Source organism: Streptomyces verrucosisporus (genome assembly GCF_017114865.1).
Classification (GTDB): Bacteria; Actinomycetota; Actinomycetes; order Streptomycetales; family Streptomycetaceae; genus Streptomyces; species Streptomyces fenghuangensis.
Genome location: NZ_JADEYH010000005.1, coordinates 168,621 through 224,788, shown reverse-complemented (window position 1 = coordinate 224,788; position 56,168 = coordinate 168,621). Strand labels below are relative to the sequence as shown.

The 56,168-nt window shown below is 73.9% G+C and carries 53 protein-coding genes and 3 pseudogenes (1 of these 56 only partly in view); 37 read left to right on the top strand and 19 right to left on the bottom strand.

The genetic code is table 11. The annotated features are described in order from the left end of the window. The first annotated feature begins 7 nt into the window (after positions 1-7). From IQ279_RS09480 to IQ279_RS09460, 6 genes and pseudogenes are all read left to right on the top strand, one after another. Positions 8-424, top strand: coding sequence for a hypothetical protein (locus IQ279_RS09480; protein WP_206347907.1), 417 nt, complete (start codon positions 8-10; stop codon positions 422-424). 72 nt (positions 425-496) lie between these two features. Beyond that, positions 497-964, top strand: a pseudogene (locus tag IQ279_RS09475) (GNAT family N-acetyltransferase); the annotation flags it as partial. Positions 965-1,005: 41 nt separating this feature from the next. After that, a pseudogene (locus IQ279_RS27880) lies at positions 1,006-1,110 on the top strand (transcriptional regulator); the annotation flags it as partial. Next, the gene (locus tag IQ279_RS09470) at positions 1,107-1,298 is read left to right on the top strand and encodes a DUF397 domain-containing protein (RefSeq protein ID WP_206347905.1); all 192 of its coding nucleotides are present in this window, start codon (positions 1,107-1,109) and stop codon (positions 1,296-1,298) included. The pseudogene IQ279_RS27880 and the gene IQ279_RS09470, both read left to right, overlap by 4 nt. 152 nt (positions 1,299-1,450) lie before the next feature. After that, positions 1,451-2,431, top strand: a complete 981-nt coding sequence (locus IQ279_RS09465) for an ABC transporter ATP-binding protein (protein WP_206347904.1) — start codon at positions 1,451-1,453, stop codon at positions 2,429-2,431. After that, positions 2,428-3,282 (top strand): ABC transporter permease, encoded by an 855-nt coding sequence (locus tag IQ279_RS09460; protein WP_206347903.1) that lies wholly within the window; start codon positions 2,428-2,430, stop codon positions 3,280-3,282. The genes IQ279_RS09465 and IQ279_RS09460 overlap by 4 nt, the downstream gene beginning before the upstream one ends. Positions 3,283-3,662: 380 nt before the next feature. Here IQ279_RS09460 and IQ279_RS09455 read toward each other — a convergent pair whose 3' ends face one another. Continuing rightward, positions 3,663-3,803 carry a hypothetical protein gene (locus tag IQ279_RS09455; RefSeq protein WP_206347902.1) on the bottom strand — a complete coding sequence of 47 codons (141 nt, stop codon included), beginning with the start codon at positions 3,801-3,803 and terminating at the stop codon, positions 3,663-3,665. Between the two features lie 198 nt (positions 3,804-4,001). Here IQ279_RS09455 and IQ279_RS09450 point away from each other — a divergent pair, with 198 nt between their 5' ends. Together IQ279_RS09450 and IQ279_RS09445 are read left to right on the top strand one after the other, a co-directional pair. Continuing rightward, positions 4,002-4,598 carry a dihydrofolate reductase family protein gene (locus tag IQ279_RS09450; protein ID WP_206347901.1) on the top strand — a complete coding sequence of 199 codons (597 nt, stop codon included), beginning with the start codon at positions 4,002-4,004 and terminating at the stop codon, positions 4,596-4,598. Between the two features lie 130 nt (positions 4,599-4,728). Next, positions 4,729-4,977 (top strand): WhiB family transcriptional regulator, encoded by a 249-nt coding sequence (locus tag IQ279_RS09445; protein ID WP_093656188.1) that lies wholly within the window; start codon positions 4,729-4,731, stop codon positions 4,975-4,977. Positions 4,978-5,059: 82 nt separating this feature from the next. Here the strand turns inward: IQ279_RS09445 and IQ279_RS09440 are convergent, their stop codons facing one another. Both IQ279_RS09440 and IQ279_RS09435 read right to left on the bottom strand, forming a co-directional pair. Next, the gene (locus tag IQ279_RS09440) at positions 5,060-5,551 is read right to left on the bottom strand and encodes a hypothetical protein (RefSeq protein ID WP_206347900.1); all 492 of its coding nucleotides are present in this window, start codon (positions 5,549-5,551) and stop codon (positions 5,060-5,062) included. Positions 5,552-5,590: 39 nt separating this feature from the next. After that, the gene (locus tag IQ279_RS09435; protein WP_206347899.1) at positions 5,591-5,890 is read right to left on the bottom strand and encodes a trypco2 family protein; all 300 of its coding nucleotides are present in this window, start codon (positions 5,888-5,890) and stop codon (positions 5,591-5,593) included. Positions 5,891-5,995: 105 nt separating this feature from the next. Between IQ279_RS09435 and IQ279_RS09430 the strand changes: the two genes are divergently transcribed. Then, the gene (locus IQ279_RS09430; protein ID WP_206347898.1) at positions 5,996-6,292 is read left to right on the top strand and encodes a hypothetical protein; all 297 of its coding nucleotides are present in this window, start codon (positions 5,996-5,998) and stop codon (positions 6,290-6,292) included. A 172-nt stretch (positions 6,293-6,464) separates the two neighbouring features. Here the strand turns inward: IQ279_RS09430 and IQ279_RS09425 are convergent, their stop codons facing one another. After that, complete coding sequence (locus tag IQ279_RS09425) at positions 6,465-7,658, bottom strand: MAB_1171c family putative transporter (RefSeq protein ID WP_206347897.1); 1,194 nt, start codon at positions 7,656-7,658, stop codon at positions 6,465-6,467. Beyond that, positions 7,655-8,227: a hypothetical protein gene (locus tag IQ279_RS09420; protein WP_241027827.1), complete on the bottom strand. Its 573-nt coding sequence runs from the start codon at positions 8,225-8,227 to the stop codon at positions 7,655-7,657. The genes IQ279_RS09425 and IQ279_RS09420 overlap by 4 nt, the downstream gene beginning before the upstream one ends. A gap of 766 nt (positions 8,228-8,993) precedes the next feature. On the opposite strand from IQ279_RS09420, the gene IQ279_RS09415 reads away from it, so the two are divergent. From IQ279_RS09415 to IQ279_RS09380, 8 genes are all read left to right on the top strand, one after another. Next, positions 8,994-11,282, top strand: a complete 2,289-nt coding sequence (locus tag IQ279_RS09415; RefSeq protein ID WP_206347896.1) for a hypothetical protein — start codon at positions 8,994-8,996, stop codon at positions 11,280-11,282. 56 nt (positions 11,283-11,338) lie between these two features. Then, positions 11,339-12,847, top strand: a complete 1,509-nt coding sequence (pelF, locus tag IQ279_RS09410) for a GT4 family glycosyltransferase PelF (RefSeq protein ID WP_206347895.1) — start codon at positions 11,339-11,341, stop codon at positions 12,845-12,847. Further along, complete coding sequence (locus IQ279_RS09405; RefSeq protein ID WP_206347894.1) at positions 12,844-14,358, top strand: hypothetical protein; 1,515 nt, start codon at positions 12,844-12,846, stop codon at positions 14,356-14,358. Before pelF ends, IQ279_RS09405 begins: the two co-directional genes overlap by 4 nt. A gap of 78 nt (positions 14,359-14,436) precedes the next feature. After that, entirely contained in the window at positions 14,437-15,498 is a 1,062-nt protein-coding gene (locus tag IQ279_RS09400) for an SDR family NAD(P)-dependent oxidoreductase (RefSeq protein WP_206347893.1), read from the top strand. Positions 15,499-15,655: 157 nt separating this feature from the next. Next, positions 15,656-16,369 (top strand): sugar phosphate nucleotidyltransferase, encoded by a 714-nt coding sequence (locus tag IQ279_RS09395; protein ID WP_206347892.1) that lies wholly within the window; start codon positions 15,656-15,658, stop codon positions 16,367-16,369. Positions 16,370-16,378: 9 nt separating this feature from the next. Beyond that, the gene (locus tag IQ279_RS09390) at positions 16,379-17,314 is read left to right on the top strand and encodes an SDR family oxidoreductase (protein WP_206347891.1); all 936 of its coding nucleotides are present in this window, start codon (positions 16,379-16,381) and stop codon (positions 17,312-17,314) included. Beyond that, positions 17,311-18,081: a spherulation-specific family 4 protein gene (locus IQ279_RS09385; RefSeq protein WP_206347890.1), complete on the top strand. Its 771-nt coding sequence runs from the start codon at positions 17,311-17,313 to the stop codon at positions 18,079-18,081. Before IQ279_RS09390 ends, IQ279_RS09385 begins: the two co-directional genes overlap by 4 nt. Beyond that, the gene (locus IQ279_RS09380; RefSeq protein WP_307792277.1) at positions 18,078-18,932 is read left to right on the top strand and encodes an endo alpha-1,4 polygalactosaminidase; all 855 of its coding nucleotides are present in this window, start codon (positions 18,078-18,080) and stop codon (positions 18,930-18,932) included. Before IQ279_RS09385 ends, IQ279_RS09380 begins: the two co-directional genes overlap by 4 nt. 33 nt (positions 18,933-18,965) lie before the next feature. On the opposite strand, the gene IQ279_RS09375 is transcribed toward IQ279_RS09380, so the two are convergent. After that, positions 18,966-20,603, bottom strand: coding sequence for an acyl-CoA dehydrogenase family protein (locus IQ279_RS09375; protein WP_206347889.1), 1,638 nt, complete (start codon positions 20,601-20,603; stop codon positions 18,966-18,968). 158 nt (positions 20,604-20,761) lie between these two features. Here IQ279_RS09375 and IQ279_RS09370 point away from each other — a divergent pair, with 158 nt between their 5' ends. Beyond that, positions 20,762-21,526, top strand: coding sequence for a PaaX family transcriptional regulator C-terminal domain-containing protein (locus IQ279_RS09370; protein ID WP_372445109.1), 765 nt, complete (start codon positions 20,762-20,764; stop codon positions 21,524-21,526). A 20-nt stretch (positions 21,527-21,546) separates the two neighbouring features. Here the strand turns inward: IQ279_RS09370 and IQ279_RS09365 are convergent, their stop codons facing one another. Next, complete coding sequence (locus IQ279_RS09365; protein WP_206347888.1) at positions 21,547-22,542, bottom strand: DUF3048 domain-containing protein; 996 nt, start codon at positions 22,540-22,542, stop codon at positions 21,547-21,549. A 312-nt stretch (positions 22,543-22,854) separates the two neighbouring features. Here IQ279_RS09365 and IQ279_RS09360 point away from each other — a divergent pair, with 312 nt between their 5' ends. Both IQ279_RS09360 and IQ279_RS09355 read left to right on the top strand, forming a co-directional pair. Then, positions 22,855-23,733, top strand: a complete 879-nt coding sequence (locus IQ279_RS09360; protein WP_307792280.1) for a GNAT family N-acetyltransferase — start codon at positions 22,855-22,857, stop codon at positions 23,731-23,733. 149 nt (positions 23,734-23,882) lie between these two features. After that, complete coding sequence (locus IQ279_RS09355) at positions 23,883-24,803, top strand: lysophospholipid acyltransferase family protein (protein ID WP_206347887.1); 921 nt, start codon at positions 23,883-23,885, stop codon at positions 24,801-24,803. On the opposite strand, the gene IQ279_RS09350 is transcribed toward IQ279_RS09355, so the two are convergent. The 6 genes from IQ279_RS09350 to IQ279_RS09325 form a co-directional block, all read right to left on the bottom strand. Continuing rightward, positions 24,785-26,266, bottom strand: coding sequence for a GH1 family beta-glucosidase (locus IQ279_RS09350; RefSeq protein WP_206347886.1), 1,482 nt, complete (start codon positions 26,264-26,266; stop codon positions 24,785-24,787). The genes IQ279_RS09355 and IQ279_RS09350 overlap by 19 nt on opposite strands. Beyond that, complete coding sequence (locus tag IQ279_RS09345; protein WP_206347885.1) at positions 26,263-27,342, bottom strand: ABC transporter ATP-binding protein; 1,080 nt, start codon at positions 27,340-27,342, stop codon at positions 26,263-26,265. Before IQ279_RS09345 ends, IQ279_RS09350 begins: the two co-directional genes overlap by 4 nt. Next, complete coding sequence (locus IQ279_RS09340; protein ID WP_206347884.1) at positions 27,339-28,373, bottom strand: ABC transporter permease; 1,035 nt, start codon at positions 28,371-28,373, stop codon at positions 27,339-27,341. The genes IQ279_RS09345 and IQ279_RS09340 overlap by 4 nt, the downstream gene beginning before the upstream one ends. Positions 28,374-28,376: 3 nt before the next feature. Next, entirely contained in the window at positions 28,377-29,357 is a 981-nt protein-coding gene (locus tag IQ279_RS09335) for an ABC transporter permease (protein WP_206347883.1), read from the bottom strand. Then, the gene (locus IQ279_RS09330; RefSeq protein WP_206347882.1) at positions 29,354-30,526 is read right to left on the bottom strand and encodes an ABC transporter ATP-binding protein; all 1,173 of its coding nucleotides are present in this window, start codon (positions 30,524-30,526) and stop codon (positions 29,354-29,356) included. Before IQ279_RS09330 ends, IQ279_RS09335 begins: the two co-directional genes overlap by 4 nt. A gap of 162 nt (positions 30,527-30,688) precedes the next feature. After that, positions 30,689-32,371, bottom strand: coding sequence for an ABC transporter substrate-binding protein (locus IQ279_RS09325; RefSeq protein WP_206347881.1), 1,683 nt, complete (start codon positions 32,369-32,371; stop codon positions 30,689-30,691). 627 nt (positions 32,372-32,998) lie between these two features. Here IQ279_RS09325 and IQ279_RS09320 point away from each other — a divergent pair. Next, on the top strand, positions 32,999-34,345 hold the full coding sequence (locus IQ279_RS09320) for a glycoside hydrolase family 16 protein (protein WP_206347880.1): 1,347 nt from the start codon (positions 32,999-33,001) through the stop codon (positions 34,343-34,345). A gap of 105 nt (positions 34,346-34,450) precedes the next feature. Beyond that, positions 34,451-34,714, top strand: coding sequence for a hypothetical protein (locus IQ279_RS09315; RefSeq protein WP_241027826.1), 264 nt, complete (start codon positions 34,451-34,453; stop codon positions 34,712-34,714). A gap of 22 nt (positions 34,715-34,736) precedes the next feature. Here IQ279_RS09315 and IQ279_RS09310 read toward each other — a convergent pair whose 3' ends face one another. Together IQ279_RS09310 and IQ279_RS09305 are read right to left on the bottom strand one after the other, a co-directional pair. After that, positions 34,737-35,126: a GNAT family N-acetyltransferase gene (locus IQ279_RS09310; protein ID WP_206347879.1), complete on the bottom strand. Its 390-nt coding sequence runs from the start codon at positions 35,124-35,126 to the stop codon at positions 34,737-34,739. Positions 35,127-35,297: 171 nt separating this feature from the next. Further along, entirely contained in the window at positions 35,298-35,513 is a 216-nt protein-coding gene (locus tag IQ279_RS09305) for a dodecin (protein WP_206347878.1), read from the bottom strand. 221 nt (positions 35,514-35,734) lie between these two features. Between IQ279_RS09305 and IQ279_RS09300 the strand changes: the two genes are divergently transcribed. Then, complete coding sequence (locus IQ279_RS09300; protein ID WP_206347877.1) at positions 35,735-37,213, top strand: glycine hydroxymethyltransferase; 1,479 nt, start codon at positions 35,735-35,737, stop codon at positions 37,211-37,213. 56 nt (positions 37,214-37,269) lie between these two features. Then, positions 37,270-37,941 carry a DUF1707 SHOCT-like domain-containing protein gene (locus IQ279_RS09295; protein ID WP_206347876.1) on the top strand — a complete coding sequence of 224 codons (672 nt, stop codon included), beginning with the start codon at positions 37,270-37,272 and terminating at the stop codon, positions 37,939-37,941. Positions 37,942-37,953: 12 nt separating this feature from the next. On the opposite strand, the gene IQ279_RS09290 is transcribed toward IQ279_RS09295, so the two are convergent. Beyond that, the gene (locus tag IQ279_RS09290) at positions 37,954-39,390 is read right to left on the bottom strand and encodes a CoA transferase (protein ID WP_206347875.1); all 1,437 of its coding nucleotides are present in this window, start codon (positions 39,388-39,390) and stop codon (positions 37,954-37,956) included. 136 nt (positions 39,391-39,526) lie between these two features. On the opposite strand from IQ279_RS09290, the gene mmpA reads away from it, so the two are divergent. Next, complete coding sequence (mmpA, locus tag IQ279_RS09285; RefSeq protein WP_206347874.1) at positions 39,527-39,691, top strand: morphogenic membrane protein MmpA; 165 nt, start codon at positions 39,527-39,529, stop codon at positions 39,689-39,691. A 37-nt stretch (positions 39,692-39,728) separates the two neighbouring features. On the opposite strand, the gene IQ279_RS09280 is transcribed toward mmpA, so the two are convergent. Together IQ279_RS09280 and IQ279_RS09275 are read right to left on the bottom strand one after the other, a co-directional pair. Then, on the bottom strand, positions 39,729-40,919 hold the full coding sequence (locus IQ279_RS09280) for a saccharopine dehydrogenase family protein (RefSeq protein ID WP_206347873.1): 1,191 nt from the start codon (positions 40,917-40,919) through the stop codon (positions 39,729-39,731). 99 nt (positions 40,920-41,018) lie between these two features. Next, on the bottom strand, positions 41,019-41,516 hold the full coding sequence (locus IQ279_RS09275; RefSeq protein ID WP_206347872.1) for a DUF3515 family protein: 498 nt from the start codon (positions 41,514-41,516) through the stop codon (positions 41,019-41,021). Between the two features lie 95 nt (positions 41,517-41,611). On the opposite strand from IQ279_RS09275, the gene IQ279_RS09270 reads away from it, so the two are divergent. After that, the gene (locus tag IQ279_RS09270; RefSeq protein ID WP_206347871.1) at positions 41,612-42,049 is read left to right on the top strand and encodes an MmcQ/YjbR family DNA-binding protein; all 438 of its coding nucleotides are present in this window, start codon (positions 41,612-41,614) and stop codon (positions 42,047-42,049) included. 151 nt (positions 42,050-42,200) lie between these two features. Here IQ279_RS09270 and IQ279_RS09265 read toward each other — a convergent pair. Then, positions 42,201-43,107, bottom strand: a pseudogene (locus tag IQ279_RS09265) (transposase); the annotation flags it as partial. Between the two features lie 603 nt (positions 43,108-43,710). On the opposite strand from IQ279_RS09265, the gene IQ279_RS09255 reads away from it, so the two are divergent. The 11 genes from IQ279_RS09255 to IQ279_RS09205 form a co-directional block, all read left to right on the top strand. After that, complete coding sequence (locus IQ279_RS09255) at positions 43,711-44,628, top strand: ribokinase (RefSeq protein ID WP_206347870.1); 918 nt, start codon at positions 43,711-43,713, stop codon at positions 44,626-44,628. Continuing rightward, positions 44,625-45,626 carry an ABC transporter permease gene (locus IQ279_RS09250; protein ID WP_206347869.1) on the top strand — a complete coding sequence of 334 codons (1,002 nt, stop codon included), beginning with the start codon at positions 44,625-44,627 and terminating at the stop codon, positions 45,624-45,626. The genes IQ279_RS09255 and IQ279_RS09250 overlap by 4 nt, the downstream gene beginning before the upstream one ends. An 85-nt stretch (positions 45,627-45,711) precedes the next feature. Beyond that, the gene (locus IQ279_RS09245; protein ID WP_206347868.1) at positions 45,712-46,734 is read left to right on the top strand and encodes a sugar ABC transporter substrate-binding protein; all 1,023 of its coding nucleotides are present in this window, start codon (positions 45,712-45,714) and stop codon (positions 46,732-46,734) included. Continuing rightward, positions 46,734-48,296: a sugar ABC transporter ATP-binding protein gene (locus IQ279_RS09240; protein WP_206347867.1), complete on the top strand. Its 1,563-nt coding sequence runs from the start codon at positions 46,734-46,736 to the stop codon at positions 48,294-48,296. Before IQ279_RS09245 ends, IQ279_RS09240 begins: the two co-directional genes overlap by 1 nt. A 71-nt stretch (positions 48,297-48,367) precedes the next feature. Beyond that, positions 48,368-48,823 carry a D-ribose pyranase gene (gene rbsD / locus IQ279_RS09235; protein WP_206347866.1) on the top strand — a complete coding sequence of 152 codons (456 nt, stop codon included), beginning with the start codon at positions 48,368-48,370 and terminating at the stop codon, positions 48,821-48,823. 71 nt (positions 48,824-48,894) lie between these two features. Further along, entirely contained in the window at positions 48,895-49,611 is a 717-nt protein-coding gene (gene deoC, locus IQ279_RS09230; RefSeq protein WP_206347865.1) for a deoxyribose-phosphate aldolase, read from the top strand. 92 nt (positions 49,612-49,703) lie between these two features. Continuing rightward, positions 49,704-50,462, top strand: a complete 759-nt coding sequence (locus IQ279_RS09225) for a GntR family transcriptional regulator (protein ID WP_206347932.1) — start codon at positions 49,704-49,706, stop codon at positions 50,460-50,462. Positions 50,463-50,710: 248 nt separating this feature from the next. Continuing rightward, the gene (locus tag IQ279_RS09220; RefSeq protein ID WP_206347864.1) at positions 50,711-51,856 is read left to right on the top strand and encodes a CaiB/BaiF CoA transferase family protein; all 1,146 of its coding nucleotides are present in this window, start codon (positions 50,711-50,713) and stop codon (positions 51,854-51,856) included. Next, complete coding sequence (locus IQ279_RS09215) at positions 51,853-52,995, top strand: acyl-CoA dehydrogenase family protein (RefSeq protein ID WP_206347863.1); 1,143 nt, start codon at positions 51,853-51,855, stop codon at positions 52,993-52,995. Before IQ279_RS09220 ends, IQ279_RS09215 begins: the two co-directional genes overlap by 4 nt. A gap of 47 nt (positions 52,996-53,042) precedes the next feature. Continuing rightward, a complete protein-coding gene (locus IQ279_RS09210) occupies positions 53,043-54,269 on the top strand; it encodes an acetyl-CoA C-acetyltransferase (RefSeq protein WP_206347862.1) in 1,227 nt (408 codons plus the stop codon). Between the two features lie 74 nt (positions 54,270-54,343). After that, positions 54,344-56,168: the 5' portion of a 3-hydroxyacyl-CoA dehydrogenase NAD-binding domain-containing protein gene (locus IQ279_RS09205; protein ID WP_206347861.1), read on the top strand. The gene runs 386 nt beyond the window's last position; the window shows 1,825 of its 2,211 coding nt (coding positions 1-1,825); the start codon lies at positions 54,344-54,346; the stop codon falls past the right edge of the window.

Genomic DNA, 56,168 nt, shown 5'->3' with positions numbered 1-56,168 from the left:
GCGGGAGATGGATCCGATCGTGGCAGCGGCCGGCGCGGCGATGGTCAGCGCGATGGCCACCGACGGCTGGCAGCACGCGCGGGACGCGGTGGTGGCCTGGTGGCGGCGTCACCGGCCGGAGCGGGCCGAGGACGTGGGCTCGGAACTGGAAGCGCTGCGCGGCCGGGTGCTGACAGCACGCCGGGAAGAGGACGAGGACACCGAGCAGGCGCTGACGGGTGCCTGGCGACTGCGGCTTCAGCAACTCCTGGAGGAGGACCCGGAACTGGCCGCCGAACTGCGGCGTCTGCTGGACGAGCACCTGACTCCCGCCCTGCCTCCCGAAGAACAGAACCGGACCCGCACCGTGGTCATGCGGGCCGAGGCCCGCGACTCCGCGCGGATCTACATGGCCGGCCGTGACCAGCACATCACCGAATCCTGACCTCGACCTCGCATGAGGGCCCGTCGGCTTATCGGCCGGCCCTCCGTGCGAGAGCGAGATCAGGGTCCGCGCATGGCTGCCCCGCCCCGCTTGGAGAAGATCACCCCCGGCAACTTCGAGACGGCGATCGCCCTGAAGGTACATCCCGACGAGGATCACCTGGTCGCCCCGGTCGTCACATCCCTCGCCGAGGCGTATGTGCATCCGGACGTCGCCTGGCCCCGGCTCATCCTCGACGGCGACCGAATCGTCGGCTTCCTGATGGCCTTCCTCGGCATCGACTTCACCGGGGACGGTACCGGCACCGACACCCGCTCGGGACTGTGGCGTCTGAACATCGCGGCCGGACAGCAGGGGCGCGGCTACGGCCGTTTCGCGGTCCGGGCAGTGGCTGCCGAGATCCGCCACCGTGGCGGCACCCGCCTCACGGCCTGCCGGCATCCCGGCGAGGAAGGCCCCGAAGACCTCTACCTCGGACTCGGGTTCCGGCTGACCGGAGAGACGAGCGGGGACCAGTGCGTCGGCGAACTGGAACTCACCTCAGCCCTGACCTGCTGGACGAACCATATGCAGCCGGGCGGAAAGAGGTCAGTGCGATGCAGATGCGCTATGCCAGGATGCGTTCGCAGGCCCTGTCCCCGGCGGACTCGGTCGAACTGTTGAAGCGGATGAGAGGAGAGCTATGAGCAGCGCAGGCGACGAGCTGAACTGGTTCAAGAGCAGCCACAGCGGTTCCCAGGGGGACAGCTGCGTGGAGGTCGCGTACCGCCCCGGAGCCGTGCACGTCCGCGACTCCAAGGAGGAGGGCGGCCCGGTCCTCGCCGTCTCCCCGTCCGCGTGGGAGGACTTCCTGGGCCGCGCTGCCGCTCGCTGAGGGTTGCGGCCGGGCCGTTCGGTAGGGTGCCCGTCCGGGGAGGACCCGGACGGACGGCCACGGCCGCACAGCGCGTCCAATGACCACGGACGCGGGCACAGCCTCCGGCCCCGCCTCGCGGAGCGGACCACGAAAGAGACGGGGGAGAGCCGATGACGGCCGACCACGCCATACCCGCAGCGGGAGCCCGAGCAGGAGGCGGCCCGCCGGAGAGCGACACGGTCATCGACGTGCGCGACCTGCGGATGCGCTACCGCACCCAGGACGTGCTCAGGGGAGTGGAGTTCACCGCCCGCCGGGGCGAGGTCCTCGTGCTGCTGGGTCCGAACGGCGCGGGCAAGACGACCACGATCGAGGTCCTGGAAGGCTTCCGGATGCGCTCGGCCGGCGACGTGGCCGTCCTGGGCACCGACCCGGCCCACGGGGACGAGCGGTGGCGCGCGCGCCTGGGCATCGTCCTGCAGTCCTGGCGCGACCACGGCAAGTGGCGGGTACGGGAGCTGCTGGAGCACCTGGGCGCCTACTACGCGCCGTACTCCACCGACCTCGTCCGGCGGCCGTGGGACACCGACGAGCTCATCGCCGCCGTCGGCCTGGCCGAGCAGGCGCACAAGCGGGTCGCGACCCTGTCGGGTGGGCAGCGCAGGCGCCTGGACGTGGCCGTCGGCATCGTGGGCAGGCCCGAGCTGCTGTTCCTGGACGAGCCGACGGCCGGCCTCGACCCGGAGGCCAGGAACGAGTTCCACGGCCTGGTGCGCGGGCTCGCGGACGAGAACACCACCGTCCTGATGACCACCCACGACCTCGCCGAGGCGGAGAAGCTCGCCGACCGGATCCTCATCCTGGCCGGCGGCCGGATCGTGGGCGACGGTCCGGCCGCGGAGCTGTCCCGGCAGGCGTCGGCCGAGGCCACCGTGCGCTGGACGCGGGACGGGAAGCCCTTCGAGCAGGCGACGGCCGAACCCACCCGCTTCGTCCGCCGCCTCTTCGAGGAGCACGGCGACGCGATCAGCGGGCTGGAGGTGCGCCGGGCGAGCCTGGAGGACACCTATCTGACGATGGTGCGGGAGCTGGAGGCGGGCCACGTCACCGGCGAGCAGGCGGCACACGCCTTCGGGGAGGGAACGCGATGAACAACCCGGTGTGGTACGCGGCCAGGACGGGCCTGCGGCGCGGCTGGACGGAACTCAAGCAGACCTTCACCAGCGGCCAGGACGTGTTCGGATACGTGCTCTGGACCGTCCTGCTCATCGTGCCGCTGTTCCTGGTCGGGGACGAGGCGCTGGAGGGCGCGGGCATCTCGGCGGGTGCGTTCATGCTGCCGAGCATGCTGGGGATGACGCTGGCGTTCACCGGGATGATGACCACGGCGCAACTGCTGGCGACCGAGCGCGAGGACGGCACGCTGCTGCGCGCCAAGGCCGTTCCCCACGGCATGGTCGGCCATCTGGTCGGCAAGGTCGTCATGGTCTCGGGCACGGCCCTGGTCTCCATGGCGCTCCCCTTCGCCGTCGGTGTGTTCATGGTCGACGGAGTCGCCCAGCGTGGCGGAGGCGCGCTGCTGACGCTGGTGTGGGTGGTGCCGCTGGGACTGCTGGCGACCCTGCCGGCGGGCGCCGTCATCGGCTCGCTGGTCACCAGCCCGCGCACCATCGGGCTGCTGATGCTCCCGGTGATGGGGCTGGTGGTGATCTCCGGGATCTACTTCCCCCTGACGGAACTGCCCGAGTGGCTGCAGCTCGTCGCACAGGTCTTCCCCGTGTACTGGCTCGGCCTCGGCCTGCGTGCCGCGCTGCTGCCGGACGTGGCGGTCGCCGCCGAGATCGGCGAGTCCTGGCGGTACCTGGAGACGGTGGGCGTGCTGGGCGCCTGGGCGGTCGCCGGACTGCTCCTCGCGCCGCCCGTCCTGCGCAGGATGGCCCGCCGCGAGTCCGGGGCCGCGATGGCCGAGCGGCACCGCAAGGCGATGCAGCGGGTCGTCTGACGGGAGGCCCGCCTGCGACGGGCCGGGCGGTCCCGCCCTCCGAGCGGAGGACGGGACCGCCCGGCCCGTCGCAGGCGGGGCGGCCGCCAGGGCGGCGGTTGTCTCGGTGCATGCCCGACTGGAACACCCTCTTCGCCCCCGGCGTCCCCCTTGTGGGGACCTTCCTGCGGGGCACGGTCACCTTCCTGCTGGATGGCGATGGTGCGCGTCGCCGGACAGCGCGAGGCCGGCGGCCTCGGGATCACCGACGTCTTCCTCGTGGTGCCGGTCGGCCAGGCGGTGGTCGCCCCAGGCCTGGTGGGGGAGAGCAGCTCCATCGCGGACGGCGTCCTGCCGGCCGCCACCGTCATCTGCTGGAGCCCGGCGCTGGAGGCCGCCGCCTACCGGTGGCCCCGCCTGGCCCGCGTCATCAAGTCCCGCCAAGCGGTGGCGGCGTCCAGCAGTTTGCCCTCGTCCGCGTCCGGCCACCACATTCCGAGCGACTCGACCAGCCACTCCTCGGCCTCCTCGAACGCCCCCACCGGCCCCCACCGGCGCCCGTCCCAGCCGGGCGGGGGCGGGGCCGGGCCGTCGGCTGTGCGAGTGCCCGCGGGAATCGGCGGAACGGCACCCGCGCGACCGGCCCGGTGCGATGATCACCGAGCGGCCCCGCACCCCGGCACGCCACACCCGGCGGCCCGGGCCGCACCGCGACAGCGGACCGATGGAAGGGAACCAGCGTGCGCAGACTCGTCTACTACGTCGCCATCACCCCCGACGGCTTCATCGCGGGCCCGGACGGCGCGGACCCCACCGGCCCGAACGGCTTCTGGCCCCTCGCGGAGGACTACATCCGGCATCTGGTGGCCGAGTACCCCGAGACACTGCCCGCGCAGGCCCGGCAGGCGCTGTCCGTCACAGCGGAGGGCACACGCTTCGACACCGTGCTCGAAGGCAGACGCAGCTACGAGATCGGCCTGGCGGCCGGGGTCACCGACGCCTACCCCCACCTGCGCCATCTGGTCTTCTCCCGGAGCATGACCGAGAGCCCGGACCCGGCCGTCGAACTCGTCGCCGACGACCCGGTGGCCACCGTCCGGGAACTCAAGCGGCAGGACGGCAAGGACATCTGGCTGATCGGCGGCGCCGAACTGGCCGGCTCCCTCTACACCGAGATCGACACGCTGATCCTCAAGATCGCTCCGATGACCATCGGCGACGGGATCCCGGTGTTCTCCCGCAAGGCCTCCTTCGATCCGCGTGCCTGGACGCTCACCGACCACACGGTCCTCGGCAGCGGCGCGGTGATCCTCACCTACACGCGCGCCGCGGGCTGACACGCCCGGTGGCGCGAACCCCGGGGCGCGGGTGTGCGGAGGTGGGAGGGTGGGAGCCGACGGGGGCCGGTCAGCGCGCGTTGATCGGACGTTGACGAAACGTTGATCAGCGCCGGGCAGGCTTCCCGGCATGGCAATTGATTACTCCGGTCCGGTCGGGCAGCTGACCGGATGGTGGGAGCGCGCGCTGTGCGCGCAGATCGGCTCCGAGCCCTTCTTCCCGGAGCCGGGCAGAACTCCCGTGGACGCCAAGAAGATCTGTCAGTCGTGCGAGGGGCGCATCGAGTGCCTGGAGTACGCCCTCGCCAACGACGAGCGCTACGGGGTGTGGGGCGGGCTGTCGGAGGAGGAGCGGCGCAGACTCAGGCGCAGCGCCTGACGTCCGCGCGGAACGGGGGACGGGGGAGAAACGGGGGAACGGGGGAGGTTCGGCGCGGTGTCCGACGCGTTGTGGGGGCGCGTCAGGCACCGCGCCGCGCCGCGTGGTAGCCGTCCACGGCGTTCGCGTAGGGCCGCAGGTGGGCGGCGAGTTCGCGGCCGATCAGCTCCGCGTCCGGCGCGGGGAGGGTCAGGATGGTGCGGCGCAGGCGGACGCTCCAGGAGGCCGGGTCGGGGAAGACGGCCAGACGCGGCACCAGATCGCGCAGCACCAGGCCCTCGCGGTACGGGGCCAGGCCGTCGATGCGCAGGTCGCATCCCTCGGTGAAGGCGCGCTCGCCGAACCGGACCGGTTCGTCCAGGCTGCGGACCGGTCCGGCCACGCGGGCCCTCGCCATGACCCGGCCGAGGTCGCGGGTGGGGTTGCGGAAGCAGCCGCGCGTTGTGTAGAGCAGCACCTCGTCGCCCTCGGCCAGGGTGGCGGAACGGCCGGCGGGGAAGGCCATGCGCCGGGCGGTGACGACCCAGCTCAGGGCGTCCCGGTCGCCGATGATCACGAGGTGCGTCGCTGCCATGGGGAAACCCTAGCGGGGCGTACGGCCGGGAGAGCCGGATCAGTCGCCGGGCTCCCCGCCCACCAGATAGGTGCCGCCCGGGCGGTTGGGGGTCAGCTCCACCTGGACCCGGTGCGTGGTGTCCCGGCTGAGTCCGCCGCCCAGGTCGGCCGTGACGACGCCGATGCGCAGGTCGGTGCGGCCGCTGCCCTCGCGGCGGACCTGGACGGCCATCTCCAGGCACACCCTGTCCACGGTGAAGCGCGGTCCGTCGCCGGCGGCGTCGCCCTCGCGCTGCGCGGCCGCCAGGTCCGCGCCCGGATCGGTCGGCGGGCCGAGGAGGACCTGGCGCTGCGCCACCGCACGGGAGCCCTGGCGGGCCGGCTGGAGGCGCTCGACGCGCGCCTGCGGGACCTGGCCCGCGCCAGGGCGCGGCTGTCGGGGGTGGACTACCCCGGCCCGGCCGTGACCCGGCTGCACATGGACCTGGCCTGGCTGCGGCACGCCCACCGCACCGGCGCCGACCTGGACCGGTCCCGGCTTCCCGGGGCGCCGGAGGAGCTGCGGCACCGTACCGAACGGGCCGAGCGGGCGGTGGAGTCCGCGTGGGAGGCGGCCGAGCGGGGATACGGGCGGCGGGCGGAGCTGCGAGGGGAACTGCGGGCCTACCGGCGGCTGGCTGTCCAGCACGGCCGGATCGAGGACGTCGCGCTGGACCGGGAGTACCGGGCGGCCCACGACGCGCTGCACGCGGGCACTTGAATTCCTCGCCGATCCGGGGCAGGACCCCACCGGGCCGCTGGAGCGGGTCCAGGAGATCCAGGATGAGTCCGGGCGGCAGTACGTCCAGCGGTTCCGGCGGAAGCCGGACCGGCTGGACCAGGTCTGCCGGTGACCGGCCGCCCCTTGTGCCGTCCGCCTCGCCCCGGGCTCCTCACACCGCCTCCCGCCCGCCGCGCTCCACCTCCCGCAGCGCCCGTGACAGCGCCAGCAGCCGCTCCACGTCGGCGTCCAGACCGCCCTCGGCCGGTACGGCCACGGGCACAGCGCGGGTGGTCACCGGGCGGCCCTCGGCATGGGCCCTCAGCGCCTCCCGCAGCCGCGGTGCCAGCCGCTCCGGCGGCACCGCGCCTCCACCGCCTCCACCGCCGTCCCCGCCGCCGTCGTCGTCGAGCGCGGAGAGGTAGGGGCTGACGCGCACCAGGCCGTCGCGGCACTCGACGGCCCGCCGGTAGTAGCGGCGGTGCACCCCGCGCGGGCTCAGCGCGTCGCGCCAGGGCCGCGCCGGCACCCGGTGCAGCGCGTCCTCGGGGAACCGCAGGTGCAGCGCCGTCCACAGCGGTTCCAGTCCGCGGTACGCCCGCAGGTGCCGCCACCACACGCGCAGCGCGGTCAGCCGCATCACCGCGGCCGGATAGGTCACGCCAGCCAGGATCAGCACGGTGCCCGGCAGCAGGAAGAACACCGCCCCGATCCAGCCCAGCGTCGTCTCCGCGGCGCCCGCGGTGTCCAGCGACGCGGGCGCGCCGTCGCCGCCGGCCCAGCGCATCAGCACCGCCGGGACGAACAGGGCGTCGGCCACGACGATCGCGGCCATGCCGAGCGAGGTGATCCGCAGCCCGCGTGCCAGCCGGGGCTCGGCGAGGCGCGCGTAGCGCCGGGACCACATCCAGCCCAGGGCGAAGCCGACGGCCAGATACAGGTCGGCCGTCACGAAGAACACCGCCACGCCGGTGACGGTGTGGTCCCGGGTACGGGTGCCCTCGGGGACGGCCGCCACCGCGGCGATGAGGACGGCCACCGTGCCCATCAGCGCCAGCGCGTACCAGCCGGCGCGCCTGCGGGCCCGGGCGGGCTCCAGTGCGCAGAAGAGGTAGAAGCAGACCATGCAGTTGACCGCGGCCAGCACCAGGATGTGCTGGACCAGCCGGGACGTCATGGGCGCCAGCCCCAGGAACACCTCCTCGCGGTCGGCTGCCAGTCCGAGGGGGTACGCCGCGGCCCAGCAGGCGACCAGCCCCGTCACCGCCCACAGCGGCACGTCGCGCGGCGCCCGCGTCAGCCGGTGGGCCATCCAGGCCAGCACCAGTAACGAGCCCACTCCGTACAGGGACAGCAGCAGGCTCACAGCCACCCCAGCCGGTCGCCGAGGGCGGTGCCGATGCGGTCCGCCGCGGCGCCGGCGGACGACCGGGGGGCCACCTGGTCCAGTACCGAGGCCCACTCCAGGATGATCGTGGCCACCGTCTCGGCCTCCCGTTCCTGCGCGCTGTCGTAGGCGGTGCGCCGCAGCGCCCGCCGTACCGGGCCGGGGTCGAGGTCGAGGTCGGGGATCTCGCCGGGCGCGAGGTGCTCGGTGCCGCGGCGCAGCGCGGTCAGCAGCTCCTCCTCGTGGCGGTCGTGGTGGTCGGGCCGGCCGCCGTGGTGGCCGGCCAGCATGTGGCCGAGTTCGTGCAGGATGATGTGGCGCTGGTGGGCGCCGCTGGTCTGCCGCTGGTAGACGATGTAGTCGGCCGCGGGGGCGCCGATCCACAGGCCGAACGGGCCCGGGACGGGGATCGGGTGGGGCACGAGCTTCAAGGGCCTGCCGCGCCGCAGCTCCACGCGGCGGCAGAGCTCGGCCACGTCCAGGGGCGGCCGGATGCCCAGTTCGTTGAGCAGCCGTCTGCACCGTCGGCGCAGTTCCCGTTCCTTCACTGGGCGGTCCCCTCGTGCGTCGTGGGCGGTCGAGGCCGCGGCCCGGGCGGGGTGCGGACCCGCCGGAACCGGGCCGGAGCGGCGCCGGCCGTCCACCGCGGGTCCGGCACCGCCTGCCGCCTCCCCGTGTGCGGCCGGCCGGGACGGATGGCTGACCGGCGGCAACGGCCGCTGACGGCAAAGAGGTTGGCAGGAACAGGGGCGGAGAGTCCAGTGATCGGAGCGATGCACCGTGAAGGCACCGGAGCCGGCGGGGCGAACCGGCGCGAAGGCATCCATATCCCTCGGAGGCGGGCCGTCGGCATTCAGCCGACTTCCGGTGTCATGAATATCAAATGCGCATATGCCTTACCGGTCGGAGTGCTGCATCGTCATAGGTTCACGCCAATGACGATGCAGCGTGCGGCGGCGGCACCGGGCCCCGGACGGCATCGAGGGGGCGCACGCGGACGATTGCGCTCCGGTGAATTCCGGTCACGGAAGAGTGAACGGAGCCCGACGACTTGGCCCGGACGCGTTCACACGGCCCGGGGATGGCGCACCATATCGGTGGGCGTCCGAAGCGCCGGGAAGCTCCTCCTGGAGACCGGCCGGGCCGGCCGCCCGCAGTGCCCGCCGTACGCCGTCCGGGGAGGGGAGCCCCGGGTACCGCGGCCACACGACAAGGGGAGTCAGCCCGCGCGGACACCGGCACCGCCGGGGCGTTCGCGCGCTTCGACACCGGGCGGCACCGCAGGTACGGGCCGCCCCGGGGGGAGAACGTCCGATGAGGCATGCGATCCGTACCGCCGCGGCCTGCCTGGCCGCGGCCCTGCCGATGGTGCTCACGACGGCGCCGCCGGCCGCCGCGGAGGAACCCGCGCCCCGCATCGACCTGCGCGTCCTGGTCGTCGACGACGGCGGACCCGCCGTCGGCGCGATCACCTCGGCGCTCGGCGACGCGGGCACGCCCTACACCACCGTCGACCTCGCCGACGACGACCGGCCGACCGTGGACGGGGACTTCCTCGGCGACACCGTGGACGGCCGCCCGCGCGCCAGGTACCAGGGCGTGGTGCTGCCCAACGAGAACCCCTTCGGCGCCGGCTCGGCGGAGATGGCCGCACTCGCCGCGTACGAGGCGGAGTTCGGCATCCGGCAGGTGGACGCCTACACCTACGCCGGTCCCGCCGTGGGCCTGGACCCGGCGCAGGAGACGGGCTACGCCGGCCCCCTGGACGGCGAGACGGCGCAGGTCACGGACGCCGGCCGGAACGGGCCGTTCGGCTACCTCGACGGAGAGGTGCCGTTCGAGGACAACGACCCGCAGGTGGACGAGAGTTACGGCTACCTGGCCGTGCCGCTCGCCGACCCGCCCGAGGGCGCCTCCTTCACCTCCTACGTCGACGCCCCGATCCCGGGCAGCCGGGAACGCGGCTCGCTGGTGGGCGAGTACACCCACGACGGCCGCAGCGAACTGGTCGTCACCTTCGTCTACAACCGCCACCAGCAGCAGTACCGGCTGCTGGCCCGCGGCATCGTCGCCTGGCTCACCCAGGGCGTCCACCTGGGCGTGGACCGCAACCACTTCGCCGTCCACGTCGACGACGTGCTCGCCGCCGACGACCGCTGGCACACCGAACTGAACTGCACCCCGGGCGACGTGGACTGCGGCGGGGCCGACGACGGGCTGGAGACCGACCCGATCCGGATGACCGAGGCGGACGCCGCGTACGCCGCCCAGTGGTCGGCCGACCGCGGCTTCACCCTGGACATGGCCTTCAACGGCGGCGGCAGCGACCTGCACCGCTCCGAGCACGGCTCCGATCCGCTCGCCGCCCGGATGCTCGCCGACCAGGCCTCCCACCGCTGGATCAACCACACCTACAACCACCTCTTCCTGGGCTGCGTCCAGGACGTGACCGTCGTGCCGTGGCGGTGCGCCACCGACGAGGAGGGGCAGACCCGCTGGGAGAGCCAGGCCCTGATCACCACCCAGATCGACAACAACCTCTCCTGGGCCGACCGCAACGACCTGGCCGTCGACGAGCGGGAACTGGTCACCGGCGAGCACTCCGGCCTGGTCACCCTGCCGCAGCAGCCGCGGGACAACCCCAACCTGGCCCCCTCGCTCACCACCACCGGGGTCACCTGGATCGCCTCCGACGCCTCCCGCGAGGCCGCCCAGCGCCCCCTCGGCCCCGCCCTGACCGTGCCCCGGTACCCGATGAACATCTTCTACAACGCCGGGCGCACCGCCGAGCAGGTCGACGAGTACAACTGGATCTACACCCGGCGCTCCGACGGCGGCAGCGGCCTGTGCGAGGACTCGCCGGCCACCACCACCTGCCTGGACGCCCCGCTGGACCTGTCCACCGGCTACGAGTCCTACATCGTGCCCCTGGAGGCGCGGATCGCCCTGCGCCATGTGATGGGCAACGACCCGCGACCGCACTTCATCCACCAGTCCAACCTGGCCGAGGACCGCATCGCCTACCCCGCCCTGGACCGGATCCTGGACGACTACGCGGACCTGTTCGCCGGGAACACCCCGATGGTCAACCTGCCGATGAGGGCCGTCGGACAGGAGATGCGGCAGCGCGCGGCCTGGCGCGCGGCACTGGACGCCGGGGAGGTCACCGCCCACCGCACCGGCCCCACCGTGACCGTCGACGCCCCCGCCGGGCTGCGCGTTCCCCTCACCGCCCCGGAGGGAACCGTGCAAAGGCCCGGGGCCGACGGACCGGCCCCGGCCTTCGGGGAGTCCTACGCGGGCCTGCGCACCGGCTGGGCCGAGCCCGGCGGCGACGGGCGCACGATCCTCGACCTGCCCGGCGCCCCGCAGGAGCCGGAGAACCCCGGGGACCCCGACGGTCCGGACGCCCCGCAGGAGCAGGACCCCCGATGCCTGCCGGACCTGCTGAGGCTGCTGGACCTCCTCGGCCTCCTGGAGGAGGTCTGCGGACTGCTCACCCCGGACGCACAGGGGTTCAGGGAGCCCGCCGAACGGACCGAGATGCCCGCCGGAGCCGCCGAACCCGTGCCCTACGGCCCCGGGGACACCGCCGTGCGCTGACCCGCCCGTGACACCGGACCGCTCGTTTCCCCGCCTCCCTGGAGACAACGACCGCCATGCACAGGCAGCCGGCCGGACCGCGCTTCGGCACCCCCTCGGTGACCCTGCTCACCGAGGGCACCTATCCCCACAGCCACGGCGGAGTCAGCGTGTGGTGCGACCAACTGGTCAACGGCATGCCCGACGTGGACTTCAACGTCATCGCCGTCACCGGCACCGGGCGCGAACGCCCGGTCTGGCGGACGCCCGCCCACGTACGGCGGACGCACACCCTGCCGCTGTGGGGCCCGCCCCCGCCCGGCCGGGCCCCGCGCGGCCGGGAGCTGCGCCGCTTCCTCACCGCACTGGAGGACTTCCTCCTCGCCCTCCTCGACCCGCAGGCCGAGGGGCTGTTCCCCGCCGGACTCCGCACCATGGCCGGCTACGCCTCCCGGGGAGCCCTCTCGCCCGCCCTGCGCACCGAGGCCGCCGCCCGCGCCCTCGCCCGCTTGTGGAACCGGCCCCACCTGACCACCGCGGCCGCCCGGCCGACCCTGCACGACGCGCTGACCGGCGTCGACCTGCTGGAGCACGCCCTGCGCCCGCTGGCCGCGCCCCCCGTCACCGGCGGGGTCGCCCACGCGGTCAGCGGCGGACTGGCCACCCTGCCGGCACTGGTGGCCCACCACCGCCACGGCGTACCGTTCCTGCTCACCGAGCACGGCGTCTACCTGCGCGAACGCTATCTGGGCAGCCGCGCCGAACCGTACCGCTGGCCGGTCAAGGCACTGCTGCTGGGCCTGTACCGGCTGCTGGCCGAGGAGGGCTACCGGCGCGCCGCGCTGGTCACCCCCGGCAACCGCTACAACCGGCGCTGGGAGGAGCACGGCGGCACCCCGCCGGAGCGAATACGCACCGTCTACAACGGCGTCGACCCCACCGCGTTCCCGCCCGCCGGCCCCGAACCCGAGCAGCCGACGCTGAGCTGGGCCGGGCGCATCGACCCCATCAAGGACCTGGCCACCCTCATCCGGGCCTTCGCCCTGGTCAGGAAGGAAATCCCCGCCGCCCGGCTGCGGATCTTCGGCGGCACCCCGCGCGGCGCGGAGGCGTACCGGGCGAGCATGGAGACCCTCGCCGCCGAGCTGGGGGCGGCCGGGGGCGTGACCTTCGAAGGACGCGTGGAGGACATCCGCGACGCCTACGCCGCCGGGAACGCGGTGATGCTCTCCAGCGTCAGCGAGGGCTTCCCCTTCACCCTGATCGAGGCCATGTCCTGCGGACGCGCCACCGTCTCCACGGACGTGGGCGGAGTGCGCGAGGCGGTGGGGGAGTGCGGACTGGTCGTACCGCCGCGCGACCCGGAGGCCATGGCGCGGGCCGCGCTGCGGCTGCTGAGGGACCCCGGCGAGCGGGCGCGGATGGGCGAGGGCGCCCGGCTGCGGGTGATCGAGCAGTTCACCCTCCGGCAGACCATCAGCGCCTTCCGCGACATCTACCGCGAACTCGCCTTCTCCGGTGGGGGTTCGGGCGTGCGGGCACCCGCCATGGCGCTGGCCGCGGGAGCCTCGGGAGGCCCCCGGTGAGCGGGACGCTCAGACTCGTCCCCGGCGCGCCGCCCCCGGAGGGGGCGCCCGGCCGCACCGCCCCGGCCGCCCGGAGCCGACGGCGGCCGAGCTGGGCGGACGATCCGCTGGACGCCCTGGCCGAGGAGATGGCCGAGGTGTGCGCCGCGGCCGTCCACCCGGACGAGATCGCGGCCCACCTGGAGTCCGAGGGCCTGACCGGCGAGCAGATCCAGCGCCGCTACGGCCGCCACGACACCTTCGAGGCCGCCGCCGAACTGTTCGCCCGGGTCCCGCGCGCCTTCCCCGAGCCCCCGCCCGTCCCCGACCCGTGGCGGGGAGATCCGGGCACCGCGCTGCTGCGCGGCCTGGTGTTCACCCTCCCCGGACTCGGCTACGCGCTGGCCGCCCCCTTCCTCACCGGGCCGCCGGACCGGCTCGGCCTCCCGGCCGGCACGGGTGCGCTGGCCGCCTCCGCACTCGCGGCCTGGGCCTGGAACCAGGCACTCGCCCACCGCGCGTACGCCGCCCTGGCGGCGGGCGGACGGGCGGCCGCGGGACGGGTACTGCGGACGGGTGCACCGGCGGGCGCGCCGATCGCCCTGGCGGCGGCCCTGGCGACCGCGGCGCCGCTGCCGGCCCCCGGTGCCGCGCTGCTCTTCGCGGCGGGCCAGGCGGTCTACCTGGCGGCGGCCACCGTCCTGCTCGTCCTGGGCCGGGAACGGCTGCTGCTGTTCGCCCTGCTGCCCCTGGCGCTCGGCGCGGCGGTGCTGCCGCTGCCGCCGCCGGAGGCCGTACCGGCGGCGGTGCAGGCGGCGGCGAGGGCCGCCCTGCCTGCCGCCGCCGTCTGCGCGGCGGTGGCGGCGGCGGTGCGCGAGACCGTACGGGCCGTGCGCGAGGGGAGCGGGGCCCTCGGCGCGGCGGCGGACGGCGCGCTCCCCGCGCGGCGGGCGTCCGCGCCCTACGGACTCTTCGGCCTGGGCTGCGGAGTGCTGACCGCCCTGGCCGCCCTGGGCGGGACGCTGTGGCACGGCGCGGGCGCCGCGCCGGCCGGGCCCGTGGTGGTCGCCCTCTCCCTCAGCATGGGCGCGGCCGAGTGGCTGCTGTACCGCTGCCGCTCCCTGGCACTGGCCGCCCTCGCCCGCAGCACCACCGCCGCCGGCCTGCGGTGGCGGGCGGCAGGGGCCCTGGGGGTGTGCCTGGCCGGCTACCTCGCCGCCCTGGCCGCCCTCGTCCCGGCCACCGCCGCGCTGTGGCCGGGCGGACCGCCCGCCGGCCCCGCCCGGCTGCCGGCCGTCCTCGCCCTCGGCGCGGTGCTGTGGACCGGGCTGCTGCTCCAGGCGTTCGGCGCCGCCCGGACCCCGGCGGCGGTGACGGCGGCCGCCGCCGCGCTCTGCGCCGCCGCACCGCTGTGGCTCCACCCCGGCCTCGCCGGACCGGACGCCGTCCTGACGGCCGTCTGCGCCGCCGCCGCCCTCGTCCTGTTCGCCACCGCCGCGGCACTGCTCGGCCGGATCACCACCCACCGCTGAACCGCCCGCACCACCGCGTACCGCCCGCACCACCGCTTCACAGGCAACCGCAGGCCCGGAAGGAAACGGAGCACACCCATGACCACGCCCGAACCCGCCCCCGCACCGGCAACCACGCCCGGAACCACGCCCGCAGCGGCCCCCGCCCCCCGGACGGCCGCCGTCACCGGCGCGGAGGGATTCATCGGATCGCACCTGGTCGAGGCGCTCGTCGCCGCCGGCCACCGGGTGCGCGCGATGGCCCAGTACAACTCCTTCTCCTCCTTCGGCTGGCTGGAGACCCTGCCGAAGGAGGTGCTGGAGGAGGTGGAGATCGTCCTCGGCGACGTCCGCGACCCCGGCTCGGTGAACGGGCTGGTCAAAGGCGCCGAGACCGTCTACCACCTGGCCGCGCTCATCGCGATCCCGTACTCCTACCGCGCCCCGCACAGCTATGTGGAGACCAACGTCACCGGCACCCTCAACGTGCTGGAGGCGGTGCGCCACCTGGAGATCCCGCGCCTGGTGCACACCTCCACCAGCGAGACCTACGGGACCGCTCGGACGGTGCCGATCACCGAGGACCATCCGATCAACACCCAGTCCCCGTACGCCGCGTCCAAGGCGGGCGGGGACCGGCTCGCCGACAGCTACCACGCCAGCTTCGGCACCCCCGTGGTCACCCTGCGGCCCTTCAACACCTACGGGCCGCGCCAGTCGATGCGCGCCGTCATCCCCACCGTGATCGGCCAGCTCGCCGCCGGGAAACGCACCATCACCCTGGGCGACCTGCGCCCCACCCGCGACTTCACCTACGCCGAGGACACCGCCGCCGCCTTCCTGGCCGTCGGCACCGCACCCGCCGAGGCCGTCGTCGGACGCACCCTCAACGCAGGCACCGGCGGGGAGACATCCGTCGGCGACCTGGTGACCCTCATCGGCAAGCTCATGGACGCCGACGTCGAGATCGTCCAGGACGAGAAGCGTGTGCGCCCCGCCGACTCCGAGGTGATGCGGCTGGTCTGCGACGCCGGCCGGCTGCGGGCGGCCACCGGCTGGGCGCCTTCCCACAGCCTTGAGGAGGGACTGGCCCGCACGATCGAGTTCTTCCGCGACCCGGCCAACCTCGCCCGCTACAAGACCGACCTCTACAACGTCTGAGCCGTCGGCGGCGCCCGCCGCCGCACCCGCCGCGAAACCGCCGCACCCGTCAACCGGGCCCGCCGGTGAGCTCCGCCGTCCGTCACGTCCCGCCGTCCGTCGCACGCGATCCGTCACACACGATCCGCCACCCGTCCCCACGGAGAGGACAGCACCGATGCACGCAGTCATCATGGCCGGAGGCAAGGGAGTCCGGCTCCGCCCGTACACCACGGCCCTGCCCAAGCCGCTGGTGCCCATCGGCGACCAGCACGCGATCCTGGAGATCGTGATGCGCCAGCTCGCCTCGGCCGGGTTCACCAGCTGCACCCTGGCCATCGGCCACCTGGGCCACATCATCCGCGCCTACGTCGGCGACGGCTCCCAGTGGGGCCTGCGCGTCGACTACACCACCGAGGACAGCCCGCTGGGCACCATGGGCCCGCTGCTGACGATGCTCGACCGGCTGCCCGAGCACTTCCTGGCGATGAACGGCGACATCCTCACCGACCTCGACTTCGGCGACGTGCTGCGCGGCCACCGGGACTCCGGGGCGCCGCTGACCATCGCCACCCATGTACGCACCGTCTCCATCGACTTCGGCGTGCTGAGCACCGAGTCCGGGCGCGTCACCGGCTTCGCCGAGAAGCCCACCATGGACTACCGCGTCTCCATGGGCGTGTACGGCGTCTCGCGCGCCGCCCTGGCCCGCTACACGCCCGGACTGCCGCTGGGCTTCGACGAGGTGGTGCTCGACCTGCTGGCGGACGGCACCCCGCCGCACGCCTACGACTTCGGCGGCTACTGGCTCGACATCGGAAGACCCGACGACTACGACCGTGCCAACGCCGAGTTCACCGCCCGCCGCGGCCAGTTGATCAGGGGAGCGTGACCGGGGACCATGCGCGTACTCGTCCTGGGGGCCACCGGCTATCTGGGCGGGCACACCGCCGGGCACCTGCGCGCCCAGCCGGGCGTGCGGGTGCTCGGCGCGGGCCGCGCCGCGGGCGCCGGTGTGTCCGCCGAGCCGTCGGCCGGCCCGCACGCGGACCCGCCCGTGGACCTGACGGTGGACCTGGCCACCGCCACCCCCGCCGAACTGGCCTCCCTGATCCGGCAGGCGCGCCCGGACGCCGTGGTCAACTGCGCGGGAGCCGTCGGCGGCGACGCCCTCCACCTCACCGGGGCCAACGCCCGCGGCCCGGCCGCGCTCTGCGCGGCCCTGCGCGAGGCCGCGCCCGGAGCCCGTCTGGTCCACCTCGGCTCGGCCGCCGAGTACGGGCCGGGAACCCCCGGCCACCCGCTGGCGGAGGACCATCCCACCCGCCCGGTGGGGCTGTACGGCGCCGCCAAGCTGGTGGGCACCCTGGCCGTCACCGGCTCCGGCCTGGACGCGGTGGTGCTGCGGGTGTTCAACCCCGTGGGCCCCGGCGCGCCGGCCGCCTCCCTGCCCGGGCGGCTCGCCGCCGAACTGCGCCGGGCCGGGCCGGACGGGGTGGTGCGGGTCGGGGACCTCTCGGCCCACCGCGACTTCGTCGACGCCCGCGACGTCGCCCGCGCCGCGACCGCCGCGGCCCTCGCCCCCGGGCCGCTGCCGCCGGTGCTCAACATCGCCGCGGGCGCCGCCCGCGCGGTGCGGGACGTGGCCGAGGGCCTGGCCGCGGCGGCCGGTTTCCGCGGCCGGATCGACGAGAAGGGCGCGGACTCGGCCCGCTCGGCCGCCGTCGCCTGGCAGCAGGCCGACGTCGCGGCCGCCGCCGGGGCGCTGGGCTGGCGGCCCGGGTACGCCCTGGAGGAGTCCCTGGCCGATCTGTGGGCGCGGGCGGCCGGCGCATGAGCGCAGGACGCACGGAGGGCAGGGGGCACCCGGGGCGCCGGGAGAGCACCCCGGCGCCCGCCGCCGTACGGGGGCCGCGAGACCGGGGCCGGGACCGGGGCCATCTGCTCGTACCGCTGTACGTCCACCCGGCCGTCGATCCGGGGGCGTGGGAGGCGGCGGTCCGGGCCGCCGGGCGGCTGTACGCGGTGGTCGTCAACGCCGCCGACGGCCCCGGGCCGCGCCCCGACCCGGCCCTCGCCGCCGCGGCGGCCCGGCTGCGGGGCGCCGGGGTGCCGCTGCTGGGATACGTGGACACCGCCTACGGCGCGCGCCCGCCGCGCGCCGTGCTCCGCGAGGTGTGCCGCCACCGCCGCTGGTACGGCACGGACGGCGCCTTCCTCGACCGCGCCGCGGCCGGAGCCGAGCACCTGCCCCGCTACCGGCGCACGGTGCGGGCCGCCCGGCTGCTGGGGGCGTCCACCGTCGTCCTCAATCCCGGAGTCCACCCCGACCCCGGATACGCGCACCTGGCCGATGTGCTGGTCACCTTCGAGGGGCGCTGGGAGGATTACCGCCGTGCCGGTGTGCCCGTCTGGACCCGCGGCCACCCGCCGCACCGCTTCTGCCACCTGGTGTACGCCGTACCGGACCGACTGGCCGCCGAGGCGGCCCGCACCGCCCACGAGCGCGGTGCGGAGGTGCACTGCGCGGTGCCGGGGGAGGGGGCCAACCCGTGGCGCTCGACGCCCCGGCCCGTGCTCGGCTGCGGGAGGATCACCCCGTGACCCGCTTCGCGCCTCGCCGCACGATCCGCCGCCCGGCCGCCCGGCTGCTCTGCCTCCTCCTGCTGCTGCTCACGGTGGCCTGCTCGGAGGGCACCGCACCGGACGCCACCGCACCCGACCGGACGCCGCCCGGTGACGCCTCACCGCAGCGGAGCCGGTGGCGTCCGCCCCCCGGCACGACCTGGCAGTGGCAGCTCCAGGGCCGCATCGACCTCGACGTGGACGCCGAGGTCTTCGACATCGACGGCTTCGAGAACGGCGCGGACACCGTCGCCGCCCTCCACGCCCGCGGCCGGAAGGTGATCTGCTACCTCAACGCCGGCGCCTGGGAGGACTTCCGCCCCGACCGGGACGACTACCCGCCGCAGGTGCTGGGCCGGGGCAACGGCTGGCCCGGCGAGCGCTGGGTGGACATCCGCCGCCTGGACGTCCTGCGCCCGATCCTGGCCGCCCGCGTCGACATGTGCGCGAGGAAGGGCTTCGACGCCGTCGAGCCCGACCTCCTGGACGGCTACCGCAACGACACCGGCTTCCCCCTCACCGCCCGCGACCAGCTCGCGTTCAACCGCATGGTCGCCGAACTCGCCCACCGGCACGGGCTGTCGGTCGGCCTGAAGAACGACCTCGACCAGATCCCGCAGCTGGTGGACGACTTCGACTTCGCGGTCAACGAGGAGTGCGCCGAGTTCGGCGAGTGCGCGAAGCTCGCCCCGTTCACCGAGCGCGGCAAGGCCGTCTTCCACGCCGAATACGCGCTGGACACAGAGGAGTTCTGCGACACCTCACGCCGCCTCGACCTCAGCTCCATCCGCAAGCGCCTCCCCCTGGACACCTGGCGCCGCACCTGCTGACGGATCAGCTCCCGGACGCGGCGGCCGCCCCCATCACCCGGCGCGGGCCCGGTCCAGGATCGCCGTGAGGTCGGCGGACGCCGGGAGCGTGCCGAAGGCGTGGCCCCACTCCCCGCCCAGCCGGGAGGCGCAGAAGGCGTCGGCGACTGCCGGATGGCTGTGGCGCACCAGCAGGCTGCCCTGGAGGACGAGCGCCAGGCGCTCGGCGAAGACGCGGGCGCGCAACTGTGCGCCGACCGGGTCCTTCAGCTCCGGCAGCATGGCCCGCACTCCGGCGGCGGCCGCGTCCAGACGGGCGTCGGCGCCCGCGGCGGCGTCCACCTCCGCCAGGACGGCGTCCAGCCCGGCCGGCTCCCTGTCCAGCGCGCGCAGTACGTCCAGGGCGGCGACGTTGCCCGAGCCCTCCCAGATCGACAGCAGCGGCGCCTCGCGGTACAGGCGCGGCATGCCCGACTCCTCGACGTAGCCGTTGCCGCCCAGGCACTCCAGCGCCTCGGCGGCGTGCGCGCTGCCGCGCTTGCACACCCAGTACTTGGACACGGCCAGGGCCAGGCGGCGGAAGGCCGCCTCCCCCTCGTCCCCGGCGTGCGCGGCGTCCACGGCCGCCGCCAGCCGCAGCCCGAGGGTGGTGGCGGCCTCCGACTCGACCGCCAGGTCGGCCAGGACCGAGCGCATCAGCGGCTGCTCGGCCAGCCTGGCGCCGAAGGCCCGCCGGTGGGCGGTGTGGTGCAGGGCCTGCCGCAGCCCGGCGCGCATGCCGGCGGCCGTGCCCAGGACGCAGTCCAGGCGGGTCATGTTGACCATCTCCACGATGGTGCGCACCCCGCGGCCCGCCTCGCCCACCGGCCAGGCCACGGCCCGGTCGTACTCGACCTCGGAGGAGGCGTTGGAGCGGTTGCCCAGCTTGTCCTTCAGCCGCTGCAGGTGCATGGCGTTGAGGGTGCCGTCGGGCAGCACGCGCGGCAGCAGGAAGCAGGTCAGGCCCTCGGGGGCCTGCGCCAGCACCAGGAAGACGTCGCTCATCGGGGCGGAGGTGAACCACTTGTGGCCGGTGAGCCGGTAGGCGCCGTCGCCGGCGGGGACGGCTTCGGTGGTGTTGGCCCGCACGTCCGAGCCGCCCTGCTTCTCGGTCATCGACATGCCCGCGATCAGCCCGGACTTGCCCAGCGGGGGCCGCAGCCCGAAGTCGTAGGAGCGGGCGGTCAGCAGCGGCTCGTAGGCGGCGGCCAGCTCGGGCCGGGCGCGCAGCGCGGGGACGGCCGCGTACGTCATGGAGACCGGGCAGCCGTGCCCGGCCTCGGCCTGGGACCACAGGTAGAACTTGGCGGCGCGCACCAGATGGGCGCCGGGGCGGTCCTCGGCCCAGGGCGCGGCGTGCAGCCCGTGCTCGACGGCGGTGGCCATCAGACGGTGCCAGGCGGGATGGAACTCCACCTCGTCCACGCGGTGGCCGTAGCGGTCGTGGGTGCGCAGGCGGGGCGGGACCTCCTCCGCCATCCGGGCCCAGTCCTGCACCTCGGGGGTGCCGGCCAGTGCGCCCAGCTCCCGCACCTGGGCCTCGCCCCACCGCGCGCCGTGGCGGCGCAGGGCCTCGAACACGGCGGGATCGTCCGCTGCGGTGAAGCCGGTCAGCGGCGGGGGCTGGTTGATCACTTCATGGGTGGCGCTCACGGCGACCTCCGGCGGGGACGGTGGCGGGCGGCGGTGCCCGTGCTCCGACATTACAGATCCCGTACGCGTGGTGGAAGACTGTAATGACAGGGGAGGCTAGGATCGCGCTGCCCATGAACAGCACAGACGGGACAGCCGGTCCGGACGGGATGGACGGGATGGACGGGATGGACGGAGCCGGAGAGCTCGCCCTGCGCCCCCTGACGGCACGCTCGGTCGTGCTCAGCACCCTGCTCGGCCACCACCCGCCCGCCCTGCCCGCCAGAGCCCTGGTACGGGTCGGCGAACTCTTCGGGATCGCGGAGGGCACGGTACGGGTGGCGCTGTCGCGGATGGTCGCGGCCGGGGACCTGGCCCAGACCGCCGACGGCGCGTACGGCCTCACCATGCGCCTCCTGGAGCGCCAGGCGCGCCAGGACGACAGCCGCGCGCCCCGTACCCGTGACTGGCGGGGCGAGTGGGAGATCGCCGTCGTCACCGCCGAACGCCGGGACGCGGCCGACCGGGGTGCCCTGCGCCAGGCCATGGCCGCCCTGCGCCTGGCCGAACTGCGCGAGGGCACCTGGCTGCGCCCGGCCAACCTGCTGCGGCCCCGGCCGCCCGTCGTCGCCGAGCAGTGCACCCTGCTGACCGGCGCCCCCGACCGTGACCCGGCCGAACTGGCCGCCGCACTGTGGGACCTGGACGGCTGGGCGGCACGGGCCCACGCCCTGGTGGCCGCCGCCGACACCGCGGCGGAGGCCGGCGACCCGGCCCGGCGCTTCACCGTCTCGGCCGCCGTCCTGCGCCATCTGCTCGCCGACCCCCTGCTCCCGGCCGCCCTGCTGCCCGGCGACTGGCCGGGCGCGGCGCTGCGCACCCGCTACGACGCCTTCGAGGCCGACCTGCGCGCCGTCCTGCGGCGCCGCACCGCACCGGACTAGACAGTGGGGGCGGGGGCGGCTCAGCGCGGGGCGAGCACCACCCACACCTGGCCCTCGGCGAAGTTCAGCGGGTCGCCTTCCGGCGTGGTGAACTCCGTGCCGCTCTCAGCCGACGGCCGCGACCAGCGCGCCTCGTACGCCCGCCCGCCGCGCAGCACCGTCGCCTCGCCGGAGCCGACGGTCTCCGAGTAGGGGCTGACGCTGCCGCCGCGGTCCTTGAAACGGGAGTCGCGGATCTCCACGCGCTGGAGGACGACCGTGGGAGCCCCGAGCCGGCCGCCGCCGGCGGCGGCCGCCTCCCGGCCGTCGATGGAGACCAGCCAGCGGCCGTCCTCGGCCGACCAGGTGAAGGCGTACCGGGCGGCGGGGTAGCGGACGGTCTCCTCGGTGCCGGCCCGGCCGCCCTGCGGTGCCGGACCGAAGCGGAAGCCGATGTCGGACGCGCCGCTCACCGCGTCGGGCGCCTCGCCCAGCACGCCCTCCGGGTCCAGGTAGAGGTTGTGCGGGGCGGAGCGGTCCGGACTGCGGGAGTAGGCCCCGGGCGCGTCGCCGGGCTGCATCAGATGCAGCGGGGAGTCCTCCAGCACCGGCCTGAGCCTGGACTGCGCCCCGGAGAAGGCGAAGGCCGGCTCGCCGAACTGCCGCAGCAGTTCGATGTCGGACTCCCGGGCGCTGCGCACCGGGCCCACGGAGGGCGGCAGATCGGAGGAGTACACGGCCAGCAGCCTGGTCAGTCCCGACTCGACCTGCTCCACGTAGACGATGTCGGCCTGCTCCAGCCCCGTCTGGGGGCGCGCGGCCGCCACGTTGTCGATCTTCACGGCGAGCACCGGCGCCGAGGCGTCCGGCACGCTCTCCCCGGTGAACGGGGAGCGGCCCTCCTGCTCCCCGTCGCCGTTCCCCGCCCCGGGGCAGCCCGTCAGCAGCGCGGCGCACACCACCGCCGCCGCCAGCGCCCGCACCCGTGTCCGCACGGCCCGCCGCCCCGTGCCCCGCCCGCTTCCAGCCGTCCGCATCGCTCGCCGTCCCTCCGGCCGGGCGCCGCCGCGCCGCCTGATGACCTCTCACTCCATCCCTTGACCGGGACGGGCGGTTTCATGTCCCTGTGCCCCGCGCGGGTGACGCCGCCGCCACCCGCGCTCCGGACGCGCCGGGGGCGTGTGTTCAACCGGCGCACACCCTTGCTCTCCGGAGCGGTCACGCGCAGTCCAGCCGGCCCGGCGAAGAAAGGAGGAGAGCCGGTCCCGCCGCACGGCGGGACAGGTGATCCGCCGCCGCCCGGACCAGGAGGACCCGCCGTGTCCGCATCCGCCGTGCCAGCCGTACCCGTGCCCGCCACGCCTTCCACCTTCCCCGCCCTCCCCGGCGTCCCCGCCCAGCCCGCCGCACCCGCGCAGGCCCCGGCGCCGTCCTCCGCGCCTGCGGGCGACGGCTACACCGTCTCCCTGGCCCGCGACGAGGCGGACGTACGGGCCGCGCAGCGCCTGCGTCACGAGGTCTTCGCCGGCGAGCTGGGCGCCCGCCTGGCAGGCCCCGAACCAGGCCTGGACACCGACCCCTTCGACGCCTACTGCGACCACCTCCTGGTACGGGAGCGGGCGACCGGGGAGGTGGTGGGCACCTACCGGCTGCTGCCGCCCGGGCGGGCGCGCGTGGCCGGACGGCTGTACGCCGAGGCCGAGTTCGAGCTGGACGGGCTGCTGGACGGCGCCGGCCTGCGCGGCGACCTGGTGGAGGCGGGCCGCTCCTGCGTCCACCCCGGCCACCGCGACGGCGCCGTCATCGCCCTGATGTGGGCGGGCATAGCCCGCTATCTGGAGCGCACCGGCCACAACTGGCTCGGCGGCTGCTGCTCCCTGCCGCTGGCCGACGGCGGGGCGACGGCGGCCGCCGTGTGGGCCGCGGTCGCCGAGCGTCACATGGCCCCCGCCGAGCACCGGGTGCGCCCCCGGCTGCCCTGGCGCGCGGGGGGCGCGCAGCCGGTGCCGGGCGCCACCGCCGGGACCGCTCCGCACGCCGCATCCCGTGCCGCCTCCCGCAACGTGCTGCCGCCGCTGCTGCGCGGCTATCTGCGCCTGGGCGCCAAGGTCTGCGGGGAGCCCGCCCACGACCCGGACTTCGGCGTCGCCGACCTGTACGTGCTGCTGTCGCTGCGCGACACCAACCCGCGCTATCTGCGCCACTTCCTCTCCCTCCTCCCGGCCTGACGGGACCGGCGGCGGTGAGGCCGGCGGTGAGACCAGTTGTGAGGCCAGTGGTGAGACCGGCGGAGGAACCGGCGGCGAGCGGGACGGGACAGGGGGAAGGGAAGGAGGAGGGAGGGGCGACGGGCGCACCGGACCGGGCGGACCCCGGGGTGAATCCGTGGTTCCCGCTCTCGCCGTGCACCGTGGCCGGCTGCCTGCCCGGCCGCCCGGCGGCCGCCGGGGCGGTGCGGCGGGCGGCGCGCTGGGCGGCCCTGGCCGCCGTCCTGCCGGCGGGGGTGGCGCTGGCGCCGGTGGTGCGCCGCCTCGCCCCGGCCCGCCGCGGGAGGCTGCTGCGGTGGTGGTGCGGGGCGATCGCCGCCGCGCTGGGGGTGCGGGTCCGCGTCACGGGCCGGCCCGTCGCCGGACCGGCACTGGTGGTGGCCAACCACGTCTCCTGGCTGGACGTACCGATGCTGGCCGCCGTCGCGCCCGGCCGGATGGTGGCCAAGCGGGAGGTCGGGCGGTATCCGCTGCTGGGGCGGCTGGCCGCCCGCGGCGGCACCCTGTTCATCGACCGCGAGCGGCTGCGCTCCCTGCCGGGCACGGTCGCGGAGGTCGCCTCCGCCCTGCGCGCCGGCTCGACGGTGGTGGCCTTCCCCGAGGGAAGCACCCGGTGCGGCAGGGGGCGCGGGCCGTTCCGCGGGGCCCTGTTCCAGGCCGCGCTGGACGCCGGGGTGCCCGTACAGCCGGTGGCGATCCGCTACCGGACGCGCGGCGCGGCGCGGGGCGCGGGATCCACGGACACGGCGGAGGCGGTGGACACGCGGGCCGCCTTCGTCGGCGACGACACCCTGGCCGCCTCGCTGCGCCGGGTGGCCGCCGCCGGGGGCCTGGTCGCCGAGGTGACCGTACTGCCGCCGCTGCCGCACGGCATCCACCCCGACCGCCGCGCGCTGGCCGCCGCCGCACGGGAGGCGGTCGAGACGGTCCTCGGGGTGGAAGCGGCTCCGGAGGCGGGCGCGCGGGCGGTGGTGGCGGGCGCGGACCGCCGCCCGCCACCACCGCCCGGACGTCAGCCCGCGGCGGCCTGACCCCCGTCGCCCTGACCCCCGCCGGCCCGGTCCCCGTCGGCCCCGCCCGCGGCCCGGCGGGTCAGCCGGATCGTGTCCCGGTACCACAGCCCGCTGTCCTTGACGGTCCGGCGCTGGGTGGCGTAGTCGACGTGGACCAGACCGAACCGCTTGGCGTATCCGTAGGCCCACTCGAAGTTGTCCATCAGCGACCAGGCGAAGTAGCCGCGCACGTCCGCCCCGGCGCTCCGGGCCGCCGCCACCGCGCGGATGTGGTCGGCGAGATAGGCGGTGCGGTCGGCGTCGTGCACCGTGCCGTCGGCCTCCGGCTCGTCGTCGAAGGCCGCGCCGTTCTCGGTGATCACCGTCGGCAGCCCGTAGTCCCTCCGCAGTCGCACCAGCAGCTCGGTCAGGCGCTCGGGGACGATCTCCCAGTCCATCGCCGTGCGCGGCCGGCCCTGCGGGACGATCCGGGTCACCGGCAGCCCGTCCTCGCCGCTCGTGGAGCCGTCCTCGGCGGTGCCGGAGAAGACGTGACCGGAGTAGAAGTTGACACCGAGCACGTCCAGCGGTGTGGAGATCACCTCCAGATCACCCTCCTCCACGGGCAGGGCCGCACCCCGGGCGGACAGGTCCTCCACCACGTCCTCCGGATAGCGTCCGTGCACCAGCGGATCCAGGTAGAGACGGGTGCCCATGCCGTCGGCGCGGCGCGCGGCGGCCCGGTCGGCCTCGCCGTCGGTCGCCGGGGTGGCGGTGCCCAGGTTGAGGGTGATGCCCAGTTCCTCGGGGGCGTTCGCGGCGGCCCGCAGCCGCCGCGCGGCCAGCCCGTGGCCGAGCAGCAGATGGTGGACGGCCCGCATGGAGTCGCCGAAGTCGCGGCGGCCGGGCGCGTGCACCCCCTGGTCGTAGCCGAGCACCGCCGAGCACCACGGCTCGTTCAGCGTCGTCCAGTGCCGGACGCGGTCGCCGAGGGCGTCGTGGGCGATCCCGGCGTAGTCGGCGAACCGGTACGCGGTGTCGCGCTGCGGCCACCCGCCCGCGTCCTCCAGCTCCTGGGGCAGATCCCAGTGGTAGAGGGTCACCCACGGGGTGACGCCGCGCTCCAGCAGCTCGTCGACCAGCCGGTCGTAGAAGGCGATGCCGCGCGGGTTGCCCTTCCCGCGCCCGCCCGGCTGGATGCGCGGCCACGCCAGCGAGAAGCGGTAGGTGTCCACGCCCAGGGAGGCGATCAGCTCCACGTCCTGCGGCATCCGGTGGTAGTGGTCGCAGGCGGTGTCGCCGTTCTCGCCGCCGGCCACGGCTTTGGGCACGCGGCAGAAGGTGTCCCAGATCGAGGGGGTGCGGCCGTCCTCGCCGACCGCGCCCTCGATCTGGTACGAGGAGGTGGCCACCCCCCAGCGGAAGTCCGCCGGCAGTCCGGCGACCGGCTCGGGGGCGGGGGCGGGGGTGGTCAGGGGGGATGCGGGGGTGGTGGAGGTCATGCTTCTCCGTCTCGGCGGTCGTCGTTCAGCCAGCAGGCGACGCTGCGGCCGGTGTCCGTGTCCGTGTCTGCGCCGGTGCCGGGGTCGGTCACGGGCGCGAGGTGGGGTGTTCGCACGCCGCAGGGCTCGAAGGCCTTCGGGCAGCGCGGGTGGAAGGCGCAGCCGGACGGCATGGCCCGCAGGTCCGGCGGCGAGCCGGGTATGCCGGTCAGCTCGCGGCGCGGGCCGTGCAGCGCGGGGAAGGAGTGCAGCAGCCCGTGGCTGTACGGGTGGCGGGGGTCGCGGTAGATCTCGGCGGCCCCGGCCTGTTCCACGACCCGGCCGCCGTACATGATGGCGATCCGGTCGGAGAACTCGATCAGCAGCGAGATGTCGTGGGTGATGAAGACGACCGAGAAGTCCAGCTCCTCGCGCAGCCGCACCAGCTGCCGCAGGATCTGGCGCTGCATCACCACGTCCAGCGCGGTGGTCGGTTCGTCCATGACGACGACCTCCGGCTCCAGGGCCAGCGCCATCGCGATCATCACCCGCTGCCGCATCCCGCCCGAGAGCTGGTGCGGATAGGCGCCCAGCCGGTCGGGCGAGATCCCCACCAGCGACAGCAGCTCCCGCGCCCGCCCGGCGCGCTCGGCCCGGGACATCTGCGGCCGGTGGGCCCTCAGCACGTCGGTGAGCTGGGTGCGCACGGTGTGGACGGGGTTGAGGGAGTTCATCGCCCCCTGGAAGACGATGGAGACCTCCTGCCAGCGGAACGCCCGCAGCTCCCGCGGGGTCATGGCCAGCACGTCCACCGGATCCCCCGCGCGCGGGTGGTAGCGCACGTCCCCGCCGGTGATCACCCCGGGCGGGGAGAGCAGCCGGGTGACGGCGTAGGCCAGGGTGGACTTGCCCGAGCCGGACTCGCCGGCCAGGCCCAGCACCTCGCCGCGGCGCAGGGTCAGGTCCACGTCGTGCAGGGCCCGCACCGCGCCGTCCCCGACGCCGTAGTCGACGCACAGGCCGCCGATCTCCAGCACCGGCGGCCGCGTCGCGGCGCGCGGCGGGACGCTCAGGGGGGAGGTGGCCGATGTGCTCATACGGTGGTCTCCTCGGTCTCGCGTGCCCCGCCCGCTTCCCTCGCGGACTCCGCCCCGCCGCGCGGGGCGCGGGCGACGGGGGTGAAGCCGACCCGCATCCGGGCCCCGCCGCGGACCCGGACGGCGGTGCGCAGCCTGGGGTTGACGAACTCGTCGATGCCGAAGTTGATCAGTGTCAGCGCTGTGCCCAGCAGCGCGATGCACAGTCCGGCGGGCACGAACCACCACCACGCGCCCTGGCCGAGGGCCTGGTTGCTCTGCGCCCAGAACAGGATGGTCCCCCAGTTCCAGTGGGAGATGTCGGCCACGCCGATGAAGGCCAGGGTGATCTCCGACAGCACCGCGAAGATCACCGTTCCGACGAATCCGGAGGCGATGACGGCGGTCAGGTTCGGCAGGATCTCGAAGACGATGATCCGCCAGGTCGACTCGCCCGTGGCCCGCGCGGCCTGTACGTAGTCCCGGGCGCGCAGCGACATGGTCTGCGCGCGCAGCACCCGGGCCCCCCAGGCCCACGCTGTGAGGCTGATGACCACCGCGATGATCACGTCGCCGGAGTCCGGCAGGAAACTGGCGATGATGATGATCAGCGGCAGCCCGGGCAGGACGAGGAAGATGTTGGTGAGCGCGGAGAGCACCTCGTCGCCGACGCCGGACAGGAAGCCGGAGCTCACCCCGACCAGCACCGACAGCAGCGTCGCGAAGAAGCCCGCGACGAAGCCCACCACGAGCACCCCGCGGGTGCCCACCAGCACCTGGGAGAAGATGTCCTGCCCGGTCTGCGTGGTGCCGAACGGATGCTCCCAGGAGGGCGGCCGGAGCACGTCGTCGCTCATCGCGGACGGGTCGTGGGGTGCCAGCCATTCGCCGGCGACGGCGAGCAGGACGAACAGGCCCAGGATCGCCAGCCCGGTGGCGGTCTTGCCGTTGCGCAGGAAGCGCAGCCGGTCGCGGCGGGCCGCGGGCGGGGCTGCGGCGGGGGCGGGGGCGGCGCCGATGGGGGTGGCGCTTTCGGACGCCTGTACGGCCATGGGTCAGCCCTCCTTCCGGGTGCGCGGGTCGAGGATCATGTAGAGCAGGTCGGCCAGGAGGTTGGCGGCCAGCACGGCGAGGGTGATGATCAGGAAGACGCCCTGCATCAGCGGGTAGTCCTTGGCTCCGACGCCCTGGAAGAGGACGTAGCCGATGCCGGGATAGGAGAAGACCATCTCCACCAGCAGCGTGCCGCCGACGATGAAGCCCAGCGAGAGCGCGAAGCCGGAGACGTTGGGCAGGATCGCGTTGCGGGCGGCGTAGGAGAACATCACCCGGCGCTCGGGCAGCCCCTTGGCCTGGGCGACCATCACGTAGTCCTCGGAGGAGACGGTCACCATCATGTTCCGCATCCCCAGCACCCAGCCGGCCATCGCGCTGAGCACGACCGTCACCCCCGGCAGCACCGCGTGGTACAGCGCGCTGGAGACGAACGCCCCGTTCAGGGAGGGCACCAGGGAGGCGTCGTAGCCGCCGGAGGCGGGGAAGAGCGGCCACTGCACGGCGAACACCGCGATGGCGATCAGCCCCAGCCAGAAGTACGGGATGGCCGAGATGAAGGTGGTCACCGGCAGCAGCCCGTCCAGCCAGGAGCCGCGCCTCCAGCCGGCGAAGACGCCGATGCCGGTGCCGAGCAGGAAGCTGATCAGGGTCGTGGTGCCCACCAGGGCCAGCGTCCACGGCAGGCTCTGGGAGACGACCTCCGAGACGGGGGTGGGGAAGTAGGTGAACGACGTCCCCAGGTCCCCGCGGGCCAGACCGGCCCAGTAGTCGGTGTACTGCTGCCACAGCGAGCGGTCCCGGTCGAGCCCGAAGAGGGCCTTCAGGGAGGCGATGGACTTGCTGGAGAGCTGGCCCTGGTAGCGGGCGAGCAGCGACTGCACCGGATCGCCGGGCATCAGCCGGGGGATGAGGAAGTTGATGGTGATGGCCGCCCAGGCGGTCAGCAGGTAGAAGGCCAGGCGCTGGAGGACGAACTTCACGACGCGGCCCCCCGTCCGGCCCCGGCGGCCGGCGCGTCCTGGGAGGTGTCGTACAGCCAGCAGGCCGCCCACTGGCCGCCGTCGAGTTCGAAGCGCGGCGGGGTCCGGTCGCGGCAGCGCTCCATCGCCAGTGGGCAGCGCGGGTGGAAGCGGCAGCCGGCGGGCGGCGAGATCAGGCTGGGCGGCTCGCTCGCCGAGGGGTCCGCGCCCTTCCCGCCGTTTCCGCCGTCTCCGCCGGCCGCGCCGTCCCCGCTGCCCCCGGTGACCCGGTCCGGGTCGGGGGCGGAGGCCAGCAGCAGCCGGGTGTAGGGGTGGGCGGGGTGCTGGGTGACGGTCTCGCTGTCGCCGCCCTCGACCATCCTCCCCGCGTACATCACCAGCGTCTCGTCCGCGAAGTAGCGGGCGGAGGCGATGTCGTGGGTGATGTAGAGGATCGCCAGGTCCAGCCGCTCCTTCAGATCGCGCAGCAGGTTGAGCACGCCCAGGCGGATGGAGACGTCCAGCATGGAGACCGGCTCGTCGGCCAGCAGCACCCGCGGACCGGCGGCCATGGCGCGGGCGATGGCCACCCGCTGGCGCTGCCCGCCGGACAGCTCGTGCGGGAAGGCGTCCAGGTAGCGGGAGGCCGGGGTGAGCTGCACCCGCTCCAGCAGTGCGGCCAGCGCCTTCTCCAGCTCCGCCGCGCCGCTGCCGGCCCGGCCGTGGATGCGCAGCGCGCGGGTGAGGTGGTAGCGCACGGTGTGCACCGGGTTGAGCGAGGCGAACGGGTCCTGGAAGATCAGCTGGACGTGCCGGCAGTACGCGCGGAAAGCCCGCCCCCGTCCGGCCCGCACCGGCCTGCCGTCCAGCCGGATCTCCCCGGCGGTCGCGGGGTGGAGCTGGGCGAGCAGCCGGGCGACGGTGGACTTGCCCGACCCGGACTCGCCCACCAGCGCGGTCACCGAACCGCGGCGCAGCCGCAGCGACACGTCGTCCACCGCGTGCACGGCCCGGCGCTCCCCGCCCAGCAGCGCGTGGACGCCGCGCCGCACGGGGAAGTGCTTGCTCACCTCCTCGGCCTCCAGCACCACGCGCCCGTCGGGGGCGGTACCGGGCCCGGGGCCGGGAGCGGTGTCAGGGGCGGCGCCGGGTGGTGGCGCGGCGTGTTCTTCGGAGCGTTCTTCGGACATGGCTCTTCCTGTCGTCCCTGTGGTCGTGGCTGTCGTGCCGCCTGTGACGTGTGCGCGGGGATGCCGGAGGCCGCCGGACGGGGCCCGCCCCGCCGCGGTGCGGGGACGGGATGCGGTGTGCGGCGGGGCGGGGGTCGCCCGGCTTCCGGAGCCCGCGCGCCGTCAGGAGGCGGGGCGCAGATGCAGGACGACGTCCAGGGAGTTGGGCTGGGTGGGCTGCGGCGGCGCGTACGGGTCGGACTCCGAGGGCCAGCCGACCCAGTTGCGGGTGCTGTACTCGGCGCCGATGGGAGCGGCGGCGGTCGCGATGAGCGGCACTTCCTCGACCATGATCCGCTGGAGTTCGTTCAGCGCCTCGGTGCGGGTGCCCTCGTCGCTCGCGCCGGCGTACTCCTTGAGCGCCTCGGTGGCCGCCTCGTCGCGGAAGCGGCCGAAGTTGCCGCCGGGGGAGGCCTTGCCCAGCGGCTGGTACAGCCCGCCGTCCATCACGTGCTGGTACATGTCGTACGGGGTGGCGCCGCTGTTGGTCCAGTGCAGGCTGGCGTCGAAGTCGCCCTCGTTCATCGCGGTGGTCCAGGCGTCGACGGTCTGGGTCCTCACCTTGGCCTCGATGCCGATCTTCTTGACGTTGTCCTTGATGATCGACAGACCGGTGAGGTAGTCCGACCAGCCGGCCGGGTCGGTGAGCGTCATCGTCACCGGCTTGCCCGCCGGGTCCTTCAGGACGCCTCCGTCCAGGGTGTAACCGGCCTCCTTCAGCTCCCTCTTGGCGGCCTCGACGTCCACCTTCTGCTTCTCGCCCCTGTACTCGGGCGCGATGAAGGGCTCGCCTGCGGGCAGCGGGATGCCCGTCACGCTCTCGATCTCCGGGTAGAGGGTGGCCTGCGCCCGGACGTGGATGGCCTCGCGGTCGACGACGTGGTTGATCGCGCGGCGCAGCGCCGGGTCGTCGAAGGGCTTCTTCGCGGTGTTGAACCACAGGCCGTGGACGCCCAGTCCGGAGGGGAACCAGAGCTTGTGGTGCTCGGGGTCCTTGGCGACGTAGATCTTCTCGTAGTCCGGGGTGAAGACGAAGGACCACTCGCAGGTGCCGTTGGCCAGGGCCGTGGTCTGCGCGTTGTTGTCGTTGTAGGAGGTGTAGCGCAGCTCCTCGACCTTCGGCTCCTCCTGCCAGTAGGTGTCGCGCGCGGTGAGGGTGATGGTCTGCGGCGTGAAGGACTTGAGCGTGTACGGGCCGGTGCCCACGGGCTTCTTGTTGGGCCAGGTCTCGGGGTTCTTCACCTCCGACCAGATGTGCTCGGGCACGACGAAGGTGGTCAGGATCTTGCTCTGGTTGACGAACTGCGACTCGGGGAAGGTCAGTTCGACGGTGTCGCCATCGCGGCTGATGCCGTCGTAGGGGATGGCGTTGGTGTTGAGCGCCTCGTTCTCCTTCAGCAGCCGGAAGGTGAACTCCACGTCGCCGGCGCTGAACTCCTTCCCGTCGGACCATGTGGGCCCGTCCTGCACGGTCAGGGTGAGCTTCCTGTAGTTGTCCGCCCACTTCCACTCGCTGGCCAGCCAGGGCTTGCCCTCCTCGGCGGGGCGGACGCCGTTCACCATCACCAGCGGCTCGTAGATCATGTGGCGGTAGCCCAGGGAGGTGCCCGCGGAGGTGCCCAGGAACGGGTTGCTGTTGTCCGTCTGCGGGCCGTTGGGCATGCCGACGGTGAGCACGCCCTTGTCGCCCTCGGCCGGCCCGCCGCCCGCGCCGGGGGCGCCCGCGGTGCAGCCGGCGAGCAGGGCGGTGGCGGCAAGGGCCACCGCGACGGCGGTTCTGGTCCGGGCCGTGCCTGTGGTTCTCATAGTGTCTCCTCCTGGGCCTTTCCTGTTCGGTAGCGACGGGTGAGGGAGTTGTCGCTCGCAGTTCTGAGAGCGCTCTCAGAATGGCTGCGCCTCCGTTTCTGAGAGCGCTCTCATCGATGTTCCGGGGCGGTGCTGGACGGGGGTGCGGGGGTGAGGGGCTTCTGGGCGGCGGGGGCCGGACCGGGTGCCGAAGCGCGGTCCACCGGTTCGGTGGACAGGGCGACCCGGCCGTCGTCCGGGAGGCCGTGCGGCGGTTCGTCCGGGGTCGCCGCCGGTCGGCCTGGTGGGACTCGGCTTGGTGGGGCTCGGTTCGCCGGCGCCGGTTCCGGGGCCGCCGCCGGGCATGGGCACGGAGTCAAACGGCAGTGGGCAAGGGTGGTCAAGACTTCACGCCAAAATTGAGTGTCACTGTTTGAGAACGCTCTCAAGAGCGCTCTCTTGTTCACCTCTTGAAGCTGATTGGTCTCGTCCAAGCCCTTGACGGCCGGGTTTCCCCAGGAGTTGACTCACTGCCCGAACCAAGCCTGGAACGCGGGCGGTCGGCGCGCCGAGCGCTGCCCGCACCTTCCCGTCCGCACCGCGCCCCCCACCGCCGGAACCTCCGGACGACAGACGGATGTGATGGTCATGCACCTGACAGTTCTCCCCGCCCCCCACGACCCTCCCCGCGGCGAGAAGCCCCGGCGCCGCCGCTCCCGCCGCCGGGCTTCGGCGGCGGTGCTGCTGACGCTGGCCGCGACCCTGGCGATCACCGGTACCGCGACCGCCGACCCGGTGGGCGGGACCGCGCAGAAGGCCGCTCAGAGAACCGCGCAGAAGGCCGAAGCGGCCCCGGCGGCCGTGCTGTTCGAGGAGGACTTCGACGGCCCCGCCGGATCGGCGGTGGACGGCCGCAGATGGCAGCTGGAGACCGGCGACAACAGCGGCAACAACCACGAGCGGCAGTACTACACCCCGGGCAACGCCAACGCCGCGCTCGACGGCAACGGCAACCTGGTGATCACCGCCCGCAAGGAGAACCCGGGCAACTACCAGTGCTGGTACGGCCGTTGCGAGTACACCTCGGCCCGGATGAACACCGCCGGGAAGTTCACCACCACCTACGGCCACGTCGAGGCCCGGATGAAGCTCCCGCGCGGACAGGGCATGTGGCCCGCGTTCTGGATGCTCGGCCACGACATCGGCAGCGTCGGCTGGCCGGGCAGCGGTGAGATCGACATCATGGAGAACGTCGGCTATGAGCCCGGAACCGTGCACGGCACCCTGCACGGGCCCGGCTACTCAGGCGGCGAGGGCATCGGCGCCGGCTACACCCTCCCCGGCGGCCGGGCGTTCGCCGACGACTTCCACACCTTCGCCGTCGACTGGTCCCCGAACTCCATCACCTGGTCGGTCGACGGCCAGGTCTACCAGCGCCGCACCCCGGCCGACCTGGGCGGCGACCGCTGGGTGTTCGACAAGCCGTTCTTCCTGATCCTCAACCTCGCGGTGGGCGGCGACTGGCCGGGCCTGCCGGACTCGAGCACCGTCTTCCCGCAGAAGCTCGTCGTCGACTACGTGCGCGTCACCAGTGGCGACGGCGGCGGGGGAGAGGGCACCGGCACCATCACCGGCCTGGCGGGCAAGTGCCTGGACGTGGCCTGGGCGGACACCGCCAACGGCACCCCGGTGCAGATCCACGACTGCAACGGCAACGCCGCCCAGCGGTGGACCGTCGGCACGGACGGCACCATACGCGCGCTCGGCAAGTGCCTGGACGTCTCCGGCGCGGGCACGGCCGACGGCACCCCCGTCCAGATCTGGGACTGCAACGGCACGGCCGCCCAGCAGTGGGTCGTCACCGAGGCCCGGGACATCGTCAACCCGAATGCCGACAAGTGCCTGGACGTGAAGGACGGCAACTCCGCCAACGGCACCAAGACGCAGATCTGGACCTGCTCGGGCACCGCCAACCAGAAGTGGGACACCCCCTGACCCAGCCCCCGTCCTCGCCCCGGACCGTCCCCTTCGGGGCGGTCCGGGCGGGGTGGGGTGCGTAGGGTGTGGGCGTCCGGCGCGGGTAGAGGGGGCGGAGGGGCCGTGTACCACAGCAGGGACTACATCAGGTACTGGGAGATCGACTTCCAGGACCTCTCCCCGGTGGCGGCCGGCGCCTTCGGGGTGTTCGCGCTGCTCCTCATGGCGCTTTTGTTCTGGGGACTGCTGAAGACGCGCCCCGCCAGGCCTCGCCGGGACCCCGAGGCGCGGGAGCGGGCCAGGGCGCGCGGCGAGAGCCGGCGGCGCCAGGCCGAACTGCGCAAGCGGCGGCTGGCGCTGCAGAAGAGGAAGGCCGGCAGGCGGTAGGGGCACGGGCCCCGGACGCGGGTCACGGACCGGCGCGACGCGCCTGGTGGGGCTGTCCGCCGACCGGTCCCGCACCGCCGGAACCGGAACCGGGGCCGCCCTCCCCGGCCTCCCGCACGACGAGGTCCCGGTAATCGGGGTGCATGACGATCCACTGCTCGACGAAGGAGCAGGCCGGCCGGACCCGCAGGCCGCGCCGCCGCGCGTCGTCCAGCGCGGTGCGCACCAGCCGGTCGCCGATGCCCCGGCCGCGGAAGGGCCGGGACACCACCACCCGCGGATAGGTCACCAGGCCCTCGTCGCGTACGTAGTCGGCGAAGCCGACGAGGGTCGCGCCGATCCTGGCCTCGAACCGGCCGTGGGCCGGGGCGTCGGTGATCGTGACCTGGCTGTTGGTGGCTGCCGTGGGCATACTGCGTTCCTCCAGGAACGGCCGGATCACCCAGAAGGTGATAAAAGGACATCCTTCCGGGCGTCCGAGTGCCACACGACGGCGTTCCTATCCCTCCCACCCCGGCAGGACGGGTGAACCGGGCGGGAGGGGCACTCCGGCGGGCGCGTACCGCGGCGGCCCGCTCCCCGCCTACGCCTCACCCTCCAGGCGGAACCCGACCTTCAGCCCCACCTGATAGTGCTCGACCCGGCCGTCGGAGATGTTGCCGCGCACCTGCGTCACCTCGAACCAGTCCAGGTGCCGCAGCCTCTCCGAGGCGCGGGCGATCCCGTTGCGGATCGCCTGGTCGACGCCCTCGTGCGAGGTGCCGACGATCTCGGTCACCCGGTAGGTGTGGCTGGACATGGTGCCTCCTGCGAAGGGTGGGGCGATCGGTTCTCGTCTCCACCGTGCCCCAGGGCGAGCCCGTCCGCGAGTGCTAGGCTCCCGGCGGGCCGTGACTGGCGCGTAGGGATGGGATCGACCATCGGGGAGCGGCCCGCGCACCGGGCGTTACGAGCCCGCCGCGCCGAAGAGCCGCGCGCCTGGGCCACCCGCACCGTCTTCGAGGACGTCAAGGAGGGCCCATGGCCACCGCACCCGACCCGCGCACCCCCCGGGACGCGGCGAGCACCGCCGCCACCGCGTCGACCGCCTTCAACAGCGCCCTGGACGTGATCCGCGCCGTCGAGCCGCGCGTCGCCGACGCCATCGGCGCCGAGATCACCGACCAGCGCGCCTCCCTCAAGCTGATCGCCAGCGAGAACTACGCCTCCCCGGCCGTGCTGCTGGCCATGGGCAACTGGCTCAGCGACAAGTACGCCGAGGGCACCGCCGGCCGCCGCTTCTACGCCGGATGCCGCAACGTCGACACCGTCGAGACGCTGGCCGCCGAGCACGCCCGCGAACTGTTCGGCGCCGACCACGCCTACGTCCAGCCGCACTCGGGCATCGACGCCAACCTCGTCGCCTTCTGGTCCGTCCTGGCCCAGCGCGTGGAGAGCCCCGCCCTGGAGCGCGCCGGGGCCCGGCACGTCAACGACCTGACCGAGCAGGACTGGGAGGAGCTGCGGCGCGCGCTGGGCGACCAGCGGATGCTGGGCATGTCCCTGGACGCCGGCGGCCACCTCACCCACGGCTTCCGGCCCAACATCTCCGGCAAGATGTTCGCCCAGCGCAGCTACGGCACCGACCCGGCCACCGGCCTGCTGGACTACGACGCGGTGCGCGCCGCCGCCCGCGAGTTCCGGCCCCTCATCCTGATCGCCGGCTACTCCGCCTACCCGCGGAAGGTGAACTTCCGGATCATGCGGGAGATCGCCGACGAGGTCGGCGCCACGCTGGTGGTCGACATGGCCCACTTCGCCGGACTGGTCGCCGGCAAGGTCTTCACCGGCGACTTCGACCCCGTACCGCACGCCGACATCGTCACCACCACCACCCACAAGTCCCTGCGCGGCCCGCGCGGTGGCATGGTGCTGTGCCGCGAGGCGCTGGCCGAGCACGTGGACCGCGGCTGCCCCATGGTGCTGGGCGGCCCGCTGCCCCACGTCATGGCGGCCAAGGCCGTGGCGCTGGCCGAGGCCCGGCAGCCGTCCTTCCGCGCCTACGCCCGGCAGGTGGTGGACAACGCCTCCGCCCTCGCCGAGGGTCTGATGCGCCGGGGCGCACGACTGGTCACCGGCGGCACCGACAACCACCTGGCCCTGGTGGACGTCACCGGCTACGGCCTCACCGGCCGCCAGGCCGAGGACGCGCTGCTGGACGCCGGCATCGTCACCAACCGCAACGCCGTGCCGCGCGACCCCAACGGCGCCTGGTACACCTCCGGCATCCGCATCGGCACCCCGGCCCTGACCACGCGAGGCCTGGGAACGGCCGAGATGGACGAGGTCGCCGACCTGGTCCACACCACCCTCACCGCCGCCGAGCCCGGCACCACCGCGGCCGGAGCCCCCTCCAGGGCCCGGTACCTGCTGGAGCCCAAGGTCGCCGAGGCCGTCGCCGGACGCGCCGCCGACCTGCTGGCCGGGCACCCGCTCTACCCCGGCATCGACCTGGCCTGACCGCCTGAGGACCGGCCGGGCCCGACCTGACCGGGCCCGGCCGGTAGCCTGCCGCCATGACCGACGATCTGCCCGAGATGAGGGCCTCCGACGCCGACCGGGAACGCGTGGCCGAGGTGCTGCGCGAGGCGGTGGCCGAGGGGCGCCTGAACATGGAGGAGTTCCAGGAGCGGCTGGACTCCGTCTACGCCGCGCGCACCCAGGGCGAGCTGGCCCCCCTGGTCAGGGACCTGCCCCAGGCCACCACAGCGGCCACTCCGGCCGAGCCCGCCCGGGCCGGCCGCGGCTGGGCCGAACGCTTCGGCGGCAGCGCCACCTCCCGCGGCGCGGTGGCGGTCATGGGCGGCTTCGTGCGCAAGGGGCCGTGGACCGCGCCCCGCCGCTTCACCTGCTTCGCCTTCTGGGGCGGCGGGGAGATCGACCTGCGCGAGGCGTACTTCGAGGACCGCGAGGTGGAGATCCGCTGCTTCGCGATCATGGGCGGCGTCAACGTGATCGTCCCGGACGAGGCCGAGGTCGACGTACGCGGCATCGGCGTCATGGGCGGCTTCGACCACAGCGCCGCGGGCCGGGGCGAGCCGGGCGCACCGCGCGTGGCGGTCAGCGGCTTCGCCTTCTGGGGCGGCGTCGGGGTCGAGCGCAGGCGCGCGGAGCGTCGGGAGCGCAAGCGCCTGGAGGGCGGCCACGGGCACGGCCACGACCGCAGGCGCGACGACCGGGACGACTGACCCGCGGTCTCCTCACCCCCACACGGGCTCGTCCCCGCCCGGCCGCCCCGGCGGCCGGGACCAGCCCTCCGGCCCGCCGTCGTAGGCCACGGGGGAGACGGCGTGGCGCAGCCGGCCCAGCGGGCCGCCCGTCTCGTCGAGCCAGTCGGCCGGGTCGTACGGCTCCCGCACCTCCTCCGGTTCCCCCGGCCCCTTCGCCCCTTCCAGCTCGTGCTGCAGCCAGTGCGCCGTCCGCGCCAGCGCGAGCCGCACGTGCCGCGAACCCCCGCCGTCGCGCTGGTCGGTGAGCGAACGCAGCACGGCGGCGGCCAGCAGATAGCCCGTGCCGTGGTCCAGGGCCTGTGCGGGCAGCACACCGGGGTCGCCGTCCGGCCCGCCCTCGGTCACGGCGATGCCGCTCGCCGCCTGCACCAGGCTGTCGAAACCCCGCCTGCCACCCCACGGCCCGACACCGGGACCGCCCCAGGCGCTCAACTCGGCCACCGCCACACCCGGCCGCCGCCCGGCCAGCTCCCCGGCCGACAGCCCGAAGCGGTCCAGCGCGCCGGGACGGTAGCCGGTGACGACCACATGGGCCTTCCCCAGCAACTCCTCGAAGGAGGCGCGGCCGGAGCGGGACGCCAGGTCCAGCAGGGCCGACCGCTTGCCGAACCCGGTGTCGGCGTGCGCGTCCGCGCTCTCGGGCAGACGCGGCGAGTCGATCCGCAGCACGTCGGCGCCCAGCAGGGCGAGAGTGCGGGTGGCCACGGGACCGGCGATGACACGGGTGAGGTCCAGCACGCGCAGCCCGGCGCATGATCCCGAGCCCGGCCCCGAACCGGCTGAGGGCGGCGGCAGCGCCGGCGCGTCGTCCAGCCGCTCCAATCCCAGCAGCGGGAGCCGGGCCACGGCCGCGCCCTGCGGATGCGCCGACCACCGCCCGGGCGTGCGCACGGCCACGGCCAGACCGCCCGCCGCGTACACCGCCTCCTCGACCTCCTCCGCCCGGCGCTCCGCCAGCACGCCGGCGACGGCGGCGACGAGTGCCTCGTCGCCGCCCGTGTCAGGAACGCCGAGCGCGGACAGCAACCGGGCACGGTGGTGCGGGTAGTTGGCGTGGGTGCGCAGCCAACCGCCGTCGGTGCGCCAGAAGCGCGACAGCGGCGCGAACGTGGACGGCGCGCGCCCGTCGATCCGCAGATGCCGCTCGCTGACGAACGCGGTGGCCACCGCCCCGTCGTCCACCCCGACCCCGGGCACGGCCCTCCCCGTGCGGCGGGCTTCGAACTCGGCCGCCGCCAGCGCGCACACCGCCACGGTCGAACGCGCCAGCTCCCGCACCGGCAGCCGGGCCGGCAGCACACCGCCGGACCCGTCGGGGGAGGTGCGGGGGACGAGGCGGACACGCTCGCACAGACCGGGGTCGCCGCCGAGCGCGGCCCACAGCCGGACCCAAGACCGTTGATCCATACACGCATTGTGCCCGCACTCCCGTCCGCCCGCACTGAGATCGCGTTGTCAGTACCCGCAACTAGCTTGATCCCCAACGCGGATGAGTACGCGTACGGATGTTTGGGAGCCGTGGTCGGACGGCACCCTGAAAGGCATGGAGCGGATCATGGAGAACGTGCACGGAACCACCGAAATGGCCCCTTCCCTGGCCCCGGACCTCGGGCGCGGCCCCGCCCTGGTGCTCACCCTGGCGGGCACGCTCGCCGTGGGCTGGGTGATAGCCATGCTCTACGTCATAGCCTCCTGGGTGGCGGGCTGACCGCCCGCCACCCGGCTCCCCGGCCCCTGCGGAACGCTCAGCGGCCCTCCGCCGAGGAGACCACCCGGAAGCCCATCCCGGCCCGCACCAGCCGTTCGATCAGCGCGTCCCCCATCGCCACGGCCGTGGTGACCTGGCCCGAGGTCTGCGGAAGGTCGTCCAGCGCCAGGCAGAGCGCCGACTCGGCCAGCATCTTCGCCGTCTCGTCGTAGCCCGGATCGCCGCCGGACACCTCCGTCACCACACGGCGTCCGCCGCCCTCCCCGAAGAAGCGGACCTTGAACCAGCTCTCCGCCCGCTTGCGCGGGCTCGGCCCGTCACCCGGCGACAGCCTGGCCGACAGCGCACGGCGCACGGCCGGGAGCTGAGCGGCGGCGAAGAGCGCCCCCGCCCCGACCATGCCGCCCACCGCCACGGGCAGCGTGCGCACGGCCGCGTAGTGGCGGTAGCGGAAGTCGGGGCCGTAGCGCTCCAGAGCGGCCGCCGACCGGGCCACGACCTGCGGATCGACCGTCGGCAGCGGCACCGCCCACACCCCCGCCTTCCCGCTGCGGCGCGGCCGGTCCAGCGGCGCGCCGACCCGGCGCCCGGCCGGACGGGACTCCACCCGCCGCCGCTCCCGCGCCGCGGCCAGCGTCTGCCGGCCCCGGGAGAACGCCGTCAGCGCGGAGGCGAACGTCCCCCCGGAGAAGGCCGCCGCCGCCCGCACATAACCGTCGATCCGCAGCGGCACCCCCTCGGGGAGGCGCTCGACGGTGTACAGCACGCCCAGGTCGTGCGGCACCGAGTCGAAACCGCAGGCGTGCACCAGCCGCGCCCCGGTGCGTCGGGCCCGGTCGTGGTGGCGCAGATACATCATGTCGACGAACTCCGGCTCGCCGGTGAGGTCCGCGTAGTCCGTCCCCGCCTCGGCGCACGCGGCCACCAGCGGCTCCCCGTACTCGACGTACGGGCCGACGGTGGTGGCCACCACCGCGGCGCTCTCGGCCACCGCGCGCAGCGAGCCGGGATCGGTGACGTCGGCGTGCAGCAGCGGCAGTTCGGCGCAGGCCGGATCGATCTCCGCCAGCCGCTCGCGCAGCCGCAGCAGCTTGTCGCGGTTGCGCCCGGCCAGAGCCCAGCGGCAGTCGCCGGGGGCGTGGGCGGCCAGGTACTCGGCCGTCAGCCCGCCGGTGAAACCGGTCGCGCCGAACAGCACCACGTCGTACTCGCGGTCGTTGCGGGGCACTCCTGACCTCCTGGGGGTGAGAGGGACGGGCGGGACAGGATCACCTGCCGTTGCCCGACCCTACGGCGGGGACACGGGCGAACGCGCGAAGAGGCGCGGTCACGGCACCTCACCGGGGCTGAGGCACTTCGACTTCCGGGGGATCGCCCTGACCGAACGGTTCATGTCGACCAGCACGTCCCCGGCGTGTCCGGGCGCGTCCTCGATGGTCACCTCCACAGCCGGGGTGCGCCCGTACGTCGTGAGGACCTGGACGCCGTCGGCCTCCAGCCTGCCCTCGTCGAGCACCCAGTCGACACCGCTGACGTTCATGCACAGATCGGGCGTCGGCGGCAGCGGCTCGACTCCGCACCGCAGAACGACCGACGCGCCTCCCCATGATGCGGTGCCGGCTCCCGCAGCCCCGTCGCGCTGCCGCGACAGGACCTCCTCGGGCGCCCCGAACACCACATCCGCGCAGAGCGGATCACCGGAGAACGGGCCGGATCGAACCGAGAGGCCGGGGGAGAGCGGGGAATGCCCGGAGCAGGAGACCACCGCGACGGCGACGGCCATGGCGCCGAGGAATAAGAGGCTGCTTCTTCTCTGCTTCTTCATCGTGGTTTCCTTCGGGCTCCGCCTGCGCACGGAGCGGGAGCGGGAAGGGACGGAGAACGGGACCGGCTGTCGGTGCCCGACCCTACGCTGGGACCATGAGCGATCGGACCAGGGGGCGTAGCAGCGCGCGGGGGGCGCGGCGTGATCCGCAGGCGGCACGGGAACGGGTGCGCGAGTTCGCCCTCGAACTGCCCGGCGCGTACGAGGACTTCCCCTGGGGAGAGTCCGTGGTCAAGGTCAACCGGAAGATCTTCGTCTTCCTCTTCCTCGGGCACCTCGTGGCGGGGCAGGGCGACTCCCCGCCCACCGTCACCGTCAAACTCACCGACCCCGAGGCCCACGCCCACGCGATGTCCGCCCCCGGCGCCCTTCTCACCGGCTACGGACTCGGCCGTTCGGGCTGGGTGACCATCCCACTGGGCGAGCCGGAGGCACCGGACGCGGAGCTGCTGTGCGACTGGGTCGAGGAGAGCTACCGCACCGTCGCGCCGAAACGGCTGGTGGCGGAACTCGACGCGCGAGCGACCGGCTGACGGCCCGCCGCCGCCCCGAGCGAAACGCCTCGCACCGGACGCGTTCCGGTGCGAGGCGTTCGGCTGCGTGAGCGGTCAGCTCCGGGCCGCCAGTACGGGGTCTGTCAAACGTTCGGGTCTGTTCCGTAGTCGGTGGTGACGGAGGGTGTGGTCAGCCCAGGAGGATGCGGTGGCGGAGGAGGGGGAAAGCTCGCGCGGCCGTACATCTGGCGCTTGACCAGTTTGGTCTTGTTGTTGACGCCTTCGGTGCCGCCGTTGTGGTATGGCAGGGTGAGGGCGGCGTCGACGGCGGCGCGGTCCTTCTCAAGGCCCCGGGTGAAGGCATGCAGGTGGGGCAGGTCCTCGGCCTGGACCAAGTTGATCCAGGTGCTCAGCAGGGTGGCATGGCCGTCGGCGGGATCCAGCAGCGCGGCGAAGCGGTGGATGAGGTCGGCCAGAGCGGTCATCTCGTGGCAGGCGGCGCGGGCGGCCTCGATACGTTCCCGCTGGTGGTCCTTGAGGCGGTCGGGGCGGGTGAGAAGGTAGCGGGCCAGGCGCCGGGGCGAGAGTGCGGGCCGGTCGCCCTCGACACGTCCCTGGTTGATGTAGCGGACCAGCAGGTTCGAGCTGCCGGTGTAGCCCAGCTCCCTGATCTCCCGCAGGAGATGGGTGACGGGGACGGCCGGATTCTCCAGCCGGCGCCGGCGCAGGTGATCGTGGTAGGGATCCACGAGGGTGGGCCGGTAGGCGGGGGCGCGGATGAGGCGCTCTGGCTCGGCGACACGGTCGTAGCGCTTGACGGTGTTGAGAGCCAGGTTCAGGCGGCGCGCGCACTCCAGTAGGCCGACTCCGCGCTCGCGCAGGGCGTGGACCTGCTGCCGGCGCTCGCGGGTGGTAGCGGCCTGTCTCCCCTCGGCCGGGGGCGGTCCCGCTTCCGCCCAGCAGGTGCTGTGCGCGGCGACCTCTCTGCGGACGGCCTCGGCGAGGTTGTGCCACAAGTGCCAGCGGTCGCTGATCTGAACCGCGTCGGGCAGGGCTCGGCGGTGAGGCGGTACATGTTGCTCGGGACGGTCTTCGCAGTTGCCGGAGTGGCTTTCTCTGTTTTCCTGGTGGCAAGTGGTGAGGGTGGCGGCTGGGCACTCCTCGTGATGATCGGCTGCATGTATCTGGCGGCTCTGCTGTTCCTCAGGAACATCGGGCGTGAGCAGTCCTGAGGCCCTGAAGCCGGACAGCAGACCCCAACCTGCTTCCCCAGCGGGCAAGTTGCTCCAGTCGGAAGTCCGGTCGCCCGAACGGCCTTCGGTGAGCGGGCGACGGCAAGTCCGCAGGAGCGTGCATCGGACGCAGGTGGGCGGAGTGTGCCGAGGTAACCGCTGTTCATGGGGCGATGTTTGAGGTGGGCCGAGGCCGGGGCGACGGTGGGGACCGCGACCGGAGTCGTCATGACCCTGATGGGCGGCAGGTCGTGGGGGTGGGACTTCGTGATCCTGCGCCTGGTCTTGTCGGTGCTGTACGCGCTGATGGGCCCGCTCGCGGCACGTGCGCGCCGCCGCGCCGGGGCCGGACGAATGACACGGAAACGTAACGGACGTTCACTTCTCGGCAACCTATTGACTAGGGACATCCCTGTACCTACGCTCGCGCTTGTTCATGGTTGTTCACATACAAGGCGTGGTGCGTCGATGAAGATCGCAGTTGTCGGAAGCTATGGGGCCGGCCTCACCATGCGGGTCCCGAAGGCGCCCGCGGCGGGCGAGACCGTGTCGGGCGGCGTGTTCGACCCCGGCCCCGGCGGCAAGGGGAGCAACCAGGCCGTGGGCGCCGCCCGGCTGGGCGCCGAGGTTTCCCTGCTGACCGCCGTGGGCGACGACGACTTCGGCCGCGCCGCGCACGAGCTGTGGCGCCGTGAGGGCGTCGGGGCCGGGCACGTGCTGACGGCCCGCGCCCCCACGATGGTCGGCTTCATCCTGGTCGAGCCGTCCGGCGAGAACCGCATCGCCATCGCCCCGGGGGCCCTGGACGAACTGGACGCGGCGGCCGTCGAGCCGTTCCGCGCCGAGATCGCCTCGGCCGACGTCCTCGTCGTCTCGATGGAGATCCCCGAGGGGGCCGTCGTGGCCGCGCTGCGCGCGGGCCGCGAGGCCGGCACCACCACCCTGCTCAACCCGGCGCCCGCCCGGCCGCTGCCCGAGGACGCCTGGCCGCTCATCGACGTGATCACACCGAACCAGACCGAGGCCCCCGTACTCCTCGGCCTCGGCGACGAGCACGGGCTGGGGGACGAGGACCTCGTCCGGGCACTGTGCGAGCGCACCGGGGGCGCGGCCGTCCTCACCCGGGGCGGCGAGGGCGCGCTGATCGCCCGGGGCTCCGGCGTGACGCGGGTGCCGCCTCACCCGGCCGGCACGGTCGTCGACACCACGGGCGCGGGCGACTCCTTCACCGCCGCGCTGGCGGTCGCCCTCGCGCAGGGGCGGGACCTGCGGCAGGCGGCGGAGTTCGCCGCCGCGGCGGGCGCCCACACCGTCACCATCGCCGGCGTCATCCCCGCCCTGCCCACCAGAGACCAGCTGAACGCCCGGATTGGAAACACCCCATGACCTCGACCACCGCACCGGCAAGGGAGTTCTCCCTCCCGCTGCGCAGACTGCTCCACGCCCGTGAGTCCGGTGTCTTCGCCGCTCTCGTGCTGCTCTTCCTGCTGGGCACCGTCCTCTCTCCGAGCTTCGCCCAGTCCGACAACCTGCTCTCGGTCGGCCAGCAGATCGCGCAGATCGGCATCATGGCCGTCGGCGCCACGTTCGTCATCCTCAACGGCGAGATCGACCTGTCGGTGGGATCCACCTACGCGCTGTCGGCGATCTCGACCGGAATGCTGATCTCGGACGGCTGGAGCTGGCCCCTGGCGATGGGCGCCGGACTCGCCGTGGGAGCGCTGGCCGGGCTGCTCAACGGGCTGGCCGTCGTGGTGCTCGGCGTGCCGTCGTTCATCGTCACCCTCGGCACGCTCAGCGTCTTCCGCGGCGTCGCCCTGCTGATCTCCGACGGCGCCCCGATCTCCCTCAGCTCCTCCCAGCCCGGGGTCGCGGAGTTCAACCTCCTGGGCCAGGGGCGGCTGTTCGGCCTGATACCGATGCAGTTCGTCCTCTTCGTCGCCGTCGCCGCCGTCGGCGTGGTGCTGCTGTCCCGCTCGCGCTTCGGCTTCAACACCTACGCCGTCGGCGGCAACCAGGAGGCCGCCCGGCTGGTCGGCGTCAACGTCAAGCGGGTCAAGCTGACCGCGTTCGTCCTCTCCGGCTTCGCCGCCGGCCTCGCAGGTGTGCTCGGTCTGTCCTTCCTCTCCTACGTGCAGGGCGTCACCGGCCAGGGGCTGGAGCTGACGGTGATCTCCGCCGTCATCATCGGCGGCGCGGCCCTGTTCGGCGGCTCCGGAACCATGTGGGGCACCGTCATCGGCGTCGCCTTCATCGGCCTGCTCCAGAACATCCTCAACATCAACGGGATCTCCTCCTTCTGGCAGACCGTCGTCACCGGCCTGGTGATCGTCGCCGCCGTCGCGGCCGACACCTGGCAGCGCAGGCGCAAGGCCCGGGCCTGAGCGCCCGGCCCCGCGCCCCCGGGTGGGCACGCCCCGTGCGCTCCCGAACACCCCAGACACTCCCGAACACACCCAAGGAACGCCCATGTCTGCTCGCACCCTCCTCAGGGGCCTCGCCGCCGCGACGGCCGCCGCCGCCACCCTCACCCTCAGCGCGTGCGGCGCCGTAGCCCCCGCCGACTCCGGCGGTTCGGAGGACGGCTCCTTCGAACTCGCCTCCCACATCCAGCAGCGCATCGACGACGGCGAGCCGATGCGGATCAAGCTCAGCTACCACGACCCGTCCCTGGCCTTCGCCACGCCGATCGGCGCGGGCATGGAGAAGGCGGGCGAGGAGCTGGGGGCCGACGTCGCCCTCATCGGGCCCACCGGCGGTGACGCCGCCCAGCAGGTGTCCGAGATACAGACGCTGATCCAGCAGGAGGCCGTGGACGGCCTCGCCGTCTCCTCCGCCTCCAGCGACGCCCTGAAGCCGGTCATCGCCCAGGCCTACGACGCGGGCGTCCCGATCATCTCCTTCAACACCGACAACCCCGACTCCCAGCAGATGGGCTTCGTCGGCCAGGACCTCAAGGGCTCGGGCAAGGCCCAGGCCGAGCGGCTGCTGGAGGAACTGGACGGGACGAACGAGGGCAAGGTCGTCGTCTTCTCCGTGGACACCGGGGCCGGCTGGTCGCACGACCGGTTCGGCGGCTTCAAGGAGGGGCTGGACGGCAGCGGCCTGGAGATCGTCGGGCCGGTGAACGTCGGCAACGAGCCCAGCTCCGCCTACAACACCGTCGAGTCCACCATGTCCGGCCAGTCCGGTGTCGTGGCGGTCGCGGGACTGGACTGCTGCTCGACGACCGCCGCCGCCAAGTGGGTGGCGCAGTCCGGCGACGCCGGTGACATCACCATGGGCGGCTTCGACCTCCTCACCCGGACGGCCGAGTACATCGACGAGGGGGTGCTGGACTTCACCATCAGCCAGAACCCCTCCGAGCAGGGCTACCAGGCCGTGAAGGTGCTGCACGACTTCCTCACCGAGGGCACCGAGATCGAGGGCGTGGACACCGGGGCCCAGTTCATCACCCAGGACAACCTCGACGAAGCGACCGTGGAGGACTGATGACCGCCACCTCCCGCGAGACCGCGCAGGCCACCGCCTCCCGCACCACCTCCCGCGAGACCGCCCCGGCCGTCGGCGTCCGCGGCCTGTCCCGCAACTTCGGCCCGGTGCGCGCCCTCACCGACGTCTCCTTCGACGTCCCCGCGGGCGAGGTCACCGCACTGCTCGGGGAGAACGGGGCCGGCAAGTCGACCCTGCTCAAGATCCTGGCCGGCCTCCAGCCGCCCAGCGACGGCGGCGTCACCGTGTTCGGCGAGGAGGTCACCTCCTTCGACCCGAGCACCATGCTCGGCCGGCACGGCGTCGCGATCGTCCCCCAGGAGCTGTCACTGCTGCCCGACCGCAGCGTCGCCGAGAACGTCCTCAGCGGCGTCGAGCCGGGCAGCCGCTGGTTCCCCTCCCGGCGCCGGATGCTGGAGCGCACCGCCGAACTCCTCCAGGCGCTGGACCTCCGGCTGGACCCGTCCGCCCCCGTGCGGTCGCTGGACCTGGCCACCCAGCAGCTCGTCGTGGTGGCCCGCTCCGTCGCCCGGGGCTGCCGCGTGCTGATCCTGGACGAGCCGACGGCGATGCTCACCCCGGCCGAGGCCGAGCGGCTGTTCGCCCTGATGGCCAGGCTCAAGGCGGACGGGACGACCATGCTCTACGTCTCGCACCGCATGCCCGAGGTCTTCCGGCTGGCCGACCGCATCGAGGTGCTGCGGGACGGCGCCCACGTCGCCTCCTGGCGCAGCGACGAGACCACCCCCGACCAGGCGGTCGCCGCCATGGTCGGCCGTGAGCTGGGGCAGCTCACCCGCCGCGCGGAGCGCCCCGCCCGGACCGCCGGGGAACCCGCCCTGCGGGTGCGGGAGTTGAGCGGGCGGCGGCACACCGGCGTCTCCTTCGAGCTGCGTCCCGGCGAGATCCTGGGCGTGGCCGGACTGCCCGACTCCGGCCGGGTGGAGATGCTGCACAACATCTTCGGCGGCGAGAGGGGGACCGGCGGCACGGTGGAGCTGCTGGGCAGGCCCTACGAGCGGCGCGACCCCGTCGCCAGCGTCGGGCGCCGTCTGGCGTTCGTTCCCGGCGAGCGCCGAGCCCAGGGCCTGCTGACCACCATGAGCGTCGGCGAGAACGTCGGCGCGCTGATGACCAAGCCGCTCAGCCGCCTCGGTCTCGTACGCCGCCGGGCCCTGGACCGGCGGGCCGCCGAGCAGGCGAGGAGGCTGCGGGTCAAGACCGCCACCATGAGCCAGCCCATCACCAGCCTCTCCGGCGGAAACCAGCAGAAGGCCGTGCTCGGCCGCTGGCTGGCGATCGATCCCGGAGTGCTGATCCTCGACGAGCCCACGCGCGGCGTGGACGTCGGGGCCAAGGCCGAGATCTACGAGCAGCTCTTCGAGCTGGCCCGGAAGGGCCTGGCGATCCTGTGCTCCTCCTCCGACCTGCCCGAACTGCTCACCCTGACCGACCGGATCGCGGTGATGAGCGAAGGCCGCCTGGCCGGCACCGTCGAGGCCGCGGAGGCGACCGAGGAATCGGTCATGGCACTGGCCACCGGAGCGGTGCCGGCCGCCTGACCTCGGCCTGGCCCCCGCCCGTCCCGTCCGGTCTCCCACACCTCCCACACCCTTTCGGAAAGGACCCCGTCATGAAGCGCTCCGGCATCCTCAACGCCGAACTGAGCGGAGCCCTGGCCACCCTCGGCCACACCGACCTGCTGATGGTCGTGGACGCCGGCTTCCCCGTCCCCCGCGGTGCGCACCGCATCGACCTCGCCATCGCCGAGAACCTGCCGGACCTGCGGACCGTGCTCGGCCTGATCGCCGACGAACTGGTCGTCGAGGGCGTGGTGCGCGCCGAGGACGTCCCGTCCAACAACCCGCGGCTGGACCAGTGGCTGCGCGAGCGCTTCGCCGGCGCGGAGTTCACCACGCGTCCGCACGCCGAGGTGCTCGGCGAACTGGCCCACCGGGCCAAGGTCGTCGTGCGCACCGGGGCCTTCGAACCGTGGGGCAACATCGGCCTGTTCTGCGGTGTCGACGTCCCCCGGTGGTTCGGCGGGGAGGGCGTCGTCGTCCCGGACCACTACGCGTCCAAGCTCTGACCCCCGCGGCGGCCCGCCCGCCGCACCAATCACAAGCCTCCACCACGGCTTCCACCACAGGAGACACCCGCATGTCCGACACCACCGCCGCGGCCACCGCCGAACCGGCGCTCAGCCCGGCCGAGATGGCGCCCTACATCCAGCACACCAGAATCGACCCGGACGCCACCCGCGACGACATGGCCGCCCACGCCCGCGAAGCGGCCGCCCACGGCTTCAACGCCGCGATGGTGCCCGCCTCCTGGCTCCCCGTCGTGGCCGCGGAGCTGCGCGGCACCGGGATCGAGGTGGCCTCGGCCCTGGACTTCCCGACCGTCGGCGTCATGACCAGCGCGGGCAAGGCGGCCGAGGCCGCCGAGATCGCCCGCCTGGGCGCGACGCAGCTCGACATCGGCGTGCAGATCGGCTGGCTCAAGAGCGGTATGTACGACGACTTCCGGGAGGACATCGCCGGCGTCGTACGGGCCTCGGGCCTGCCGGTCAAGGTCATGCTGGAGCTGCCGCTGCTCACCGACGCGGAGAAGGAGGCCGCCGTCGAGCTGGCCATGGAGGCGGGCGCGGCCTACCTGAAGAACGCCAGCAGCGGGCAGATCGAGACCGCGAATCCGACGAGTGTTCGCTACCTTGTCGACCGGGCACGGGACGGCGTTCGGGTGAAGGCCTCCGGGTCCATCAAGAGCTACCGTCAGGGCCTGGAACTCCTGCGTGCCGGGGCCTCGCTGCTCGGCACCAGCGCCGGGGTGGCGATCGTCACCGGCGCCGCCGACGATTCGACCACCAGCTACTGACGGCCGGCCGCCGCCGTGCCCCGCCCGCCCCGCGCGGGGCGGGCGGGGCACGGCGACCGAGCACTTCGCAACCGGAGAGGAGACGCGTGACCGTGACGGCCGACGAGGGAGGTCTTCCGGACATCAGGCGCAACGTTCCCACCGCGATCCACGCCCAGATCTCGGAGCACATCCGGCTGCGCATCGCCGGCGGCGAGTGGCCGCCGCACTACCGCCTCAAGAGCGAACCCGAGCTGGCCCAGGAGTTCGGCGTCAGCCGCGGCACCGTACGCAGGGCCCTGGCGACCCTCATCGAGGAGGGGCTGCTGCGGCAGGTGCGCGGACGCGGCACGTTCGTCACCTCCACGGTGATCGAGCCGGCCATCGCCCAGAAGCTCAGCACCCTGTCGGAGGACTTCGCCAGCCAGGGCGTCGTCACCTCCACCGAGGTGCGCGAGAGTTCCCCGATCACCCCGCCCCGGCCGGTCGCCGCCCTGCTGGACGTGACTCCCGGCACGCAGGTGCTGCGCCTGGTGCGGGTGCGCAGCACCGAGGAGGGGCCGGTCGCCCTGCTGTTCAACTTCGTACGGACCGACCTCGCGCCCGGCATCGAGAAGGTGGACTTCACGGCCTCCAGCCTCTTCGGGGCGCTGGAGGGGGCCTACGGTCTGAAGATCGCCTCGGCCCGCCGCACCTTCAGCGCGGAGGCCGCCTCGGGGGAGGTCGCGCAGGCCCTGGCGCTGGCCGAGGGCGCCCCCGTGCAGTACCTCCAGCAGGTCACCTACCTCGCCGACGACCGGCCGGTGGAGTACTCGGACGTGTGGATCCACAGCGGCCGTCTGCGCGTCACCTCGCTGCTGCAGCGCAGATGAGGACGGAGGCGGGCCCGCTCCGCCCCGTGTGCCGAAGGCCCGTCCCCGCGGGGACGGGCCTTCGGCACACGTGCTCCCCGGTACGGCCGGGCCCGGCACGGGGCACGGGGCACGGGGCACGGGGCACAGCGTTCCGCGTGCGCTCCCGCGGGGGCTTGTGGAAAGTGGAACGTGTTCTTAGCATCACCGGTGTTACATCATTGGTGTCATACGGCCGCGGCGCGGCGGCCCGGACGGTTGGAGGCCGGATGGCAGCGGCAGGCACAGGCCCCGGCCCGCTGGCCGGAGTGCGGGTGGTGGAACTGGCGGGCATCGGCCCCGGCCCGTTCGCCGGAATGCTCCTGGCCGACCTCGGCGCCGACGTCGTCCGCGTCGACCGGCCCGGCGGGCAGCCCCTGGGCATCGACCCCGCTCGCGACGTCACCGGCCGCAACAAGCGCTCGGTGGTGATCGACCTCAAGGCCGACGGCGGCCCCGAAGCCGTACTCGGCCTGGCCGAACGCGCCGACGTGCTGATCGAGGGCTGGCGCCCCGGCGTCGCCGAGCGCCTGGGCGTCGGCCCCGGGCCGTGTCTGGCCCGCAACCCGAGACTGGTCTACGGGCGGATGACCGGCTGGGGCCAGGACGGCCCCCTGGCCGCGAGCGCCGGGCACGACATCGGCTACACCGCCGTCACCGGCGCACTGGGCATGATCGGCCCGGCCGGCGGCCCGCCCGCGATCCCCGCCAACCTGCTCGGCGACTACGCCGGCGGCTCCCTCTACCTCGTCGTCGGCGTCCTCGCCGCCCTCCACCACGCCCGAGCCGAGGGCGGGAGCGGCCAGGTCGTGGACGCCGCCGTCGTGGACGGCACCAGCCACCTCACGGCGATGATCCACGGCATGCTGGCCGCCGGAGCCTGGCAGGACCGCCGGGCCGCCAACCTGCTGGACGGCGGCTGCCCCTTCTACGGCGTCTACGAGACCGCCGACGGCGGCTGGATGGCGGTCGGCGCGCTGGAGCGGCCGTTCTACGAGGAGTTCGCCCGTCTGCTGGGCCTGGACGAGCAGACCGCCGCCGACCGCGACGACCCCGCCCGCTGGGAGAAGCTGCGCCGGGCCGTCGCCGCCCGCTTCCGCACCCGCACCCGCCAGGGGTGGACGGAGGTCTTCGAGGGCACCGACGCCTGCGTCGCCCCCGTGCTCTCCCTGCGCGAGGCCCCCGACCACCCCCACCTGGCAGCCCGCGGCACCTACACCGAGTACGCGGGAGCCGTCCAGCCCGCCCCCGCCCCCCGCTTCTCCGCCACCCCCGGCGCGCTGCGCCGCCCGCCCGCCGTCCCCGGCGCGGACGCCGCCGAGGTGGCCCGCGACTGGGACCTGCCCGTCTCCATGCCCGAGGAGGGCGCACGATGAAGCGGAAGATCTTCACCGAGGACCACGAGGCCTTCCGGCACACGGTCCGGGCCTTCCTGGAACGGGAGGTGCTGCCGCACTACGAGCGCTGGGAGCGCGAGGGCGCCGTCGACCGCGAGGTGTGGCGCGCCGCCGGACGCCAGGGCCTGCTGGGGGTGGCCGTCCCCGAGGAGTACGGCGGCGGCGGGCAGGACGACTTCCGCTACGGCGCCGTACTGGCCGAGGAGTTCACCAGGGCCGGCACGCCCGGCCTGGCGATCGGCCTGCACAACGACATCATCGGCCCGTATCTGACCTCCCTGGCCACCGAGGAGCAGAAGAAGCGCTGGCTGCCCGGCTTCTGCTCCGGCGAGACGATCACCGCCATCGCCATGACCGAGCCGGGCGCGGGCTCCGACCTCCAGGGCATCCGCACATCGGCCGAGGACCGCGGCGACCACTGGGTCCTCAACGGCTCCAAGACCTTCATCTCCAACGGCATCCTGGCCGACCTGGTGATCGTCGTCGCCAGGACGACCCCCGAGGGCGGCGCCAAGGGACTGAGCCTGCTGGTCGTCGAGCGCGGCATGCCCGGCTTCGAACGCGGCCGCAACCTCGACAAGATCGGCCAGAAGTCCCAGGACACCGCCGAGCTGTTCTTCGACGACGTGCGCGTGCCCAAGGAGAACCTGCTGGGCGAACTCAACGGCGCCTTCGTCCACCTGATGACACAGCTCGCCCAGGAGCGGCTGGCCATCGCGGTGGCCGGCATCGCCGGCGCCGAGCACCTCCTGGAGATCACCCGTGAGTACGTCATGGGGCGCGAGGCGTTCGGCCGTCCGCTCGCCCGGCTCCAGCACGTACGCTTCGAGATGGCGGAGATGGCCACCGAGTGCGCCGTCACCCGCGCCTTCGTCGACCGCTGCGTCGAGGACCACGTCGGCGGCGGGCTGGACGCCGTCCACGCCTCGATGGCCAAGTGGTGGGCGACCGAACTGCAAAAACGCACCGCCGACCGGTGCCTCCAGCTCCACGGCGGCTACGGCTACATGAGCGAGTACCCCGTGGCCAGGGCGTTCACCGACGGACGCATCCAGACCATCTACGGCGGCACGACCGAGATCATGAAGGAGATCATCGGCCGTTCCCTGCTCTCCTGATCTCCCGACCCACCCCTTTCCGGAAGGCATCTTCGACCGTGACGACCGTGACGACCCACGCGAGCAACGACGCGTACATCTACGACGCCATCCGCACCCCGCGCGGGCGCGGCAAGGCCGGCGGCGCCCTGTACGGAACCAAGCCGATCGACCTGGTCGTCGGCCTGATCCACGAGCTGCGCCGCCGCTTCCCCGGCCTGGACCCGGCCGCCGTCGACGACATCGTGCTCGGCGTCGTCACCCCGCTGGGGGACCAGGGCGCCGACATCGCCCGCACCGCCGCCATCGCCGCGGGACTGCCCGACACCGTCGCCGGCGTCCAGGAGAACCGCTTCTGCGCCTCGGGCCTGGAGGCCGTCAACATGGCCGCCGCCAAGATCCGCTCCGGCTGGGAGGACCTGGTACTGGCCGGCGGCGTGGAGTCGATGTCGCGGGTGCCGATGGGCTCCGACGGCGGCGCCTGGGCCATGGACCCGATGACCAGCTTCGAGACCGCCTTCGTCCCCCAGGGCATCGGCGCCGACCTCATCGCCACCATCGAGGGCTTCTCCCGCCGCGACGTGGACGAGTACGCCGCGATGTCGCAGGAGCGCGCGGCCACCGCCTGGAAGGAGGGCCGCTTCGACCGCTCGGTCGTCCCCGTCACCGACCGCAACGGCCTGGTCGTCCTCGACCGCGACGAGCACATGCGCCCGGGCACCACGGCCGACTCCCTCGCCGCCCTCAAGCCGTCCTTCGCCACCATCGGCGAGGCGGGCGGCTTCGACGCGGTGGCGCTGCAGAAGTACCACTGGGTGGAGGAGATCGACCACGTCCACCACGCGGGCAACTCCTCCGGCATCGTGGACGGCTCCGCGCTGGTGGCCGTCGGCAGCCGCGAGACCGGCGAGCGTTACGGCCTCACCCCCCGCGCCCGGATCGTCTCGGCCGCCGTCTCCGGCTCCGAGCCGACCATCATGCTCACCGGCCCGGCGCCGGCCTCCCGCAAGGCTCTGGCCAAGGCGGGGCTGACCGTCGACGACCTGGACCTGGTGGAGATCAACGAGGCGTTCGCGGCCGTCGTGCTGCGCTTCGTGCGCGACATGGGCCTGCCCATGGAGAAGGTCAACGTCAACGGCGGCGCCATCGCCATGGGCCACCCGCTGGGCGCCACCGGCGCGATGATCCTGGGCACCCTCGTCGACGAGCTGGAACGCCGCGATCTGCGCTACGGCCTGGCCACCCTCTGCGTCGGCGGCGGCATGGGCATCGCCACCGTCGTCGAACGGCTCTGACCGGCCCCGCGCCCGGCCCCGCCCGCCCCGAACCTCCCGACGCAGCCAGACCTCAACGGAGACCGAAACCCACCATGGCAGCCCCCGCAGCCCCTTCCACCATCCGCTGGGAACAGGACGACACCGGTGTCGTCACCCTCACCCTGGACGACCCCACCCAGTCCGCCAACACCATGAACGCCGCGTTCGCCGCCTCGCTCGCCGAGGTCGCCGACCGCCTGGAGGCCGAGCGCGAGGGCGTCCGCGGCGTCATCGTCACCTCCGCCAAGAAGACCTTCTTCGCCGGCGGCGACCTCAACGACCTGCTGGCGGTGCGGCCCGAGCAGGCCCGCGAGCTCTACGAGCGCGGCATGGCCATGAAGCGCGACCTGCGCCGCGTGGAGACCCTCGGCATCCCCGTCGTCGCCGCCGTCAACGGCGCGGCCCTCGGCGGGGGCCTGGAGATCGCGCTGGCCTGCCACCACCGCGTCGCACTCGACGCCAAGGGCTCGAAGATCGGCCTGCCCGAGGCCACCCTGGGCCTGCTGCCCGGCGGCGGGGGAGTGGTGCGCACCGTGCGGCTGCTGGGCATCACCGACGCCCTGCTGAACGTCCTCCTCCAGGGCCGGCAGTACCGCCCCCGCCAGGCCATGGACAAGGGCCTGGTCCACGAGGTCGCCGACACCCCCGAGGAGATGCTGGCCAGGGCGCGGGCGTTCATCGACGCCAACCCCGCCTCCGTCCAGCCCTGGGACATCAAGGGGTACAGGATCCCCGGCGGCACCCCCGCCAACCCGAAGTTCGCCGCCAACCTCCCGGCCTTCCCCGCCAACCTCGCCAAGCAGCTCGGCGGCGCCCCCTACCCGGCCCAGCGCAACATCCTGGCCGCGGCCGTCGAGGGCGCCCAGGTCGACTTCGAGACCGCCCAGGCGATCGAGTCGCGCTACTTCACCGAGCTGGCGACCGGGCAGACCGCCAAGAACATGATCCAGGCGTTCTTCTTCGACCTCCAGGCCGTCAACTCCGGCCGCAGCCGCCCCCGGGGCACCGAGCCCCGCAAGGTGCGCAGGGTCGCCGTGCTCGGCGCCGGCATGATGGGCGCGGGCATCGCCTACGCCTGCGCGAAGGCCGGCATCGAGGTCGTCCTCAAGGACGTGAGCGCCGAGGCCGCCGAGAAGGGCAAGGCGTACTCCGCCGGTCTGCTGGACAAGGCGCTGGCCAAGGGCCGCACCACCCCCGCCGAGCGCGACGCGCTGCTGGCCCGTATCACCCCCACCGCCGAGGCCGCCGACCTCGCCGGATGCGACGCGGTGATCGAGGCCGTCTTCGAGGACACCGCCCTCAAGCACAAGGTGTACGCCGAGATCCAGGACGTCGTCGCCCCCGACGCGCTGCTGTGCTCCAACACCTCCACCATCCCGATCACCTCGCTGGCCGAGGGCGTCGAACGGCAGCGGGACTTCATCGGACTGCACTTCTTCTCGCCCGTCGACAAGATGCCGCTGGTGGAGATCATCCGCGGTGAGCGCACCGGCGACGAGGCCACCGCCCGCGCCTTCGACCTGGTGCGGCAGATCAACAAGACCCCGGTCGTGGTGGGCGACTCGCGCGGCTTCTTCACCTCCCGCGTGATCGGCCGGTTCATCAACGAGGGCGTGGCGCTGGTCGCCGAGGGCGTGGACCCGGCCTCCGTGGAGCAGGCCGCCGCCCAGGCCGGCTACCCCGCCAAGGTGCTCTCCCTGATGGACGAGCTGACACTGACCCTGCCCAGGAAGATCCGGAACGAGGCGCGGCGCGCGGTGGAGGCCGCGGGCGGCACCTGGGAGCCGCACCCGGCCGACGCGGTCATCGACCGCATGGTCGACGAGTTCGGCCGCACCGGCCGCAGCGGCGGCGCCGGCTTCTACGAGTACGGCGCCG

Coding starts and splice junctions, on each gene's coding strand:
- IQ279_RS09480 (WP_206347907.1), top strand. CDS start 8: ATGGATCCGATCGTGGCAGCGGCCGGCGCGGCGATGGTCAGCGCGATG.
- IQ279_RS09470 (WP_206347905.1), top strand. CDS start 1,107: ATGAGCAGCGCAGGCGACGAGCTGAACTGGTTCAAGAGCAGCCACAGC.
- IQ279_RS09465 (WP_206347904.1), top strand. CDS start 1,451: ATGACGGCCGACCACGCCATACCCGCAGCGGGAGCCCGAGCAGGAGGC.
- IQ279_RS09460 (WP_206347903.1), top strand. CDS start 2,428: ATGAACAACCCGGTGTGGTACGCGGCCAGGACGGGCCTGCGGCGCGGC.
- IQ279_RS09445 (WP_093656188.1), top strand. CDS start 4,729: ATGGCAATTGATTACTCCGGTCCGGTCGGGCAGCTGACCGGATGGTGG.
- IQ279_RS09440 (WP_206347900.1), bottom strand. CDS start 5,551: ATGGCAGCGACGCACCTCGTGATCATCGGCGACCGGGACGCCCTGAGC.
- IQ279_RS09415 (WP_206347896.1), top strand. CDS start 8,994: ATGAGGCATGCGATCCGTACCGCCGCGGCCTGCCTGGCCGCGGCCCTG.
- pelF (WP_206347895.1), top strand. CDS start 11,339: ATGCACAGGCAGCCGGCCGGACCGCGCTTCGGCACCCCCTCGGTGACC.
- IQ279_RS09400 (WP_206347893.1), top strand. CDS start 14,437: ATGACCACGCCCGAACCCGCCCCCGCACCGGCAACCACGCCCGGAACC.
- IQ279_RS09395 (WP_206347892.1), top strand. CDS start 15,656: ATGCACGCAGTCATCATGGCCGGAGGCAAGGGAGTCCGGCTCCGCCCG.
- IQ279_RS09390 (WP_206347891.1), top strand. CDS start 16,379: ATGCGCGTACTCGTCCTGGGGGCCACCGGCTATCTGGGCGGGCACACC.
- IQ279_RS09385 (WP_206347890.1), top strand. CDS start 17,311: ATGAGCGCAGGACGCACGGAGGGCAGGGGGCACCCGGGGCGCCGGGAG.
- IQ279_RS09370 (WP_372445109.1), top strand. CDS start 20,762: ATGGACGGGATGGACGGAGCCGGAGAGCTCGCCCTGCGCCCCCTGACG.
- IQ279_RS09365 (WP_206347888.1), bottom strand. CDS start 22,542: ATGCGGACGGCTGGAAGCGGGCGGGGCACGGGGCGGCGGGCCGTGCGG.
- IQ279_RS09350 (WP_206347886.1), bottom strand. CDS start 26,266: ATGACCTCCACCACCCCCGCATCCCCCCTGACCACCCCCGCCCCCGCC.
- IQ279_RS09345 (WP_206347885.1), bottom strand. CDS start 27,342: ATGAGCACATCGGCCACCTCCCCCCTGAGCGTCCCGCCGCGCGCCGCG.
- IQ279_RS09340 (WP_206347884.1), bottom strand. CDS start 28,373: ATGGCCGTACAGGCGTCCGAAAGCGCCACCCCCATCGGCGCCGCCCCC.
- IQ279_RS09330 (WP_206347882.1), bottom strand. CDS start 30,526: ATGTCCGAAGAACGCTCCGAAGAACACGCCGCGCCACCACCCGGCGCC.
- IQ279_RS09325 (WP_206347881.1), bottom strand. CDS start 32,371: ATGAGAACCACAGGCACGGCCCGGACCAGAACCGCCGTCGCGGTGGCC.
- IQ279_RS09320 (WP_206347880.1), top strand. CDS start 32,999: ATGCACCTGACAGTTCTCCCCGCCCCCCACGACCCTCCCCGCGGCGAG.
- IQ279_RS09310 (WP_206347879.1), bottom strand. CDS start 35,126: ATGCCCACGGCAGCCACCAACAGCCAGGTCACGATCACCGACGCCCCG.
- IQ279_RS09305 (WP_206347878.1), bottom strand. CDS start 35,513: ATGTCCAGCCACACCTACCGGGTGACCGAGATCGTCGGCACCTCGCAC.
- IQ279_RS09300 (WP_206347877.1), top strand. CDS start 35,735: ATGGCCACCGCACCCGACCCGCGCACCCCCCGGGACGCGGCGAGCACC.
- IQ279_RS09295 (WP_206347876.1), top strand. CDS start 37,270: ATGACCGACGATCTGCCCGAGATGAGGGCCTCCGACGCCGACCGGGAA.
- IQ279_RS09290 (WP_206347875.1), bottom strand. CDS start 39,390: ATGGATCAACGGTCTTGGGTCCGGCTGTGGGCCGCGCTCGGCGGCGAC.
- mmpA (WP_206347874.1), top strand. CDS start 39,527: ATGGAGCGGATCATGGAGAACGTGCACGGAACCACCGAAATGGCCCCT.
- IQ279_RS09275 (WP_206347872.1), bottom strand. CDS start 41,516: ATGAAGAAGCAGAGAAGAAGCAGCCTCTTATTCCTCGGCGCCATGGCC.
- IQ279_RS09270 (WP_206347871.1), top strand. CDS start 41,612: ATGAGCGATCGGACCAGGGGGCGTAGCAGCGCGCGGGGGGCGCGGCGT.
- IQ279_RS09255 (WP_206347870.1), top strand. CDS start 43,711: ATGAAGATCGCAGTTGTCGGAAGCTATGGGGCCGGCCTCACCATGCGG.
- IQ279_RS09250 (WP_206347869.1), top strand. CDS start 44,625: ATGACCTCGACCACCGCACCGGCAAGGGAGTTCTCCCTCCCGCTGCGC.
- IQ279_RS09245 (WP_206347868.1), top strand. CDS start 45,712: ATGTCTGCTCGCACCCTCCTCAGGGGCCTCGCCGCCGCGACGGCCGCC.
- IQ279_RS09240 (WP_206347867.1), top strand. CDS start 46,734: ATGACCGCCACCTCCCGCGAGACCGCGCAGGCCACCGCCTCCCGCACC.
- rbsD (WP_206347866.1), top strand. CDS start 48,368: ATGAAGCGCTCCGGCATCCTCAACGCCGAACTGAGCGGAGCCCTGGCC.
- deoC (WP_206347865.1), top strand. CDS start 48,895: ATGTCCGACACCACCGCCGCGGCCACCGCCGAACCGGCGCTCAGCCCG.
- IQ279_RS09220 (WP_206347864.1), top strand. CDS start 50,711: ATGGCAGCGGCAGGCACAGGCCCCGGCCCGCTGGCCGGAGTGCGGGTG.
- IQ279_RS09215 (WP_206347863.1), top strand. CDS start 51,853: ATGAAGCGGAAGATCTTCACCGAGGACCACGAGGCCTTCCGGCACACG.